This is a genomic window from Isoptericola sp. S6320L (assembly GCF_023015685.1).
GTDB classification, from domain to species: domain Bacteria; phylum Actinomycetota; class Actinomycetes; order Actinomycetales; family Cellulomonadaceae; genus Isoptericola; species Isoptericola halotolerans_A.
Map to the genome: position 1 here is coordinate 1 of NZ_JALKAT010000025.1, position 55,191 is coordinate 55,191.

The following is a 55,191-nucleotide window of genomic DNA, read 5'->3' on the forward strand; positions in this document are numbered from 1 at the left end:
GTGGTCGCACAGGCTCGCGCCCTCGTGACCGACGCGCGCGCGGCAGGTCTCACCGACGACGCCGTGCTCGACGTCGTCCGGGGCGCCCTCGCCACCCCACGCGACCGGACCGCGGAGGTCGGGCGCGAGGTCAGCTGACCGGCCGCGCCGGCTCGATGTCGACCTTCGGCAGGTGCTTGGCGGGCAGCGTCTTCGGCCGCCACGCGGCCCGCTTCTCCTCGAACGCGGTGATGTCGGCCTCGTTCTGCAGCGTCAGGCCGATGTCGTCGAGCCCCTCCATGAGGCGCCAGCGGGTGTACTCGTCGATCTGGAACGGCACGGTGACGTCGTCGGCGTGCACGGTCCGGGTCTCGAGGTCGACCGTCACCTCGGTGCCGGGCTTGGCCTCGAGGATCTTCCAGAGCAGCTCGATGTCCTCCTGGGCGACCATGCCGGCCACGAGACCCTGCTTGCCGGAGTTGCCGCGGAAGATGTCGGCGAACCGGGAGGCGAGGACCACGCGGAAGCCGTAGTCCTTGAGCGCCCAGACGGCGTGCTCACGCGACGAACCGGTGCCGAAGTCGGGGCCGGCCACGAGCACCGAGCCGGCCGAGTACGCCTCCTGGTTCAGCACGAACGACGGGTCGCTGCGCCATGCCGCGAAGAGCGCGTCCTCGAACCCGGTGCGCGTCACCCGCTTGAGGTAGACGGCCGGGATGATCTGGTCGGTGTCGACGTTGCTGCGGCGCAGCGGCACCCCGACGCCGGTGTGGGTGGTGATCTTCTCCATGGGGACTCCTGTAGAAAGCGCGGGGTGCTCAGACGAACGACGGGGCGGTCAGCGGTGCCAGCGGGGTGCCGTCGAACGTGGTCAGGTCGACGTCGCCCTCCAGGTCCAGGTCCGACAGCGAGGACAGCGTGCCCCGGATGGCGGTCGCGGCCGCGACGAGCGGCGAGACCAGGTGGGTCCGCCCGCCCTTGCCCTGCCGGCCCTCGAAGTTGCGGTTGGACGTCGACGCCGCGCGCTCGCCCGGTGCGAGCTGGTCGGGGTTCATGCCGAGGCACATGGAGCACCCGGCGTTGCGCCACTCGGCGCCGAACTCCTTGAAGATGACGTCGAGGCCCTCGGCCTCGGCCTGCAGGCGCACGCGGGCCGACGCCGGCACGACGAGCACGCGGACGTCCTCGGCCTTCGTGCGACCCCGGAGGACCTTGGCGACCGACCGGAGGTCCTCGATGCGACCGTTGGTGCACGAGCCGATGAACACGGTGTCGACCGTGACGTCGCGCAGCGGCATGCCGGCCTCGAGGCCCATGTACTCCAGCGCCCGCTCGGCGCTGACGCGCTCGCCCTCGTCGGCGATCTCCGCCGGGACCGGCACGTTCGCGCTCAGCGGCAGGCCCTGGCCGGGGTTGGTCCCCCAGGTGACGAACGGCTCGAGGTCGGAGGCGCGCAGGACGACCTCCTCGTCGAACACCGCGTCGTCGTCGCTGCGCAGCGTCTTCCAGTACTCGACGGCGGTGTCCCAGTCCTCGCCCTCGGGCGCGTGGGGGCGGCCCTTGAGGTACTCGAACGTGGTCTCGTCGGGCGCGATCATGCCGGCGCGGGCGCCCGCCTCGATGGACATGTTGCAGATGGTCATCCGCGCCTCCATCGAGAGCCGGCGGATGGCCTCGCCGCGGTACTCGAGCACGTAGCCCTGCCCGCCGCCGGTGCCGATCTTGGCGATGATCGCCAGGATGATGTCCTTGGAGGTCGCGCCCGGGGGCAGCTCGCCGTCGACGGTGATCGCCATGGTCTTGAACGGCGCCAGGGGCAGCGTCTGGGTGGCGAGCACGTGCTCGACCTCGGAGGTGCCGATGCCGAACGCGAGCGCGCCGAACGCGCCGTGGGTGGAGGTGTGCGAGTCGCCGCAGACGACGGTCAGGCCCGGCATGGTGAGCCCGAGCTGGGGCCCCACCTGGTGCACGATCCCCTGGTCGGCGTCGCCGAGGGAGTGGATCCGCACGCCGAACTCGGCCGCGTTGTTGCGCAGCGTGTCGATCTGCGTGCGGCTGGTCAGGTCCGCGATCGGCAGGTCGATGTCGAGCGTGGGCGTGTTGTGGTCCTCGGTCGCGATCGTCAGGTCGGGGCGCCGCACCGGGCGCCCGGCGAGACGGAGACCTTCGAACGCCTGCGGGCTCGTCACCTCGTGCACGAGGTGCAGGTCGATGTAGAGCAGGTCCGGTGCCCCGTCGGCGCCCTGGCGCACCAGGTGCGCCTCCCAGACCTTCTCTGCCAGCGTGCCGGCCATCTCGAGCTCCTCGTTCCGCCACCGGTGGGTGGCTGTCGTCACTTGTGCTTCCGCGACCTGACGTGCTGTCCACGAACCGAAGTTTGCGCAGAACTTGCAATCTCACCAAGCGAGACGTCAGTATCGACCTATGGACGATACTAGCGGAGTCGGCGTACTGGACAAGGCCGCGTCCGTTCTCGGAGCACTCGAGGCCGGTCCCGCCACTCTGGCGCAGCTGGTCTCCTCGACCGGCCTCGCCCGCCCGACGGCGCACCGGCTCGCGGTCGCGCTCGAGCACCACCGGTTCGTGGCCCGCGACATGCAGGGCCGGTTCGTGCTGGGCCCCCGCCTCAACGAGCTCGCGACGGCGGCCGGCGAGGACCGGTTGCTCGCCGCGGCGAACCCGGTGCTCACGGCCCTGCGCGACCACACGGGCGAGTCGGCGCAGCTCTACCGCCGCCAGGGTGACCACCGCGTGTGCGTGGCCGCCGCCGAGCGTCCCGTCGGTCTGCGCGACTCGATCCCCGTCGGCGCCACCCTGACCATGCACGCCGGTTCCGCGGCCCAGATCCTGCTCGCCTGGGAGGAGCCGGACCGGCTGCACCGCGGCCTGCGCGAGGCGGTCTTCACCGCGACGATCCTCTCCGGCGTCCGACGGCGCGGTTGGGCCCAGTCGGTCTCCGAGCGGGAGCTGGGCGTCGCCTCGGTGTCGGCGCCGGTCCGTGGCCCCTCCGGGCGCATCGTTGCCGCCGTCTCCGTCTCGGGACCGGTCGAGCGCCTGACCCGCCAGCCCGGTCGGCTGCACTCGGCCTCCGTCGTCGCGGCGGCCAACCGCCTCACCGAGGTGCTCCAGCGCGCAGGCGAGTGACGGCGCGCCGTGAGTGGTGCTCGCGGCGCGACCCCGCAGGTCAGTAGGCTCCCCACCAGCGGGGCGACCCTGCCCCGTCGACCGAGAGGCGTGAGGACCCGATGCCGGCCAAGGCCAAGACCCTCCTGATCTGGCTCGTCGTGATCTTTCTGATCTACGCGATCGTCACGAGCCCGGACCGCGCTGCGGACATCGTCAAGGCGATCTGGGACGTGATCGCCAACGCGTTCGCCAGCTTCGGGGAGTTTCTCGCCAACCTGACCTCGTAGCCGTGGACGCCGCCGACCGTGCGGTGCGCGCGCACCGCCACCTGCGCCGCTACGTGCTGGACCACGAGCGGGCCGTGTTCGCCTCGCGCCTGCACTGGGCGACCCTGCTCGAACCGATCCTCACGACCGTGGCCGCGACGGTGGTCGTCGCGCTGCTGCACCAGGCCACCGACGCCGGCGCGGTCTGGGTGCTGTGGCTGCTGCCGGCGGGCCGGCTGGCCCTGAAGTGGCTCGAGTGGAACTACCAGTGGTTCGTGGCGACGGACAAGCGCCTCGTCCTCACCTACGGGTTCGTGGTCCACAAGGTGGCGATGATGCCGCTGATGAAGGTGACGGACATGAGCTACACCCGTACCCCTCTGGGGCAGATGCTGGGGTACGGCCGGTTCGTCATGGAGTCCGCGGGCCAGGACCAGGCGCTGAGCCGCGTCGACTACGTCCCCGACCCGGACGTCACGTACCGCAAGCTGACGGACACCATCTTCTTCCCGCGCAAACCGGGCGCCAACGCCGCCGAGCGTCCGCGGCCGGCGCCGCCGGCCATCGTCCCGGTGGGACAGCGCGAACCCCGGCCGACGACGGCGGAGCTACCGGTGGTCGGGCCACCGACGACGGACGGTGACCGGGCCTGGACGGAGCGCGACGGCGCCGCGCAGAGCACCCGTGCCTCGCAGGGCGCCGACCATGTCGACGTCGCACCGTTCCCGCAGCCGGACGAGCCGCAGGAGCGGCCCCGGTCGCGATCCCGGCTCCGTGGGCTGATCCCGACGAAGCGTCGTCAGGACCTCTACGAACCGCCGACCAGCAGCGGCGCCGGGCCGACAGTCCCCGATCCGTTCCTCTGAGCAGCTCCCTGTCGACGGCCCGTGCCGGGCACGACAAAGGCCCGGTCCTGTCGGACCGGGCCTTGTGCGCTGTACCCCCAGCGGGATTTGAACCCGCGTTACCGCCGTGAGAGGGCGGCGTCCTAGGCCGCTAGACGATGGGGGCCGGACGTGGCTCCGTCGCCGGAGCCGCTGCGACGGTCCGAGAACGGACCGATGCGTACCCCCAGCGGGATTTGAACCCGCGTTACCGCCGTGAGAGGGCGGCGTCCTAGGCCGCTAGACGATGGGGGCCTATGGTTCCTCGGCCGCAGTGGCCGATTTGCCGTCAGTACTCTAGCGCACCGCACAGGATCAGGGATCCCGAGAAAGCGGTGAGACAGAGGACTGCGCTGGGGTACCAGGACTCGAACCTAGACTAAGTGGACCAGAACCACTCGTGCTGCCAATTACACCATACCCCATGGTGTCTGGACCTACCGGGACTTATCCGACTTCGACGCCGGTTTCCGTACGGCCCAACGACCCGAAACATTACCGGACCGACCGCCGGGATCCAAACCCGCGGCTCGGTGCCCTTCGTCACGTCCTCCCAGGTGTCCGCACCCGCTCGCCACCGCAGCTCCCGCAGCCCCGTCGGGCTCGCTCGGCCAGGACGGGCTGACGGCGGGACGCGGACGTGGGACGCTGCTGGCATGTCGTCGACGCCCGACCCGCAATCGCCCGCCGACCGCGCCGCCTCCTTCTCGACGGGTGCGGACGTGTACGCCAGGGTCCGCCCCACGTATCCCGCCGACGCCGTGGACTGGATGGTCCCGCCGAAGACCGCTCAGGTCCTCGACCTCGGGGCCGGCACCGGCCTGCTGACCCGCCGGCTCGTCGACCGGGGCCTGGACGTCGTCGCCGTCGACGCGTCCCGGCCGATGCTGGACGAGCTGGCCGCCACCCTGCCGGGCGTCACCACGCACGTCGGCTCCGCCGAGGAGCTCCCGCTGCCGGACGCGTCGGTGGACACGGTCGTGGTCGGGCAGGCCTGGCACTGGTTCGACGAGGCCCGCGCCTCGGCCGAGATCGCCCGGGTGCTGCGCGCGGGCGGCACCCTCGCCGTCGTCTGGAACGACCGTGACGAACGCATCGACTGGGTGAGCCGGTTCGGCGAGATCCTGCACACCGGGGACCAGCTCCAGCCGGACAGCGAGCAGAGCAGCGCCGCCCCCGCGCTCGGCGAGATGTTCGGCGAGGTCGAGGTGGCCGAGTTCCGGTGGCTGCACCACCTGCCGACAGCTGACCTGCGCGCCCTCGCCGGGTCGCGCAGCTACTTCCTGACGCTGCCCGAGCCCGAGCGCGACCGGCTGCTCCAGCGGGTCGACGACCTCGTCGTGACCCACCCGGACCTCGCGGGGACGCAGGAGATCGCCATGCCGTACGTCACGACGGCGTACCGCGCGCGACGGCGCTGAGCCGGCGCGCCGCTGCCGACGGCGTCACCCCGTCGCGCCACACGACCCGCAGCCGCCGGGTGAGGTCGAGCCCGTCGACCCCGAGGGCGACGAGCCGGCCCGCCGCGACGTCGTCGGCCACCGTGAGGCCGGACAGCACCGCGACCTGACCCCCGTGCTGCACGGCGGCCTTCAGGGCGGACGTCGACCCGAACGTCGGCAGGTGCGCGGGCAGGGGCTCGCCGACGGCGGTGAGCGCCCGCTCCAGGATCTCCCGGGTGCCGGAGCCGGTCTCGCGCAGCACCAGCCGGGCGCCGAGCAGCTCTCCCGGCCCCACCGACCGTCGGCGGGCCCAGGGATGTCCCGGGGCGACGACGGCGAGGAGCTCGTCGCGGGCCACGGTCCGGCTGCGCAGCCCTCGCCGCACCCCGAGGCTCTCGACGAACCCGAGCTGCGCACCGCCGTCCAGCACGAGCTCCATGACGTCGTGCGAGTTGCGCACCAGCAGCTCGACGTCCGGGGCAGCGCCCTGCGCGGCCAGCTGGGCGAGCCACCGGGGCACCAGGTACTCCGCGACGGTCAGGCTCGCCGCGACCCGCAGGGCCGTCGTCGGGCCGGCCCGCAGGCCCGCGGCCGCCGTCTCGAACCGCTGCGACGCCTCGACGACCTCGCGCGCCCAGCCGGCGGCCGCCTGCCCGGTCGGGGTGAGGGCGGTGCCGCGCGCCCCGCGGGTCACCAGCTCGAGGCCCAGGCGTCGCTCCAGACGACGCAGCCCGGCGGACGCGGTCGGCTGGGCGACGCCGAGCGCACGGGCCGCGCCGCTGATCGACCCGTGCGTGTCCACGGCGACCAGCAGCTCCAGCGAGGTCAGCGACGTCCGATCCACCATAGGGCGAGTCTATGGATGGATCACGACCTCGCCCTTCCGGCCGACTCCAGGCATGGCGAGGGTGGTCACATGCCCCGACTCCTGCCCGGTCTCACCCTCACCGCCGGGGCGACCGTGGTGCTGCTCGGGCTCGCTCCCCTGCTGAGCCGGACAGCCCCCGCCGCCTCGCCGCTGGTGCTGGCCCTGCTGGCGGGCGCCGTGGTCGGCTCGGTGCTCGGGGCGTGGGGCCGGCGTTCCCCCGGCCGGCACGGCGCCCGGTTCGGAGGAGCCGCCCGGCCGGGCGCCGACTGGGTGGCGCGGCACGTGCTGCGGGCGGGCGTGGTCCTGCTGGGGCTGCAGCTCTCGCTGGGCGACGTCGTCGCGCTCGGCTGGCGCGGCCTGACGGTCGTGACGCTCACCGTCGCGGTGACCTTCGGCGCCACCGTCGCGCTCGGTCCCCGGCTCGGCGTGCCGCGGGACACCACGCTCCTGGTCGCCACCGGCTTCTCGATCTGCGGGGCCGCCGCGGTCTCCGCCATGACCAGCGTGCTCGACCGCCTCCCCGACCGCCGCGACGACGACACCCCCCGGGACGCCGCCGCCGTCGCCCTCGCGCTGGTCGCGCTCTACGGGACCGCCGCCGTCGTCGTCCTGCCGCGGTCGGCCGGCGCCCTCGGCCTCACGGGCACCCAGGCCGGCCTCTGGATCGGCGCGAGCGTGCAGGAGGTCGCCCAGGTGGTCGCCGCCGCTGGGGGCCTGGCGGGCGCCACCGCGCTGACGACCGCGACCGTGGCCAAGCTGGCCCGTGTGGTGCTCCTGGCACCGCTGGTGGCAACCACGGGTGCGGTGCGGGCCCGCCGCGTGGCGCTCGCCGCACCCCACCGCACCGGCGCGCACGACGGCGGGACCCGCGTCGCGCTCGTCCCCGGGTTCGTGCTCGGGTTCCTCGGTGCCGTGGCGCTGCGCAGCCTCGGCGTGGTCCCCGGACCCGTGCTCGACGCGGCCGGCCAGGTCACGACGGCCCTGTTCGTCGCCGCGATGTTCGCCCTCGGCCTCGGCGTCGACGTGCCGCGCCTGGTGCGCACCGGCAGGCGCGCGCTGCTGCTCGGGGCGTGCTCCGCCGTCGTCGTCACCGGCACCGCGCTGGGCGCCGTCCTGCTGCTGGTGCCCTGAGCGCCCCACCGGCCGGAGCCTGCCGGGTGCCTGCCGGGTGCCTCAGAGACCGAGGGCCGACGGCACCTCGGCGAGACCCGCGACGACCACGATCCCTGCCGTGCGCAGCGCACCGGCGTCGACCGCCTGCTCGTCGGCCCGGCGGGCGCCCGGCCGGTCGAGCCACACGCCCACCAGGCCGGCGTCGTGCGCCGCGCGGGCGTCGACCGTGGGCTCGTCGCCGACATAGGCGGTGCGCTCGGGCACGGAGCCCAGGCGCCGGACGCCCTCGACGAACACGTCCGGGTGCGGCTTGCCGTACCCGAGGGTGTCGAGTCCGACCAGCACCGGCAGGTCGATCCCGACGGCGGCGAGCTTGCGTTCCTGGAGCTCGACCGCCGCGTTCGTCACCACGCCGAGACGGACACCCGCGGCGCGCAGGCCGTCCACGAACGCCGCCGCGTCGTCGAACGGCCGCCACGACCGCTCGAACGTGCCCCAGAACAGCTCGTCCCAGGCGTCGAAGGCGTCCTCGCCCACCGGCGCGCCACCGAACGTCCGGTGCAGCAGGTCCGCCCGGAGCCGCCGCTGGGTGCGATGGTCCGTCTCGCCGCGCGTGTAGGCGCGGTAGTGGCCCGCCGGGTCCGTCCGCCAGTGGTCGAGCACCGCCGCACGGTCGACGTCGCCCGGCAGGTGGGCCTCCGCGACGGCCGCGATCGCCGTCGCGAACGCCCCCCTGGTGTCGACCAGCGTGTCGTCCACGTCGAGCAGGACGGCGTCCACCCGGCCCGCGACGGCCCCGAAGGCCGTCACTGCGCGGGGGCCTGCGGCGGGTTCTCGGCCAGGCGTGCCAGGGCGGCGTCGACCCGGCCGAGGGTGCGCTCGCGGCCGAGCACCTCGAGCGACTCGAAGAGCGGCAGGCCGATCGTCCGGCCGGTGACGGCGACGCGCACCGGGGCCTGCGCCTTGCCGAGCTTGAGCCCGTGCTGCTCGCCCGTGGTGGCGACGGCGTCCTTCAGGGGCTCCGCCTCCCACGGCTCGAGGTCCGCGAGGACGGCCCGGACGTCGGTGAGCAGCTCGACGGCTCCCGGCTTCATGGCCTTGTTCCAGGACTTCTCGTCCTCCACCGGCGCGTCGAGGAACAGGAAGTCGACGTTGTCGGTGATGTCGCTGAGCAACGCCACCCGGGACTGCGCCAGCGGCGCGACGGCGGCGAAGGCTGCGGCGTCGAACCGCTCCTCGGCCCACGGTGCGTGGGGAGCGCGCAGCCACGGCCCGACGGCGGTGACGAACTCGTCCACCGACATGGCGCGGATGTACTCGCCGTTGAACGCCGCGAGCTTCTTGAGGTCGAAGAACGCCGAGGCGCTGTTGACGTCCTCGATGCGGAACCGGGAGATCATCTCGTCGAACGGCAGGATCTCCTCGTCGTTGCCCGGCGCCCAGCCGAGCAGCATGAGGTAGTTGACCATCGCGGCGGGCAGGTAGCCGTCGGCGAGGTAGTCCTCGAGGGCCACCTTGTCGCGGCGCTTGGAGAGCTTCTGCCGCTTCTCGTTGACGATGACGGGCAGGTGCGCCCAGACCGGGGGCTGCGCGCCCAGCGCCTCCCACAGGAGCTGCTGCTTGGGGGTGTTGGGCAGGTGCTCCTCACCCCGGATCACGTGGGTGATGCCCTCGTCCAGGTCGTCGACGACGTTCGCCAGGAGGAACACGGGCGAGCCGTCACCACGCGCCACCACGAAGTCCTCCATCGCGGAGTTCGGGAAGCTCGGGTTCCCGCGGATCAGGTCCACCACGGGCGTCTCGCCGTCGTCCGGCGTCCGGAAGCGCAGCGCGCGGCCGGGCGCCTCCTCGAGGCCGCGGTCACGGCAGAAGCCGTCGTAGCCGGTCTGCTTGTTGCCGGTGCGCTCCGCGACGTCGTCACGGGTGCAGTCGCAGTAGTAGGCGCGCCCGGCCGCGCGGAGGCGGGCCGCCGCCTCGTGGTGCTTGGTGACGTTCTCGGACTGGAAGTACGGCCCCTCGAACGTCGGGTCGTCGGCGTGCATGCCGAGCGCCGCGTGGGCGGCGAGGATGCCGTCCACCCACTCGGGCTTGTTGCGCGAGGCATCGGTGTCCTCGATCCGCAGCACGAAGGTCCCGCCCGTCTGCTTGGCCACGGCCCAGTTGAACAGCGCGGAGCGCGCGCCGCCCACGTGGAACATGCCCGTCGGCGACGGGGCGAAGCGGACACGGACGTCGGAAGAACCAGGTGCGGGGATCACGGGGCACAGCCTAGTTGCCGACCGGCGCGGCGCGTGCGTTCCGGAGGCCCGGCTACCGCCGGGTGAGGACCAGGTGCTCGTCGAACCGCAGCCGCTCGGCGTGCGCCACGACGAACCCGGCCGCAGCGACGGCGTCGTGCACCACGGAGGAGGGGTGGACGACGAACCGCCAGTCGCTCCCCCGCAGGCGCGGGTAGACGTTGACGAGCGGCGCCCAGGCCCGGACGGCCCAGGAGTCGCGCGGGTACGACACCACGAGGTGGCGGCGGGCCTTGCTCGCCGCGGCGGTCAGGAGGCGCCGGGCGTCGGGGTAGCAGCACACGACGCTGTGCAGGGCGACGACGTCGGCCGGGCCGGCCAGCTCGGGACGGGTGACGATGTCCCCGGTCGCCCGGGTGACGCGGTCGGCGAGGCCGGCCTCGACCGCCAGGGCTCGGGCCGCGTCGTCGTAGGCGCCCGACAGGTCGACGCAGGTCGCGTGGCGCATGCCGGCCCGCAGCATCTCGAGGGAGAAGTCGCCGACCCCGCTGCCGACCTCCAGGAGCGTGCTGCCGGAGAGCACGCCGGCGCGGTAGAGCTCGACGGTGCGCCGCGGCAGCACCGTCAGTCCCGAGCGCCGGTACCTCCGGGCGGCGACGCGCGCGGCCCGCGAGTCGAAGACCCGGTCGTAGCCCTGCGGCTCGGGCTGGCAGCAGGACGACATGCGCTACGCGACCCGGCCCTGCACCCGGGCGCGGGCGAGCGCGACGGGCTCGGCGAGATCGGCGTCCGGCAGCCCGTCCACGGGCCACCAGCGCACGTCGAGCGACTCGTCGCTCACGGCGTGCCGGGCGCCGGACGGCGCGACGGCGACGAACCGCACGTCGAGGTGGCGCGCCCGGCCGTCCGGCCCGCAGAACGGCACGGCGTGCTCGTCGAGGTGCACCGGGACGGGGTCCAGGACCAGATCGAGGCCGGACTCCTCGACGGCCTCCCGCGCGGCCGCACCGACCAGGGTGGTGTCGTCCTCCTCGAGGTGGCCGCCGAGCTGGAACCAGCGCCGGGCCTTCGCGTGCAGGGTCAGCAGCACCGACGAGGCGTCGGCGGACAGCACGATCGTCGACGCGGTGAGGTGGTCGGGCCGGCAACCGCGCAGGAGCCCGTCGACGTGCCGGTCGAGATGGGCGGTGAACCGGTCGCGCAGGGCCGCCTGCGCGGCCGACGCCGGCTCCCAGGCGCGCAGCGCACCGAGCGCGTCGGGACGCGCCGCGCTGATCGCGGCCGGCGCGAGCCCGGTCGACACCATCTCAGACCTCGCGCCGCACCACGGGGTTGGCGAGCACGCCGACCCCCTCGACCTCGCACTCCACGCGGTCGCCGGCCTCGATCGGGCCGACCCCGGCCGGGGTCCCGGTGAGCAGCACGTCGCCGGGCAGCAGCGTCATCGCCTTCGAGGCGTAGGACACCAGGTACGCGACGTCGAAGATCATCTGCGACGTGCGGCCGTCCTGCTTGGGCTCACCGTTGACGCGTGACCGCACCCCGACGTCCTCGGGGTCCAGGTCCGTGTCGATCCACGGGCCGAGCGGGCAGGAGGAGTCGAAGCCCTTGGCGCGCGCCCACTGGTCGTCGGTGCGCTGGGCGTCACGCGCGGTGACGTCGTTCGCGACGGTGTACCCCAGGACGTAGGCCCGGGCGTTCTCCGGCTCGACGTCCTTGCAGACCTTGGAGATCACGACGGCGAGCTCCGCCTCGTAGGAGACCTCGCTGGTCCAGTCGGGCAGCACGATCGGGTCGTCCGGCCCGACGACCGCGGTGTTCGGCTTGAGGAACAGCAGCGGCGCGGCCGGCGCCTCGCTGCCCATCTCCTGGATGTGGTCCAGGTAGTTGCGGCCCACGGCCACGACCTTGGAGCGCGGGATCACCGGCGCGAGGAGTCGGACGCCGTCGCCGAGCTCGACCCGTTCCCCCGTCGGCATGGCGGGCATGTAGAGCGGGTCCCCGCTCAGCACGGCCAGGTAGGTGGTGTCCCCCTCGGACTGGACGAAGGCGAAGCGGGGGTCGTCGCCGGTGGTGAATCTCGCGATGCGCACGGGTCCAGGCTAACCGGCCGCGGTAATGTCACCATGCACAGCGCGGTCGTTGGCGACTCCGGGCGGCCGTCCCCGACGACCCTCCACGAAGGAGACCCCATGAGCACGCCTCCTCCCGAGCAGCCTGGTCAGGACCCCTACGGCCGGCAGCCATCTGGCCCGCAGCCCTACGGTCAGCAGCAGCCCTACGGTCAGCAGCAGCCCGGCCAGCAGCAGCCCTACGGTCAGCAGCCCGGCCAGCAGCCCTACGGTCAGCCCTCGTACGGCGGGCCCGCGTACGGCCAGCCGCAGCCCGCCTCCGAGAAGCGCGGGCTCGCGATCGCCGCGCTCGTGCTGGGCATCCTGGCCCTCCTCGGCGCCTGGATCCCGATCCTCAACGTCGGCTCGATCCTCCTCGGCATCGTCGGGCTGATCCTCGGCATCGTCGCCGTCGTCAAGGCGTCGAGGGGCGAGGCCGGAGGCAGGGTGATGGCGATGGTCGGCGCCGGCCTCTGCGCCCTGGCGATCGTGCTCTCGATCGTCGCCAACGTGATCGCGTTCAACGCCGGCACGACGTTCATCGAGGAGAACCCCGAGATCCTGGAGGAGCTCGAGCAGAACATGGAGAACGGCTGACCGCCACCGTCGGGGACAGTCGCGACATTTCACCCGTGGCGTTCGGCTGCTGACCGGGTGAGCCCCGCTATGGTCGCGGCTTCCATCCCCCGACGAAGGACGACGCATGAGCACGCCCTCCGACGACGCGCAGACCACGGGTCAGCCCGCCGCACCGTTCAGCCCCGCCACCGACCACGGCACACCGACGCCGTACGGGAACCCCCCGGGCGCACCCACGCCACCGCCCGGCCAGCCGCCGGTCCCGGGCTCCTACGGCCCGCAGCAGCCGCGACCCGCGGCCGAGAGGCGGGGCCTGGCCATCACGGCGCTCGTGCTGGGCATCGTGGCACTGCTGGGCTGCTGGATCCCGTTCCTCAACATCGGCTCGGCCGTCGTCGGGATCGTCGGCGTCGTCCTCGGCATCGTCGCGATCGTCAAGGCCTCGCGAGGGACCGGCGGCGGCAAGGTGATGGCGATCGTCGGCACGGCGCTCTCGGCGCTGGCGATCGTGCTGTCGATCGTGATCTCCGTGGCGACGGCCGCGTTCGTGACCGCCACCGTCGAGGAGCAGTCGGACGTGATCGAGCAGAGCCTGCAGGACGCCGGCGTGGACCCGCAGGACCTCGAGGCCATCGCCTCCGGCGAGGCCACCAACGCCGGCGGGGTCGTCGGCTTCACCGAGACGTACACCTACGCCGACGGCCTGGCGATCAGCGTCTCGGCGCCGGAGGAGTTCACGCCGGGCGAGTACGCCGTCGGTGTCGAGGGCGAGGGCACGCCGGTCGTCTTCGAGGTGACGATCGAGAACGGCACCGGAGCGGTCTTCGACCCGTCGCTGATGTACCCGGTCGTCGCCTCCGCCGGGACGGAGTCCGAGGCCGTCTACGACGACGGCATCGACATGCTGCCGAGCTCGAAGGTCCAGCCTGACAAGTCCCTGACCTACACGGTCGCGTACATGGTCGCGGACCCCAGCGACGTGCAGGTGGACCTCGAGCCGGGCTTCCTGGAGTACGACACGCTCACCGTCACGAGCTGACGCCTCCACGCAGCAGACCGCCCCCGTCGAGCTGCTCGGCGGGGGCGGTCTGCTGTGCAGGGTCTCAGGCCCGGGCGAGGACCTCGCCGTGGAGGATCGCGAACCAGCCGTCCGGCGAGTGCGCCCAGCCCAGCCAGTCCTGCGCGAGCTGCTCGAGCGCGACGTCGTCGGCCAGGTTCGACTCGACCGCCTGCCGCGCGAAGTTCGACTCGACGCAGCGCTCGGCCCAGAGCTGCCCCCACCACTCGCGGTCCGTGGGCGTGGCGTAGCACCACGACGAGGCGCTGGGCACGGCACCGGAGACGTCGAAGCCGGCGTCGAGCACCCAGGAGAAGAGCCGCCGGCCCGCGTCGGGCTCGAACCCGTAGGCGTGCGTGACCTCGTGGTACAGCGTGTTCCACTCCGTCAGCCCCGCGGACTCCGGGTACCAGGCCATGGCGGCGTAGTCGGCGTCGCGGACCGCGAGCAGCCCGCCGGGCTTGGCGACGCGCTTCATCTCGCGCAGCGCCGCGACCGGGTCCGACAGGTGCTGCAGGAGCTGGTGGGCGTAGACCACGTCGAAGGTGTCGTCGTCGAACGGCAGCTCGTAGGCGTTGGCCTGCTGGAACCGGACGTTGTGCGCACCGATGGCCTCGGCGTGCGCACGGGCCGCGTCGAGCACCGTCTCGGAGGCGTCCACGCCCACCACGTCCCCGCCCGCGACGATGCGGCCCAGGTCGGTCGTGACCGTGCCCGGCCCGCAGCCGACGTCGAGCACGTGCATGTCGTCGCGCAGGTGGGGCAGCAGGAAACCGGCGGAGTTCTGCGCCGTGCGCGCCCGGTGGGCACGCAGCACCGACTCGTGGTGCCCGTGCGTGTAGGACTCGGACTCCTGGCTCGGCACCGTCTGGTGGGTGCTCGGGGCCTCGATCGCGTCGGAGAGCGCGGCGCCGTGCGGCTCGTCGGAGGCGCTCCCGTTCGGCCCGTCGGACGGGCTGCCGAAGCTCGGCGCCTCCGGGAACTCGGGCTCGGACTCCATCGGCAGATCGCTCATGAGCACAACCTAGTGAACGCGCCGCGCCGAGACACGCTGTTCTCACGAGACGGACGCTGCGGGATCATCGGCGCATGACCTTCGACGACGGCGCCCCGGCCCCGGACGCACCGGCGACGTCCCACGGGTTCGCCGCGGCGCTGCGCCGGGCCGGGACGCGCCTGCGAGGCGGTCCCGGCCGGGTGGCCGGTCTCGACGTCGCGCGCGGTCTCGCGGTGATCGGGATGTTCACGGCCCACGCCGGCGTGGTCGAGGGGCCGAGGGCGTGGCTCGCCGTGGCGGACGGCCGCTCGTCGATCCTGTTCGCCCTCGTCGCCGGCGTCTCCCTCGCCGTGGTCACCGGCGGACCCCGGCCGATGACCGGCGACGCGCTGGTGCACGCCCGCGCCCGCCTCCTGGTCCGGGCCGTGCTGCTCCTGGCGCTGGTCGGGCTCCTGGACCTGCTCGGTACCCGCGTGCTGCTCATCCTCGGGTTCTACGCCGCCTGCTTCGTGATCGCGCTGCCGTTCCTGCGCTGGGGTCCGCGGCGACTGGCGCTCTCCGCCGCGGTGGTCGCCGTCGTCGGCCCGCTGCTCGCCTACTGGGTGCCGGAGCTCCTGGGCCTGGCAGGTCTGCGCCCGCCCCGCGACGGTTCCGGCGCGCTGACGGACTTCGTCGTCACGGGTCACTACCCCGCCGCGGTGTGGATGGCGTACGTCTTCGCGGGGATGGCCGTCGGGCGGTGCGACCTGCGCTCTGCCCGCCTCCGCGGCTGGCTGGTGCGCGGGGGTCTCGCGGCGACCGCCGTCGGGTACCTCGCGTCGTCGTCGCTCGTGGGGGTGTTCGACGGAGGGTCCGCTGCGGCATACCTCGTGCGCGCCGAGCCGCACGACAACACGTTCTTCGAGGTGGTCGGCTCAGGAGGCTTCGCCCTGACGGTGCTCGGCCTGTGCCTGTACGCCGGGCGCGTCGGGTCGGTCGTGCTCGCGCCGCTGGCCGCCGTCGGATCCATGGCCCTGACCGTGTACACGCTGCAGATCGTCGCGATCTGGCGGTGGGACCTGCTCGACTCGACGACGAACGGCCCGCTGGTGGCGATGATCCTCGTGACGCTCGCCGCCGCGAGCGCCTGGCGGGCGTTCCTCGGCCGCGGACCGTTCGAGCGGGTCGTCGGCGCCGTCGCGCTGCGGACGGCCCCGCCGCCGACGGCGGACCGAGCGGCGACCTGAGGCCCCGCCGGCGCCTCAGAGGGTCACCTCGCCGCGCACCGCCGTGACGGTCGCCCCGCCCACCCACACGGTCCGGTCCTGCGCCCGGCGCACGTCCACCCGTCCGCGCCGGCCGATGGCCGTACCCTGCGAGGCCACGTACGCCTCCGGGAGCACCGACCCGGCGAGCCACTCGCCCAGCCCGGCGTTGAGCGACCCGGTCACCGGGTCCTCGGGCACACCGATCCCCGGCACGAAGGCGCGCACCTCGACGTCGGCGTCCCCCGCTCCCGGTGCGTGGGACCCCACGGCCCCGATCTTGAGGTCGCCGATCGCCCCGTGGTCCGGTGCGAGCGCCAGGACCGCCGCGGCGTCGACGAGCCGCACCGCGACCCACCCCGGCCCGTTGTCCACCCAGGCGGCGTCGACGACCTCGGAACGCTCGATCCGCAGCGCGCGGAGGACCCGTTCCAGGTCGCCGTCGGCGACGGGGCCGGAGCGAATCAGCGGCGGGCCCGCGAACGCCAGGCGCCCACCGGAGGCGTCGACGGTGACGAGACCGACGCCGCACTCCTGCACGACGACGCCGTCCGAGGCGGGTCGCCCGCCAGCCTCCAGCCACGCGTGGGCGGTGCCCAGCGTGGGATGGCCGGCGAAGGGCAGCTCGCCCCCGGGAGTCCAGATGCGCACCCGGTAGTCGGCTGCCGGGTCCGTGGGACGCAGCAGGAAGGTGGTCTCCGACAGGTTGGTCCACCGGGCGAAGGCGGCCATCTGCTCGTCCGTGAGGGCGTCGGCGCCGTGCACCACGGCGACCGGGTTGCCCGTCAGGGGGCCGGAGCCGAAGACGTCGACCTGGCTGAACGCGTAGCTCGTCATGCGAGGCACCCTAGCGGCCCCGGCGAGGGCTCAGCCGGCGTAGCGCAGCAGCGTCCAGACGAGCGCCGAGAGGCCCACCAGCAGTCCCACGGCGGGGCCGTGCTGCTGGATCCAGGTGTCCTGGGGCACGTGCGGCGTGGGCTTGACGCCGTCCTGCTCCGCCTCGAGGTCCGACTGCGTCCCGATGGTGGCCATCGTCACCACCTCCCGTCCCTTCGAGCATACGCCGCCCCGTCCTACCCTGGCAGGGTGAGTCCCCCTGCCCCCGGCACCGCCGACGCACCCGAGCGCGCGCCGGGTATCGCCGTCGTCCGCGACTGGCGTGACCGGGCCACCGGGCACGCCGAGCGGGCGGACGCCCTGACGGCCGTCTGGCGCGACGCCCGCGACCGGGGCACGAAGCACGCGGTCGAGGACTTTCTCTTCACGTACTACCCCACCCGCGTGAGCCACCTGCGGCGGTGGCACGCCGGCGTGGGCGCCGCGGTTCCCGTGCCCCGCGACGACGAGCGGCACGGATGGCGCTGGTACCGCACCACGATGCTGCCCGACGGCGAGGACGGCGTCACGCTGGACGTCCCGGCGTTCCTCGCCGACCGGGGCGACGCGGTCCGCTACGTCCGCGCGCTCGTCGGCGCGACGGCGGCACGCCCCGGCACGTTCGGCTGCTTCGGGCTGCACGAGTGGGCCATGGTGTACCGGGACGCGGCCGCCGGCCGCGACCACCGGCACCCGCTCCCCCTGCGGCTCGGCCACGACGGGACGGACGCCGTGGTCGAGTCCCACCGCATCGGCTGCTCGCACATCGACGCCTACCGGTTCTTCACACCCGAGGCCCGCGAGGCCAACGAGCTGCGCCCCACCCGCGAGCGCCAGGTCGCCATGGAGCAGCCGGGCTGCCTGCACGCCAACATGGACCTGTACAAGTGGGCCTCGAAGCTGGGCCCCGCCGTGCCCGGCGAGCTGCTGCTCGACTCCTTCGAGCTGGCCCGCGACATCCGGTACACCGACATGGCCGCCTCGCCCTACGACGTCTCCGCCGACGGCGTCGAGCCCGTCGCGATCGAGACCCCCGAGGGCAAGGCCGAGTACGTGCGCCGGCAGCGCGGGTTCGCCGCGCGCGCGAACGCCCTGCGGCACCGGCTCCTCGAGGTCTGCGACGCGCTGCTGGCCGGCTGAGCCGGCCCGCGCCGCGGCTCAGGCGGCCCCGGCACGGCGTGCGCGGTGCGCCGCCTGGGCGTTGCGGTTGGTGCAGGTGACGGAGCAGTAGCGGCGCGACCGGTTGCGGGACAGGTCGAGCACGACGCCGGAGCAGCCGGCGTCGGCGCAGACGTCCAGCCGGGAGTGCTCGTCGGCCCGGACGACGTCGACCATCGCCATCGCGGTCTCGGCGAGGATGCGGTCCGCCAGCGGGGCGTCGTCGTCGACGGCGTGCAGGTGCCAGTCCTCGTGCTCGTGGCGCACGAGGCGGGGCACGGCCCCGACCTCGGCGAGCATCGCGTTGACGAGCGGTGCGACGGCGTCGCGGTCGGCGAGCAGCAGCGCCCGTAGCCGAGGGGCGAGGGCGAGGACGGCGGCGACCTCGTCGGCGGTCCGGTCGTGCCGCCCCGTGTACCCGTGGCGCCGGAAGAACGCCTCGAGGTCGGCCACCGTGGTGAGGGTGACGGGCGGTTCGACGGCGTTGACGAGCTCGGCCGCCGACTGCAGCGCCCCCACGGTGTCAGGCGTGAAAGACATGTTGACACGTTATCAGGGACGCCCGTAGTGTCATGAGCCATGAATCCGATGACGCATGACGACGCCGTCCGTCGCTCACGGACGAGCGCGGGGCTCGCCCTCGCCATGGTCTCGGCCATCAGCTTCAGCCTGTCCGGACCGCTCGCCGGCGCCCTCTTCGCCACCGGCTGGACCCCCGGCGCCGTCGTCCTCGTCCGGATCACGATCGGCGCGGCCGTGCTGCTGCCGTTCGGCGTCGTCGCGCTGCGGGGCGACTGGGGTGTTGTGCGCCGCAACGCCCGGCTCATCACCCTCTACGGGCTGCTCGGCGTCGCGGCCACGCAGTTCTGCTACTTCGCCGCGGTGCAGCACATGCAGGTGGGCCCGGCGCTGCTGGTCGAGTACTCGGCGCCGGCGGCCGTCGTCGTCTGGCTCTGGCTGCGCCACGGCCAGCGGCCCGCCCCCGCCACGTTCGGCGGCATCGCGCTCGCCCTCGCCGGCCTCGCCCTCGTCCTCGACCTCACCGGGGCCCGCGTCTCGCTCGTCGGCACGGCCTGGGCGCTCGGCGCCATGGTCGGGGCGTCGGCCTACTTCCTGATCAACGCGCGCGCGGACACCGGCCTGCCGCCCCTGAGCCTGGCCGCCGGCGGGCTCACGGTCGGCGCCGTCGCCCTCGGAGCGCTCGCCGCCGTCGGGCTGCTCCCCGTGACGGCATCGACCGCTCCGGCCTCGCTCGGCGGGTCGGACGTGCCCTGGTGGACCGTCCTCGCCGTCCTCGGGCTCGTCACGGCCGGGGTCGCGTACGTGACCGGTATCGCCGCCGGGCGTCGCCTCGGCGCCCGCGTCGCCGCGTTCATGGGCCTGCTCGAGGTGCTCAGCGCGGTGCTGCTCGCCTGGGCGCTGCTCGGCGAGCTGCCGAGCCCCGTCCAGCTGGTCGGTGGAGCACTGGTGCTCGCCGGCGTCGTCGTGGTCCAGCAGGGCGAGGCCGCGACGGCACGCCGCGCCGCCCTCCTCGCCGCGAGCACCTGACCGCGGCGAGGATGGCCCGCATGCCCCTCCCTCTCGCTGCCGCGCCGCGAGGTCCTGTCGAGGTCCCGCCCGCCGTCCGGGCGCTCGCTGCCGGCGCCGTCGTCGACCCCGTCTGGCGCAACCAGCTCGGCGGCCTGACCTTCCGCCTCACCGGCACCTCCGGGACGCGGTACGTGAAGTGGGTGGCGACCGGCACCCCGGAGCTCGACCTCGACGCCGAGGCCGCACGGCTCGCCTGGGCGGGCCGCTACGCCGTCGTGCCCCGCGTGCTCGGCAGCGGGCACGACGACGACGGCTCCTGGCTGGTCACGGCCGGCCTGGCGGGTCGGTCCGCCGTCGACCCCGCCTGGCTGGCCCGGCCCGAGGCCGCCGCCCGCGCGATCGGAGCAGGGCTGCGGTCCCTGCACGACGCCCTGCCCGTCGACGAGTGCCCGTTCACCTGGAGCGTCGAGGAACGTGTGGCCCGGCTCGACGGGTCCGCGCGCGGGCAGGTCGGTCCGGCCCCGGCGATCGACCGCCTCGTCGTCTGCCACGGTGACGCGTGCGCCCCCAACACGCTCGTGGCCGACGACGGCGCGCCGGCCGGGCACGTCGACCTCGGCGCGCTCGGGGTGGCCGACCGGTGGGCCGATCTGGCGACGGCGAGCATGAGCCTGGGCTGGAACTACGGCGAGGGCCACGAGGCAGCCTTCTTCGCGGCGTACGGCATCGCCCCCGACGCCGAGCGCATCACGTTCTACCGACGGTTGTGGAACCTGGGCTGACCGCGCCGCCCTACGGGGGAATGCGTAGAGATCCGGGGTGGGAGCCGCGACGTTGACGGGTTTCACCCGATGTGCGGATCGTTGCCGCGGCCTAGCGTCGAATTTGTCCAGACACCTGACGAACAGGAGACGCACGATGCGATGGCGCACAGCACTGGTCGCGGCGGTCACCGGCCTGTTGGCCCTGCTCGCCCCCCTGGCGGTGGCCCCGACGGCCAACGCGCACGGGTGGATCACCAACCCGCCCAGCCGGCAGGACCACTGCAGCAACGGCAACCTGTCCTTCGACTGCGGCGGGCTGCAGTACGAGCCGCAGAGCGTCGAGGCCCCCAAGGGCTCGATGCAGTGCTCGGGCGGCAGCGGGTTCGACATCCTCGACGACGAGAGCAAGCCCTGGCCGCGCACCACCATCGGCTCCTCGGTGACGATGCGCTGGCAGCTCACGGCGATGCACTCCACCAGCACGTGGGAGTACTTCGTGGACGGTGTGCTGCACCGGACGTTCAACGACGGCGGCGCCCGCCCCGACGCCGTCGTCGAGCACACGCTCGACAGCCTGCCCGCCGGTGACCACACGATCCTCGCCCGCTGGAACGTGGCGGACACCGCGATGGCGTTCTACGCCTGCGTCGACGTGACGGTCGGCAGCGGCGGCGGCCAGCCGGACCCGGACCCCGAGCCGGAGCCGGAGCCGGAGCCCGGCGACTGCCAGGCGGCCGCCTGGGACCCCGCGGCGACCTACCTGAACGGCGACCAGGTCTCGCACGAGGGCCGGGAGTACCAGGCCAAGTGGTGGACCCGTGGCGAGGACCCCTCGACCGCCGGTGACTGGGGCGCCTGGAGCGACCTCGGCGCCTGCTGACCCTCCGCCACCGTCTGATCGGCACGTCGTGCCCGGTTCGGCAGTTCGAACTGCCGAATCGGGCACGACGTGCCGATCAGACGTCCAGTGCGGACAGGGCTGGGACAATGAGCGCGATGACTGCCACCGACGCTCCCGCTGCCTCCTCGACCACCCCGCGTCCCGCCGGCACGCTGCTGCCCTACCTGCCCGCCCCGACGGGCCGGGCGCCGGAGCCGGACGTGCTCTTCGAGGGCTTCGGCGAGTGGGCGACGTCGACCGGCCGGAGCCTCTACCCGCACCAGGAGGAGGCGCTGCTCGAGCTCATGACGGGCTCGCACGTCGTCCTGGCGACGCCGACCGGGTCCGGCAAGTCCATGGTGGCGATGGGCGCGCAGTTCGCGGCGCTGGCCGCCCGGCGTTCCGGGCTCGGCGGGCGGACCTACTACACCGCGCCGCTCAAGGCGTTGGTCAGCGAGAAGTTCTTCGACCTGGTCGCGGCGTTCGGCTCCCGCAACGTCGGGATGATGACGGGCGACTCGGCCGTCAACGCGGACGCGCCGATCATCTGCTGCACCGCGGAGATCCTCGCCAACCTCGCACTGCGCCGGGGCGCCGGCACGCCGGGGGACGAGGACTTCATCGCCCAGGTCGTGATGGACGAGTTCCACTACTACGGCGACCCGCAGCGCGGCTGGGCGTGGCAGGTACCCCTGCTCGAGCTGCCGCACACCCAGTTCGTGCTGATGTCCGCGACGCTCGGCGACACCACCCGGCTGCGCGAGGACCTCGAAGAACGCTCCGGCCGCCCCGTGGCGGAGGTCGCCGACGCCGAGCGGCCCGTCCCGCTGACGTTCTCCTACGTCCAGGACCCGCTGCCCGAGGTGATCGAGGAGCTCGTCACCACGCACCGGGCTCCCGTCTACGTGGTCCACTTCACGCAGAAGGACGCCGTCGACCGCGCCCAGGCGCTGCTCAGCAGCAAGCTCGCCTCCAAGGAGGAGAAGGCCGCGATCGCGGCGGAGATCGGGGCGTTCCGGTTCGGCACCGGGTTCGGCAAGGTGCTCAGCAAGTACCTGCGCGCGGGGGTGGGCGTCCACCACGCCGGGATGCTGCCCAAGTACCGCCGCCTCGTGGAGCGCCTCACGCAGCGCGGGCTGCTCAAGGTCGTCTGCGGCACCGACACCCTGGGCGTCGGCATCAACGTACCCATCCGCACCGTGCTCATGACGTCGCTGGTGAAGTTCGACGGCGAGCGGATGCGCCACCTCACCGCACGCGAGTTCCACCAGATCTCCGGCCGAGCCGGGCGCGCGGGCTACGACACCCTCGGCGAGGTGATCGTCATGGCCCCCGAGCACGTCATCGAGAACCGCAAGGCCGTCGCCAAGGCGGGGGACGACCCGAAGAAGCTCAAGAAGCTGGTCCGCAAGAAGGCCCCGTCGGGCTCCGTCAACTGGACGGACTCCACCTTCGAGCGCCTCCGCGACGCGCCGCCCGAGCCCCTGGCCAGCCAGTTCCACGTCAACCACGCGATGGTGCTCAACGTGCTCGCCCGCACCCGCGACGAGCGCGCGTCGGACGAGGCCGGCTCCGTCGACCCGGTCGAGGCGATGCGGCACCTGCTCACCGCCAACCACGACAGCGCCGCGCAGCAGGCCGAGCACGTGCGCCAGGCGCTGCGCATCTACCGCTCGCTGCGGGTCGCCGGCGTGGTCGAGCGGGTGCGCGTCCCGGACCCGGCACGCCCGGCCGGCTACCGGCCGAGCGTCCGGCTCGAGGTCGACCTCCCCCGCGACTTCGCCCTCAACGCCCCGCTGTCGCCCTTCGCCCTGGCGGCCATGGACCTGCTCGACGTCGACTCCCCCACGCACGCCCTCGACGTCGTCTCCGTCATCGAGGCGACCCTCGACGACCCGCGCCAGATCCTCTACGGCCAGCAGCGCAAGGCCCGCGGCGAGGCGGTCGCGGAGATGAAGGCCGAGGGCATCGAGTACGACGAGCGCATGGAGCTGCTCGAGGAGGTCACCTGGCCCCGCCCCCTGGCCGAGCTGCTCGAGCCGGCCTTCGCGCAGTACAAGCAGACCAACCCGTGGGTCGCCGGTGCCGAGCTCGCCCCCAAGTCCGTGGTGCGGGACATGCTCGAGCAGGCCATGACGTTCGGCGAGCTCGTCAGCGTCTACGGCCTCGAGCGCACCGAGGGCGTGGTGCTGCGCTACCTGGCCGACGCGTTCCGGGCGATCCGCCAGGTGGTCCCGGAGGAGCACCGCACGGAGGACGTCCACGAGGTCGTCGAGTGGCTCGGTGAGCTCGTGCGCGGCGTCGACTCCTCGCTGCTCGACGAGTGGGAACGGCTCCAGAACCCCGTGGACGACGACGCCGACAGCGTCGTCGACGGCGAGCTCGCCGAGGCCGGTGCCGAGGCCCCCGCCCGGCCGGTGACCGGCAACCCGAGGTCCTTCCGCCGCCTGGTGCGCAACGCCATGTTCCGCCGCGTCGAGCTCGCCGCCCGCGAGGACTACGACGGTCTGGAGGCCCTCGACAAGACCTCCGGCTGGGACGGCGACGCCTGGGCCGACGCCCTCGAGGACCTCTTCGAGTCCCAGGGCGACGACGCGATCGGGTTTGGCGCGAACGCCCGCTCCACGGCCCTGCTGACCATGCTCGAGCCGGGCGCCGAGCTGCCGTCCGGCGCTCCGCCGTCGGACACCCGCACCGTGCCCGCCGGCGCCTGGTGGGTGTGCCAGGTGCTCGACGACGCCGACGGGGACCGCGACTGGGCGATCACCGCCCTGGTGGACCTCGCCGCGAGCGACGAGGCGGGCGCACCGGTGGTGAGCATCCTGCACGTGGGCCGCTTCGGTTCGTAGGTCGCAGACGTCCGGGATGTCCACGGGCGGGTTGCGGGCACCCGGCGGCAGCCGTTCAATCGGCGCAGAGGGAACAATCCCTCGCTCGACGAGTCGGGAGGCTGCCATGGACAGCTCGACCATCATGTGGATCGTCGTCGCGGTCGTCGCCGTGATCCTGCTCGCGCTGCTGGTGTGGTTCCTGGTGCGGCGTTCGCGGACGGCCGCAGCGGAGCGGCACGAGGCCGAGCGGGCGGAGGCCGCGGAGCTGCGGCGCGGCGCCGAGCGCGAGCGCATCGACGTGCAGGAACGCGAGGCGTCCGCCCAGAAGCTGGACGCCGAGGCGCGACTCCAGCAGGCCGAGGCCGACCGCAAGGCGGCCGAGGCCGCGCGGCTCCAGCAGGAGGCCCAGGACCGCAACGCGAAGGTCGGCGAGAGCCGGGCCGACGTCGAGGAGCGGCTGCGCCGCGCCGACGAGCTCGACCCTGACCACCGGGCGACCACGGGTACCGTCTACGTCCACGACACCGACGAGGGCCACCGCACGGAGCACCGCCCGGAGCACCGTGCCGACGCACCGCCGGACACCCGGGCGGACCGCGCCGAGGGTGAGGGCCGGCACCACACCTGAGCGCCGCGCGGACGCCCCGCCGTCACAGACCGGTCAGACCCCGGGTCAACGTCGCCAGCCCGCCCACGTAGGCGAGGACGATGAGCACCCGGCGGGTGGCGTTCGCCGAGACGCGCGGGGCGAGCACCTCGCCGATCGCGAGCCCGCCGACGATCGACACCATGAGCAGCACCCACTGCCACGCGTCCATGGCGGGGAACGACGCGTCCGCCAGGACCAGCTTGGCGACCAGCGCCGCCAGGGCGTTCACCGCGAAGAACGGTTGGGCCGTCGCGGCGAAACGCTTCGCGTCCCAGCCGCTGAGCACGGAGTAGACCGCCACCGGCGGTCCCCCGATGCCCGCCGCCACGGACCCGAACCCGCTGGCCACGCCCGTCACGGCGAGCGGCCAGCGCGACTCGCCGTCGAGCGGGTGCGCGCCTTCTCGGCGCAGCCGCGTCGTGACGACGGCCAGCGTCATCGCGACGATGACGACGGCACCCACCGTCGCCTCGAGCGCCGGTGCGCTCACGTCCCGCAGCAGGAGCGCGGCGGGCACCGTCACCACGACCGACGTCACCGTGAGCCAGGCGAACTTGCGCCACTCGACATCGCGCACCACCCGGCCGAGGATGATCGTCGAGGCGATCGCCCCGGAGAGGTTGACGAAGAGGACGCCCTCCAGCGGGCCGACGATCAGCACGATGAACGGACCGGCGACCAGCCCGAAGCCCATGCCCGTCACCCGCTGGAGGATCCCGCCGACGAGGATGGCGAGGACGAGGAGGGTGAGCACCGCCCCACGGTACGCCGCGGTCCGGCTCGTCCCCGCCACCGGTGGCGCGCACGGGCTGCGAGGTCGGGCACACTGGGCGTCGTGGCCCGGAAGAGGACGGCGAGCGGCGGCACCCCCGCCGTGCTCGCGCTGGAGAAGGCAGGCGTGCCGCACACGCTGCACCCGTACACCCACGACCCGGCGAGCGGCCTGAGCTACGGTGCGGAGGCCGCCGCGGCCCTCGGCGTCGCGCCCGAGCAGGTGCTCAAGACCCTGATGGCAGACGTCGACGGCGCGCTGGTCGTCGCCGTCGTCCCGGTCACCGGGTCGCTGGACCTCAAGACGCTCGCCCGCGCCGTCGGCGGCAAGCGCGCCGCGATGGCCGACGTCGCCCGCGCCGAGCGAGCGACCGGCTACGTGGCGGGCGGCATCTCGCCGCTCGGTCAGCGCGCCCGGCACCGCACCGTCCTGGACGCCTCGGCTCAGGAGTTCGAGACGGTCTACGTCTCCGGCGGACGCCGTGGGCTCGACCTGGCGCTGGCGCCGACCGACCTCGTGCGGCTCACCGGCGCGACCGTCGCGACGATCGGGCGCTGACCCGGTGGACGCACGGCGCGAGGTCCCGCTGACCACGGACGAGCTGCGCACGGTCACCGCCTACGGCATCGAGTGCGCCCGGACGGTCCTGGAGCACTTCACCGCCGCGCACCCCGAGGACCTCCGGCCGCTCGAGGCGCTGACGGCGGCCGAGGCCTTCGCGCAGGGCGGCCCGCGGCGGGCGGTGCTCCGGGCTGCCGGCTGGGCCGCTCATCGCGCGGCGCGCGACGCCGGTCCGACCGCTGCGGGGGAAGCCGCCCGCTCCACCATGAGCGCGGCCGCCGCCGCGTTCCTGCACCCCCTCGCCCAGGCCCACCAGGTCAAGCACATCCTGGGGGCGGCCGCCCATGCCGCCCGCGCCGTGGAGCTCGCCGCCGGCGACTCCCACCGCGCCGGGGAGGACCACCTCGCACGGCTCCGGGCCCGGTCCGGCGCCGGCGTGCGAGGGGTCCTGCTGCGCTACCCGGCGGCCCCACCGGGCGGCGGACGCGTCGGCGAGCTGCTGCGAGACCTCGACGCCGCGCTCCGCGAGGAGGCCTGAGGGCAACTACGCCGTCCGCTGGTACGTCGGGTACCGCGCGTCGCTGGGCACGATGTCCTTGCCGAGCGGCAGCAAGGAGATCGGGATCATCTTGAGGTTCGCGATCGCGAGCGGGATGCCGATGATCGTGATCGCCTGGGCGATCGCCGTCAGCACGTGACTGATGGCCAGCCAGATGCCGGCGACGACGATCCAGATGATGTTGCCCAGCACCGACCACGCGCCCGCCTGCGGCTTGTCCACGACCGTCCGTCCGAAGGGCCACAGCGCGTACCCGGCGATGCGGAACGACGCGATGCCCCACGGGATCGTGACGACGAGCACGCAGCAGATGATGCCCGCGACGGCGTAGCCGAGCGCGAGCACGAGCCCGCCGAAGACGAGCCAGATGATGTTGAGCAGTGCCTTCACCCCTTGATTCTCGCACCGCGGGCCACGGCGCGGGACCCGGGATTCCCCTGAGCGCACCCTGGTCTTCGTAGACTGGCTGCATGCCCACTCCCCCGGTCCACGACCGGCTCGCCGCGGTGCGCGCGCGGGTCGACGCCGCCGCGACCGCCGCCGGACGCGACCCGGCCGACGTCCGGCTGCTGCTCGCCACCAAGACGCAGGACGCCGGGACGGTGCTCGCCGCGGTCGAGGCTGCCGCCGCCCTGGCCGCGGCCAGGGACGACGACGCCCCGCCGCTGGTCGGCGAGAACCGCGTGCAGGAGCTCGTCGCCAAGGCTCCGGCGCTGGCGGACCTCGTGGCGGCCGGCCGCCTCGAGGTGCACATGATCGGCAACCTGCAGCGCAACAAGATCAACCAGATGCTGCCGGCGGTCACCGGCCTGGAGACCGTCGACCGCGCCTCCCTGGCCGACGCGCTCTCCGAGCGGGCCGTGCGCGCCGGCCGCACGCTCGACGTCATGGTCCAGGTGAACGTCTCGGGCGAGGAGAGCAAGTCCGGGGTGGCGCCGTCGGACGCCGTGGCGCTGGCCCGCCACGTGGCCGCGCTGGACGGGCTGCGGCTCACGGGACTCATGACGATCGGGGCCCGCTCCGACGACGACGGCGTGGTGCGGGCCGGTTTCGCCCGGCTGCGAGCGCTCCGGGACGAGGTCCTGGTGAGCGGCGCGCCCGGCACGGACGAGGCACGCGAGCTGTCCATGGGGATGTCGGGCGACCTGGAGCTCGCCGTCGCCGAGGGCGCGACGATCGTGCGCGTGGGGACCGGGGTGTTCGGCGCGCGCCCTACCCCGGCGTAGGCGGGCTCTGCGCGGGCCCGCCGGTCCCGCGGGCGAGCAGGTCGACGGCGGCCTCCGCGTTGGCACGCCCCGTCCCGCAGGCGAGCACGACCCCGACGCCGGGGCGGCTCCGGAGCACGTGGTCGACGAGGTGGTGCGCCGCCGGGGTTCCGGTATGCACCACGTGCACCTCGCCGCGGGACGCCAGGAGCGCGGTCAGCCGGTCCCCCTCGGGCGTGCCGGGCACCGGTTCGCGCGTGACGACCACGAGGGGCCGGCGCGGCCCGGGCGTCTCCTCCAGCCAGGCGGCCAGCAGCCCGGCGAAGCGTTCGTCGTCCAGCGGTGGATGCACGACGGCGTCCGGCCACCGCCGTGCGACGGCATGCTGCACGTGCTCCGACCGGCGGCCGGCGGCGTGGTCGAGCCGCAGACGCAGGTCGACCACCTCGGGGGCGGCGGCGAGCGGCTCCAGCCGGCCCCCGAGGGGGCGTACCGCCACGGCCGCGGCCCGACGCCCGACCTCGCCGAGCTCTCTCAGGGCCGCCCCGGCAGCCTCCGGTCCGGTCTCGGCGCCGGCCCGGCGGCGCCGGGCACGGATGGTGGCGACGGCCGCGGCGGTGCGTGCCGCGGAGTCCTGCAGCCGCTGGACGTCGATCCGCCCCGCGGCGACGGCGTCGGTCAGGGCTCCGACGGCGTCGCGGAACAGCCCCTCGTCGTCGCGTCCCGCGGTGGTGCCGAGACACAGCAGGTCGGCCCCCGCCTCGACCGCTCGGACGGCCGCCTCGCCGACGTGGGCCCCGTCCGAGACGGCACCCATGTCGAGCGCGTCGGTGATGACCGGGCCGTGAAACCCCAGATCACGGACCAGCCGCACGGTGGCGGGCTCGAGGGAGGCCGGGCCGGGACCGAGGTCGGGAACCACGACGTGCGCCGTCATGAGCGCGTCGACGCCCGCGCGGCCGTCCGCGTCCGGTGCGAACGCCTCGACGAACGGCAGCAGGTCCCGACGGCGCAGCGCGTCCAGCGAGGCGGTGACGACGGGCAGCTCGAGGTGGGAGTCCGTCGTCGTGCCGCCGTGGCCCGGGAAGTGCTTGGCGCACGTGCCGGCACCGCCCCGGTGCAGGCCGCGGGCGAACGCGAGCCCGTGCCGCGCGACACGCTCCGGCACGTCGCCGAACGCCCGGACGCCGATGACCGGGTTGCCCGGGACGTCGACGTCGAGCACCGGTGCGAGATCGAGGTCGACGCCGACGGCGGCGAGCAGCCGGCCGAGCGCCGCTCCGGCCTCGTGGGTGAGCCGCTCGTCGTCGACGAGCCCCAGGGCGGCCGCGCCCGGCAGCGACGAGCCGGAGCCCGCCTCGAGGCGGGAGACGTCGCCGCCCTCCTCGTCGACGGCCACCAGCAGACCTGGCGAGGCCTCGTGCAGCCGCGTGGTCAGCCCGGCCGCCGTCGCGACGTCGGGCGTGTTGTGCGCGAACAGCACCACACCGGCCAGGCCGTCGCGCGCCGCGTCGAGGACCCATAAGGGCGGCTGCGTCCCCGTGAACCCGGGCAGCAGCACGCCGAGCACGGCCCGACGGACGCCGGGGTCGGTGGGATCTACGGGGTCGGCGGGGCCGGCGGTGCCTGCGGTGCCGGCGAGACGTGGCGCCACCGGCTCAGCCCTTCACGGCGCCGGCGGTCAGGCCGGAGGCGAGACGGCGCTGCACGAGGATGAAGAAGATCATCACGGGCAGCGTGATCAGCGTCGACGCCGCCATGATCGCTCCCCACTGGTTGGAGAACTGCCCGAAGAACGAGCGCAGGCCGATGGCCACGGTGTAGTTCTCCGTGGCCGCGCCGAGCAGCGTCATCGCGAACAGGAACTCGTTCCAGGCGGTGATGAAGCTGAAGATGCTCGTCGCGACGAGACCGGGTGCCACGAGCGGGAACAGGACGGAGCGGAACATCCGGCCCCAGGTCGCCCCGTCGAGGTAGGCGGCCTCCTCCAGCTCGACCGGGACCGCGGCGACGAAGCCGCGCAGCATCCAGATGCCGAACGGCAGGGCGAGCGCCACGTAGACCACCACGAGCCCGAGGAGCTGTTCGAGCAGCCCCAGGTCACGCACCTGCACGAACAGGGGGATCACGAGGGCCTCGAGCGGGACCATCTGCACGACCAGCACCATGAGCAGCACCTGGGTGCGGAACCGGAACCGGAACCGGGCGACCGCCACCGATGCCAGCAGCGCCAGCAGCGAGGACACGACGACGGTCACCAGGGCGACCACCACCGAGTTGCGCAGGAAGACGTCGAACCCGCCCTCGGTGAGCACGAACTCGAAGTGGTCGAGCGTCGGCTCGGCCGGGACGAACGACGAGCCCCGCCCCGCGCGCGCGTCGAACGCGCTGACCAGCATCCAGTACGCCGGGAACAGGGTGAAGAGCAGCAGCCCGGCGACAGCCAGGCCCTTGCCCACCCGCACGGCGGGCGTCGGGCGCCGTGTGCTCAGCAGGCTCACAGCTCGTCCTCCTTCAGGATGGTGCGGACGTAGACGACCGTGACGACGAGCAGCATCAGCGTCAGGAGCACGGCGATGGCCGAGCCGAACCCGTAGCGGTTCTGCCCGAAGGACTCGACGTAGGACCACACGCCCAGGTTGAGCACCTCACGGTTCGTCCCGGCGCCGCCGGGCATGAGGAAGACCTGGGCGAAGACCTTGAAGTCCCAGATCGTCGACAGGATGATCACGACGGCGAACACCTGGCGCAGCTGCGGGACGATGATCGAGAAGAACCGCCGCCATGCGCCGGCACCGTCGACCTCGGCCGCCTCGAGCAGCTCCTTGGGGACACCGAGGAGGCCGGCCAGCACCGTGACCGCCACGAACGGGAAGCCGTGGTGGACGATGTTGATCAGCACGATGGCGTAGAAGGACCAGCGGTCGGTGAACCAGTTCACCGCCTGGTCCTGCAGCCCGAGCGACTGCAGGACGTGGTTGAACACGCCGCGGTCGGCGTCGAAGATCCACACCCACACGTACGTGCCCGTCACGGCGGGCATCGCCCAGGCCGCCATGATCGCGCTGGAGACGATGGTGCGCCACACCGTGCCGAGCGACGCCAGGAGCACCGCGACGGCGGTGCCGAACGCGACGGTGCAGGAGACCGCGAGCACCGAGAAGCCCACGGTGTTCGGCAGCACCACCTGCCACAGCTGGGCCGAGGTCAGCACCTCGGTGTAGTTGTCCAGGCCGATCCACACCGTCTCGCCCGAGACGATCTGGGGCAGCCCGTAGTCCTGCAGGGAGAAGAGCAGGACCCGGATCAGCGGCCACAGCATGAGGACCGCCAGGACGACCAGCGCCGGCGCGAGCAGGAGCCAGGGCCGGGTGCGGGCGACGAGGGAGCGGCCGCGGACGCGGTCGGCGCCGGCAGGTGCGTTGCCGCGCCCTGCCGGCGCCGAGACGCGAGTGGTGCTCGTCATGCGTCAGCTGCCGCCGTTGAGCAGGCTGGTCATCTCCTCGGCAGCGGCGCTGCTCGCGGCGGCGACGTCGGCGTCGCCGGACAGGATCGACTGCATCATGGTCGAGGTGGTCCCCTTCGCCTGCACCGCTCCGAAGTGCGGCGAGACGGGCACGGACGCTCCGCCGTCGACGAACTGCTCCGCGAACGGGGCGACCAGCGGGTCGGTGCTGGCCAGCGTCTCGTCGAGCAAGGACTTCTGCCCCGGGAAGTAGCCCGCCTGCTCGCCCCACTTCGTCGCGAGCTCGCCCGTGGTCATCATCTCGATGAACGCGAACGCGAGGTCCTTGTTCTCGGCGGTCTCGAACATGCTCAGGTGGGAGCCGCCGAGCACCGACGGGGAGATCCCGCCGTCCTGGCCGGGGATCGGCACGGCGGCGAACTTGCCCTCCATGTCCGCGTTGGCCTCGACGATGGCGCCCGGGGTCCAGGACCCCATGATCGCCATGCCCACGTCACCCAGGGCGAAGGCGTCGAGGACGTCGGTCTCGCGCCAGGTCGTCGCCCCGGCGGACGACAGGCCCTGCTCGGCCAGGCCGGTCCAGAACGACAGCCCCTCCTGCGCCGCAGGGCTGTCGAGCTGCGACGTCCAGGTGTCGCCCTCGAGCGTGGCGACGTCTCCGCCGGCGCCCCAGACCCACGGGTAGACCGTGAACTCGGCGTCGCCGGGGACGGCGACGGCGATCTTGTCCGGGAACTCGGCCTTGATGGCCTGCGCGGCGGCCTCGAGCTCGTCCCAGGTGGTGGGCGGCTCGACGCCTGCCTGCTCGAAGATCTCCGTGTTGTAGACCAGCGAGCGCACGCCGGCGTACCACGGCATGCCGTAGAGCTCGCCGTCGTAGGTGCCCGCCTCGACGAGCCCCTCGACGAGGTCGCCGTCGAGGCCGGCCTCCGCGACGTGGTCACCGAGCGGTGCGAGCGCACCGGCGTCGGCGAACTCGGGCGTCCACGTGGTGCCGGTCTCGGCGACGTCCGGCGTCGTGCCGCCGGCGATCGACGTGACGAACCGGTCGTGCGCGTCCCCCCACTCGACGAACTCGACGTTGAGCTCGGCCCCCGTCTGCTCGGTGAACGCCGTGCCGACCTCCTCGAAGAAGGCGTCCGCGCTGGGGTTGGTGCCCTGCATGATCCACACGTCGAGGGTCTGTCCCTCGGCGTCGGTCGCGCCGCCGGTGCTACCTCCCCCGTCGTCGGAGCCGCAGGCCGAGACCGCCAGCGTGACCGCCGCCGTCGTGGCTACCGCCGTCGCCATCCTGAATGTGTGCCGCCGCATCGCTACCTCCGTCGCTCGCGGTGCAGGCCGGGCCGTGGAACCTCTGCGTCCCGACCCGAGACCTCGTTGTCCGTAGCGGCGCTGTTCGGGTAGATAACAAACGTGAAGAATAGTTTCCCCCACGCCGCTTGCCCTGAACCATAGTGTCCTCGACCGACGGACGAAAGTCCGCTCCCGACTTCGTGACCGGACGGTGACCTCAGGGGACCCGGTGGATCCACTCCCGCGTCGCGAACTTCGTGCGCACCAGCTCCTCCGCGCGCTCGAGCTCCTCGCGCCGCAGCTCCGAGTCGGTCGTCCGGTAACGGCTGCGGAAGTGCTTGTCGAACGCGTCGAGGATCGCCTCGCGTGCCAGGCCGGTCTGCGAGCGCAGCGGGTCCACCCGCTTGTTCGCGCTGCGGGTGCCCTTGTCCGACAGCTTCTCGCGGCCGATGCGCAGCACCTCGAGCATCTTGTCCTGGTCGATGTCGTAGGCCATCGTCATGTGGTGCAGCACCGCTCCCCCGGCGAGGCGCTTCTGCGCCGACCCGGCGAGCTTGCCCACCGGCGACGCGACGTCGTTCATGCCGGAGAAGTGTGCCTCCACCCCCACGTCCGCGAGCGCACCGAGCACCCAGTCGTCCAGGAACGCGTACGACTGCTCGAAGCTCAGTCCGTCCACGAGCGAGGCCGGCACGACCAGGGAGAACGTCACGCAGTTGCCGGCCTCCATGAACATCGCCCCGCCCCCGCTGATGCGCCGCACCACCGTGACGCCGTGCCGGTCCACACCGTCGTCGTCGATCTCGTTGCGGTAGGACTGGAAGGACCCGATGAACACCGCCCGCTCGTCCCACTCCCAGAAGCGCAGCGTCGGACCGCGGCGACCCTCCGCCAGCTCCTCGGTCAGCACCTGGTCCAGCGCCGCCAGGGTGCGCGGTGGCAGCGGCCCCGGACGCAGCACCTCGAACGTGTGGTCCTCCCAGGACGAGGCGCGGCCCAGGGCACGGCGCACGGCGACCGCCACGGACCACGGGTCGAACCCGACCAGCGCGACGGGGCCCGCCAGCGACCCGTCCGCCTCGGCGGCGCTCAGCCCCTGCTCGACGGCGACGGCCAGGTCACGGGGTGACGTCCCCTCGGGGAGGCCGGTCAGCGCCGCGTCGATGACGCCCAGCGCCTCGTCCGGCTCCAGGAAGAAGTCGCCGCTCAGCCGGACGTCGGTCAACCGGCCGTCCGCGACCTCGACGTCGACCGCCACGAGCTTGCCACCGGGGACCTTGTACTCTCCTCGCACGGGTCCACGGTAGCCCGCCGTCAGCATGGACGGGGCCATCGATGAGACGCTGTGCGCGTGACCTCGAGCGGTGCACCACCAGGACGACGCGGACCGGGAGCGACGACGGACGGTGACGTGCTCGTCCGGCTCCGGCAGGCACGCCCCACGCTGCCCCCGGCCGAGGCGCGCGTCGCCGACGTCGTCCTCACCGACGTCGCCGCCGCCGTCGGCGCCACGATCTCCGAGCTGGCGGCCCGGGCCGGAACCTCCCAGGCGACGGTCGTGCGCTTCTGCCGGACCGTCGGGTACACCGGCTACGCGGAGTTCCGCATCGACCTGGCGCAGGCGGCGAGCCGCCGGGCGGTCGAGCTGGAGCGCTCCGGCGTCGCCCAGGGAGAGATCAACCGGACCGACGGCGCCACCGACGTCGTGCGCAAGATCGCCTTCCACGAGGCGCGCGCCATCGAGGAGACCGCGCGCCTCCTGGACCTCGACGCGCTGGAGAGCGCTGTGGCCGCCGTCGCCCGGGCCGACCGCATCGACGTGTACGGCGTCGGGTCGTCGGGCCTGACCGCACAGGATCTCGCGCAGAAGCTGTCCCGGATCGGGCTCGTGTGCCTCGCCCCCGTGGACTCGCACCAGCAGCTGCAGTCGGCCGCGCTGCACGGCAGCGGCTCCGTCGCCGTCGCGGTGTCCCACACCGGGCGCACCGTGGAGCCGGTCCAGGCGCTGACCCTGGCCCGCGCACGCGGGGCGGCGACGGTCGCGATCACCAACTCCCCCGCCTCGCCGCTGGCCGAGACCGCGGACGTCGTGCTGACCACCGCCGCGCGCGAGACGCAGTTCCGCTCGGGCGCCCTGTCGAGCCGGATCGCCCAGCTCGCCGTGGTCGACTTCCTGTTCGTGCGCGTCGCGCAGCGCCGGTTCGAGGCGACGACGGCCGCCCTGGCGGTCACCTACGACGCCGTCCAGCAGCACCGCATGGACCCCGGCTCCCGCTGAACGTCAGCGAGGGTCGACGCCGGCGTGCACCAGGCCGTACACGTGCGCGTCGATCAGGGCCTCCCAGGCCGCCTCGATGATGTTCGGACCCACGCCGACCGTCGACCACGTGTGCTGGCCGTCCGTGGTCTCCACCAGGACGCGGGTCGTCGCGTCGGTCCCGTGCTCGGCATCGAGGATGCGCACCTTGAAGTCCACCAGGTCGAACTTCTCGATCTGGGGGTAGACCCTCGTCAGCGCGTGACGCAGCGCCTGGTCGAGCGCGTTGACGGGACCGTTGCCCTCACCGGTCACGACGATCCGCTCGCCGCCGGCGTGCAGCTTCACGGTGGCCTCGGCCAGCGCCTCGGCGTCGCGCCGGTCGGCGTTCGGCGTGCCGCCCGACCGGCCGCCCGAGGTCTCGACGATCGCGCGCCAGGACTCGATCCGGAAGTAGTGCGGCCGGTCCCCCGTGAGCTCCTCGCGCAGGATGAGCTCGAACGAGGCGTCGGCCGCGTCGAACGTGTACCCCTGCGCCTCGGCGTCCTTGACCCGCGTGGTGACCCGGGTGAGCAGCTCGCCCTGGCCCGCGAGGTCGAAGCCGAGCTCGCGGCCCTTGAGCTCGATCGACGCCCGCCCGGCCATGTCGGAGACGAGCATCCGCATGTCGTTGCCCACGGCCGTCGGGTCGATGTGCTGGTACAGGTCCGGGTCCACCTTGATCGCGCTGGCGTGCAGGCCCGCCTTGTGGGCGAACGCGCTCGCGCCGACGTAGGGCTGGCGCGCGTGGGGGGCGATGTTGGTGATCTCCGCGACGGCGTGCGCGATCCGGGTCGACTCGGCCAGGCCGTCGCCCGGCAGCGTCCGGATGCCGCTCTTCAGCGCGAGGTTCGCGACGACGGCCACCAGGTCGACGTTGCCGGTCCGTTCGCCGTACCCGTTCACGGTGCCCTGGACGTGCGCGCAGCCCGCGTCGACGGCAGCCAGCGTGTTCGCGATCGCGCACCCGGAGTCGTTGTGGGCGTGCATGCCGAGCAGCGGGTCGCCGGGCAGCGCGTCGCGGCCGTGGGCCATCCCGAGGGACTCGCGCAGCTCCGTGACCACGTCCCCCACCCAGGACGGGAGCATGCCGCCGTTCGTGTCGCACAGCGCCACGACCTCCGCGCCCGCCTCGAAGGCCGCGACGACGGCGGAACGCGTGTAGCCGGCGTCGTACCGGTAGCCGTCGAAGAAGTGCTCCGCGTCCACCACCACCCGGCGGCCCTCGCCGACCAGGAACTCCACGGTGTCGCGGATCATGGCGATGCCCTCGTCCGGCGTCGTGCGCAGCGCCCGCTCGACGTGGCGGACGTCCGACTTGGCGACCAACGTGACCACGGGCGCCTCGGAGTCGAGCAGCGCGCGCACCTGCGGGTCGTCCCAGGCCCGGGTACCGGCCTTGCGCGTCGAGCCGAACGCGGCGAGCACCGCGTGACGCAGCTCGATCTCCTTGGCGGCACGCCGGAAGAACTCCGTGTCCTTGGGGATGGCGCCGGGCCACCCGCCCTCGATGAAGCCGACCCCGAGCTCGTCGAGGAGCGGTGCGATCGCGAGCTTGTCCGCGACGGAGAGGTTCATCCCCTCCTGCTGCGCACCGTCGCGCAGGGTGGTGTCGTACACGTGGAACGGGGCGGTGGCCATCGGTGGCTCCCGTGGGATCGATAGGACAACGGCTCTGGACAACAAAAAAGACCCTCCGGGTACGGAAGGTCTGCGCGTCCGGTCAGGTGGACCGGACGCGCTAGCTAATGAGGCAGCGGCAGCGCGAGTGGCGCCGGGATGCACGAGTCATGGCTCACATAGTGCCACAGCACTTCTGCGAGGTCACCCGTGTGTCCAGCGGGTGGGCGAGGGCCAGGTGTGGTCGGCTAGGGGTCGTTGACCACACGAGGAGGACGACCGTGAGCGATCCCCAGCGGCCCTACGGCGCGGAAGACCCCACCCGGAGCATGGGTGGGGTGCCTTCCGACGAGCAGCCGCCCGGCGTCGTCCCCGTGCCGGGCCGGCCGAGCTGGTCGCCCGCCCAGCCGCTCCCGCCGCAGCGGCCGCAGCTCGACGTCGGCCGCTACTGGGCCGGCGCCGCCGCGACCGTCCTGGTGTGCGCGCTCCTCGGTCTGGCCGCGTCCGTCATCTTCGACGAGGTGTTCGACATCGGGCTCTACGCGCCGCCCGACGCGCTCGGTGCCGGCGACGACGCCTCGTGGGCTGGCGCCGGCGCCGTCTTCGCCCTGCTGGGCGCGGCGGTCCTGCACCTGCTCGTCGTCATCGCACCCCGGCCGCGCATGTTCTTCGGGTGGCTCGTGGGCCTGACGACCGTGATCCTCGCCGTGCTGCCGTTCACCGGGAACCCCGACCCGCTCGCCGGGGCCATGACGGCGCTGGTGTGGGTCATCCTCGGCCTGGCCGTGTCGTCCATGCTCGGGTCGGTGCTGGGGCGCACCCTGTCGGTGCCCGTCACGACCACCTGACGGACGTGCCGGCGGTGCCGGTGCCGAGGTGGGTGGCCAGCGACGCGGCCTCGGCCTCGATCGCCTCGCGGTGCTCCGCGGCAGCAGGACCGATCGCGGTCAACCGGATCTCGGCACCCTCGTCGGAACGCACCACGCTCCACGTCCCCGCGACCCGGCCGTCGGCCCAGAAGGTGGGCAGGATGTCGCCGTTGCGGCGGTACACCGCTGACGCCCCGGCGTCGTCGAGGAAGCGCCGCCGGTCCTTCAGCGCGACGAGCAGGTGCTCCCACCGCGGCAGGAAGCGCACGGGTACGGGGACGTCTGCCGGCACGACCTCTCCGTCGGGCAGGTCCAGCAGCTCCGCCCCGCCGGGACCGCCGAGCACACGAACGCCGATCTCGGTGAGCGCCGCCTTCAGCGGCGTGGCCCGGCGGATGCCGAGTCCGTGGCCGACGTCGGCACGGGTGGCGGGGCCGAACGCCCGCAGGTAGCCGACGACGGCGCGCACCCGGGCGGCGTCGACGTCGGGCCGCTCCGTGACCTCGCACCAGGTGGCGCCGTCGACGTAGGAAGCCGGGACGTCGGCCTCGCCGGTGCTGCTGGGCGGCACCCGGACCAGACCGCCGCCTGCCGAGGCGAGCCGCCACCACGGTCGGCTCACGCCGTCCGGTACCGCGGCGGTCACGTCGACGCCGGTATACCGCTCGGCGGCGAAGGCCTCGATCTGGTCCACGGTGCGGGCCGTAGCGCGGCAGAGCTCGCGCACCTCGGCGTTGAGCTCCACCAGGTCCACACCCGCTCGGCGGGCGCTGGCCCGCCACGTCGCCAGGCGCTCGGCCGCGCTGACGGCGTCGAGATCCGCCCAGCGCGCCGCGGGGACCACGTGCAGGGTCGAACGCATGACGGTCGCCCGGACGACCTCGCGGTCGGCGAGGGCGTCCCGGAGATCGGACGTCCGTCCCGTCCGCCGCGCCCAGAGGGCCGTGGCCGGCATGTCGGGATGCTGCGCCTGCAGCCCGCCGACCGCGCCGACCACCTCGGCGACCACGCCGTCCGCGCGCGCGAGGAGGAGCTGCCGGGCCAGCGTCGTCCGGCCGAGCTCGTCGAGCGTGACCTCCGTCGTCATCGTCGATGGGCCGCCGTGGGCACTCAGGCCAGGCGACGCATCCAGCCGTGGCGGTCCGCGGCGCGACCGTACTGGATGTCCGTGAGCTCGGTGCGGATCTGCATGGTCAGGTCGCCAGGCTCGCCGTCGCCGACGGTGTGGTCGAACGTGCCCCCGGCCAGGCGACCCACGGGCGTGATCACGGCCGCGGTGCCACAGGCGAAGACCTCCCGCACGCTGCCGTCGGCCAGCCCTGCCACCAGCTCGGCGAGCGGGATGCGGCGCTCGACGACGTCACGCCCCCGGTCGGAGGCGAGCTGCAGGATCGACGATCGCGTCACGCCCTCCAGGATGGAACCGGTGAGCTCCGGCGTGTGGACGCTGCCGTCGGCCATGACGACGAACACGTTCATCCCGCCGAGCTCCTCGAGGTAGGAGTTCGTCGTGGCGTCGAGGAAGCACACCTGGTCGCAGCCGTTCTCCTGCGCCTGCGTCTGCGGCAGCAGGCTCGCGGCATAGTTGCCGCCGCACTTGGCATCACCCGTGCCGCCGGGGCCGGACCGGTGGTAGTCCTCGGCGACCCAGATCGACACCGGCCGCACGCCGCCGGCGAAGTAGGGGCCGACGGGCGAGGCGATGCACAGGTACTCGACCTCGGCCGCGGGCCGCACCCCGAGGAACGCCTCGGAGGCGAACATGAAGGGACGCAGGTACAGGCTGGAGTCCTCGCCCGAGGGCACCCACGCGCGGTCCGTGCGGACGAGCGCGGCGATGGACCCGATGAAGTCGTCGACCGACAGCGCGGGCAGCGCCAGCCGGTGGGCCGAGCGGGCGAACCGCGCGGCGTTCGCGTCCGGCCGGAAGGTCCACACGGAGCCGTCCGCGTGCTTGTACGCCTTCATCCCCTCGAAGATCTCCTGCGCGTAGTGCAGGACGGCGGTGGCCGGGTCGAGCTGGAGGGGCCCGTACTTCTCGATCCGGCGGTCCAGCCAGCCGGTGTCCCGGCGCCAGGTGATGCGCGCCATGTGGTCCGTGAAGACCGTGCCGAAGCGCGGCTCGGCGAGCGCGGCCTCGCGTTCGGCGTCGGGCGTCGGGGCGTCGGACTGCTCGACGTCGAACAGTGCGACGAGGTCCTCGAGCTCGGCGGGGAGGATGGCGGAACTGTCGGTGCTGGTCATGTCTGCGGACCCTTTCACGTGCGGACCTGTGTAGTCTTCCACGGCTTCGCCACCGTGACCTACGCGAGCACCGGTCCGACCCGGGGAAGATGCACCCTGCGGCCCCTCCCCAGCACCGACCGGGCTCAGCCCGCTACTCGTGCGGCGAGGTCCCGGCCGACCTCCGCCGTCGTACGCACCGTGTCACCGCGGCCCGCGAGGTCCGCCGCCACGGCCGCCTCCACGCGCCGCGCCTCGTCGGCGAGCCCCAGGTGCTCGAGCAGCAGCGAGACCGACAGCACGGTGGCCGTCGGGTCCGCCTTGCCCTGGCCGGCGATGTCCGGAGCCGAGCCGTGCACGGGCTCGAACATCGACGGGGCGGTGCGGTCGGGGTTGATGTTGGCCGACGCGGCCAGGCCGATACCGCCCGTGATCGCAGCCGCCTGGTCCGTGAGGATGTCGCCGAAGAGGTTGTCCGTGACGATCACGTCGAACCGCGACGGGTTCGTCGTGAGGAAGATCGTGGCCGCGTCCACGTGCAGGTAGTCCGTGGTGACGTCCGGGAAGTCGGCGTTCACGGCCTCGACCGTGCGGCGCCACAGGTGCCCGGCGTGGACCAGCACGTTGTGCTTGTGCACGAGCGTCAGGTGCCGGCGGGGACGCGCCTGGGCGCGCGCGAACGCGTCGCGGACGACGCGCTCGACACCGAACGCGGTGTTGACCGACACCTCCGTGGCGATCTCGTGGGGCGTGCCCGTCCGCACCGATCCCCCGTTGCCGACGTACGGCCCCTCGGTGCCCTCGCGGACGACGACGAAGTCGACGTCGCCGGGCTGGGCCAGCGGGCTGGTGACGCCCTCGTAGAGCTTGCCGGGGCGCAGGTTCACGTAGTGGTCGAGCGCGAAGCGGAGCTTGAGGAGCAGACCGCGCTCGAGGACGCCGGACGGGACCGTCGGGTCGCCGATGGCGCCGAGCAGGATCGCGTCGTGCTCGCGGATGCGCTGCAGGTCGGTGTCGGTGAGGGTCTCGCCGGTGGCGTGCCAGCGACGCGCTCCGAGGTCGAACTCCGTGGTGGAGACCTTGATGTCGGACCCGGCGACGGCCGCGTCCAGGACGGCGAGCCCCTGCTCGACGACCTCGGTCCCGATACCGTCTCCTGCCACCACTGCCAGGTCGATGTTGCGCGTCATGGACCGAGCGTACGCCGCCTCAGGTCATGATGCGGACGCCCGTCTCGCGATACGGACGCCCCGGAGCGGGACTACTGCTCCCGGGCCGACAGCACGCAGAACTCGTTGCCGTCCGGGTCGGCGAGCACCGTCCACGACGCGCCGTCGGGCTGGCCCACGTCGATCACCGTGGCGCCCAGCCCGACCAGCCGCTCGATCTCGGCGTCCCGGTCGTCGCCCGTGTGCGGCGCGAAGTCCCAGTGCAACCGGTTCTTGCCGGACTTCTCGTGCTCGACCCGGACGAAGACCATCCCGGGCGGCACCCGGTGGAACTCGAGCTGCTCGGTGAGCTCACGCGCCCAGGGCGGCACGATGACCACCTCGTCGTCGGACTCGTAGGCATGATCCCAACCGAGAGCCTCGGCCCACCAGCCGGCCAGGCGCCGTGGGTCGGTCGACTCCACGACCGTCGAGTACCAGCGCAGCGACATCGTCGTCCCTCCCTGCGGCCCGCAGGCGCGGGCCTCACTCCGAGTACAGCACCGTGAATCGCTCGCACACCACCGGCATGGACGGGTCGAACTCGTGGGCGGTCCCGGCGAGGGTGCGCCGCCAGTAGCGCTCGTGCTGCTCGCGCCACGACTCGAGGGTGCGGTCGTCCTCGCCCTCGGCCCAGGCGTGCTCGGCGCTGACCTCGTCGAACGGCACCGTCTCGACCTCGGTCGTCCGGATCAGCGCCCGCGGGTCGCCCGCGCCGTCCAGCAGGATCGACAGGTCGCCCCGGCGGGGCATCTCCTCCGCCGACTCGTCGTACTCGACGACGAGGGACGCCGTCGCGGTCTTGGTCCCGGCGAGCACGAGCGCGAGCAGCTCGTCCGCGAGCTCGGGGTTGTCACCGAACGCCCACGCGGGCGGCGGCACCACGTTCTCCGACCGTTCCCCCACCGCGCCGCCGTGACTGGTGCGACCGGCGCTCGGGCGGGCCGTGTCCCAGAACCGCGTGATGTGCTCGGCCTGTGCGGTGTCCGCGAGGTGCGGCTGCGCGGGGTCCGGAGTTCCGCCCTGGGGCGTCGCGTCGCTCATGCGGCACATCCTGCCATCGCCGGCACGGCCGTGCCGCGGAACGCGCCGGGCGCAGAGCACGTGCGGCCGCCACCCCCGGGTCGGGGTGGCGGCCGCACGCGTCGTTCGCTGACGAAGGGTGGGTGTCAGCGAGCGGCGCTGCCCTCCTGGTAGTCGGAGTCAGCGGGCTTGATCCACGCGAACATCTTGCGCAGCTCGCGGCCGGTGGTCTCGATGGGGTGCGCCTCGCCCTTCGCGCGCAGCTCCTTGAACTCCTGGCCGCCGTTGTCCTGGTCGGCGATGAAGCGCTCGGCGAACGCACCCGACTGGATGTCCGCGAGCACCGCCTTCATGTTCTCCTTGACCTCCGGCGAGATGACCCGCGGGCCGGAGACGTAGTCGCCGTACTCCGCGGTGTCGGAGACGGACCAGCGCTGCTTGGCGATACCGCCCTCGACCATGAGGTCGACGATGAGCTTGAGCTCGTGCAGCACCTCGAAGTAGGCGACCTCCGGCTGGTAGCCGGCCTCGGTGAGCGTCTCGAAACCGTACTGCACCAGCTGCGAGGCACCGCCGCACAGCACGGCCTGCTCGCCGAACAGGTCGGTCTCGGTCTCCTCGGTGAAGGTGGTCTTGATGCCGCCGGCGCGCAGGCCGCCGATGCCGGCCGCGTAGGACAGCGCGAGGTCCCAGGCCGAGCCGGAGGCGTCCTGCTCGACCGCCACGATCACCGGCACGCCACGGCCGTCGACGTACTCGCGGCGCACGAGGTGTCCCGGGCCCTTGGGCGCGACCATGAGGACGTCGTGACCGGCCTCGGGCTTGATGTAACCGAAGCGGATGTTGAAGCCGTGGCCGAAGACGAGCGCGCTGCCCTCGGTCAGGTTCGGCGCGATCTCGTCGCGGTACAGGTCACGCTGGACCTGGTCCGGGGCCAGGATGACGACGACGTCGGCCTCCTTGACCGCGTCGGCGACGGGGAGGACCTTCAGGCCCTCGTTCTCCGCCTTCTGCTGCGACGACGAGCCGGCGCGCAGGCCGACCCGGACGTCGACGCCGGAGTCGCGCAGGTTGAGCGCGTGGGCGTGGCCCTGGCTGCCGTAGCCGATGACCGCGACCTTGCGCTGCTGGATGATGGACAGGTCGGCGGCGTCCTCGTAGAACATCTCGGCCACGGTGGTGCTCCTCTTTCTCGGGTGGTTCGCGTCGGGGTGGTGTCGGGTTGATGGTGCTGGAGATGATGCCGGGCGGCGGCAGGGCGTGCGAGCGTCTCAGGCGCTGCGCACCCGTTCCAGCGCCCGGTCGGTGATGGACCTGGACCCGCGCCCGACGGCGAGGGTCCCGGACTTGACGATCTCGCGGACGCCGTAGGGGGCGAGCGCGGCCAGCAGCGCGTCGAGCTTGGCGGCGGTGCCGGTCGCCTCGACGACGACCGTGTCCGGCACGACGTCGACCACGTGCGCACGGAAGAGCTCGACGACCTCGAGCACCCCGGAGCGCGTCGTGGCGTCCGCCTTGACCTTGACCAGCAGCAGCTCGCGCTGCACGGACACCTCGGAGTCGAGCTCGACGATCTTGATGACGTGCACCAGCTTGTTCAGCTGCTTGGTCACCTGCTCGAGGGGGTGCTCCTCCACGTCCACCACGACGGTGATCCGGGAGATCTCCTCGTGCTCGGTGGGGCCGACGGCCAGCGAGTGGATGTTGAAGGCACGGCGGGCGAAGAGACCGGCGACGCGCGTCAGGACGCCGGGCTTGTTCTCCACCAGGACGGACAGGGTATGGCGAGACATCGGCTCAGTCCTCTCGTTCCCAGGCGGGCGAGATGCCCCGCGCGTACTGGATGTCGTCGTTGCTCACCCCGGCGGCGACCATGGGCCACACCATCGCGTCGCGCGAGACGTTGAAGTCGACGACGACGGGGCGGTCGTCGATCTCGTTCGCCTTCTTGATGGCGTCGTCCACCTCGGACTCGTGCTCCACGCGGATGCCGACGCAGCCGTAGGCCTCGGCCAGCTTCACGAAGTCGGGGATCCGCACGGTGCCGTGCCCGGTGTGCAGGTCCGTGTTGGAGTACCGCTCGTTGTAGAACAGGGTCTGCCACTGGCGGACCATGCCGAGGGAGCTGTTGTTGATCAGCGCGACCTTGATCGGGATGTCGTTGATCGCACAGGTGGCCAGCTCCTGGTTGGTCATCTGGAAGCAGCCGTCGCCGTCGATCGCCCAGACGTCGCGGTCGGGCTCCCCGACCTTGGCGCCCATCGCCGCGGGGACGGAGTAGCCCATGGTGCCCAGGCCGCCGGAGTTGATCCACGTGTTCGGCCGCTCGTAGCGGATGAACTGCGCGGCCCACATCTGGTGCTGACCCACGCCGGCGACGTAGATCGCGTCGGGTCCGGCGATCTCACCCAGGCGCGAGATCACGTGCTGCGGGGCGAGGTGGCCGTCGGCCGTCGCCGAGAAGCCCAGGGGGTAGGTCTCGCGCCAGGTGTCGATCTGGTGCCACCACGCCTCGACGTCCGGCTTGCCGACCCGCTCCTGCTCCGCCCGCAGAGCGGGCACCAGCTCCTCGATGACCTCGCGCAGGTCGCCGACGATCGGCACGTCCACCGCTCGGTTCTTGCCGATCTCCGCCGGGTCGATGTCCGCGTGGACGATGGCGGCGTGCGGCGCGAAGCTCGACAGCTTGCCGGTGACGCGGTCGTCGAACCGCGCACCCAGGGCCACCACGAGGTCGGCCTTCTGCAGGGCCGCGACGGCGGGCACCGTGCCGTGCATACCCGGCATGCCCAGGTGCTGCGGGTGGGAGTCCGGCACGGAGCCGCGCGCCATGAGCGTGGTCACGACCGCGGCCCCGGAGGTGTCGACCAGGCGTCGCAGCGCCGCGGAGGCGCCGGAGCGGATGACGCCGCCGCCCACGTAGAGCACGGGGCGCCGGGCGGTGGCGAGCAGCTTCGCGGCCTCGCGGATCTGCTTGGCGTGCGGCTTGGTGACCGGGTGGTACCCCGGCAGCGCCAGCTCCTGCGGCCACGAGAAGGTGGTGCGCTCCTGCATCGCGGACTTGGCGATGTCGACCAGCACGGGCCCCGGGCGGCCGGTCGAGGCGATGTGGAACGCCTCGGCGATGGTGCGGGGGATCTCGTCCGGGTCCGTGACCAGGTAGGAGTGCTTGGTGACCGGCATCGTGATGCCCACGATGTCCGCCTCCTGGAAGGCGTCCGTGCCGATCGCCGGTGCGGCGACCTGCCCGGTGATCGCCACCATCGGGATGGAGTCCATGTTCGCGTCGGCGATCGGCGTGACGAGGTTCGTCGCGCCGGGTCCCGACGTCGCCATCGTGACGCCGACCTTGCCCGTGGCGTGCGCGTAGCCCGATGCCGCGTGGCCGCCGCCCTGCTCGTGACGCACGAGGATGTGGCGCAGCTTCGCGGAGTCCATCAGCGGGTCGTAGGCCGGCAGGATCGCACCGCCGGGGATACCGAAGACGTTCTCGACCCCGACGGCCTCGAGCGACCGGACGATCGACTGCGCGCCCGTGACCTGCTCGCCGACCACGTGGTCGACGCCGCGCGGTGCGGTGCGTGCAGCCACCTGGGCTGGTGTCGGGTTCGGCTGGCCCATGGGGTCTCTCCTGCCGCTCGATCGGGTGGATCCAAGGAATTTACGCAATGAAAAACCCCCCGGTCCCGGTGCCTGGGGACTGACGAGGGGTGAGCGCGCTGACGAAGCCTGTGCGGTGGCTCAGCCGGCGCGCTCAGGAAGTACTACAAGGAGAATCGTCTGCACGTGACGCACGTTACGCCGTCGGACGGTGGATGTCACGCCGTGGTCCGACCGTCCCGCATCGTGGACACGGCGTCGTCCGGGTCGTCGTCGAAGGCGGGCAGACCGTCGATGCTCGTCACGTTCTTGCGGCGGCGGTACTCCGCCTGCCCCTCCGGCCCCTTGCGGTCCATGAAGGCAGGCAGCAGGTCCCGCTCCCCCACGTGGTCGTACAGCGGGACGCCGTAGCCGCACGAGTCCGAGACCCGGTCGACGTCGACCACGATGACGGCACGCGCCCCGCGCCGCTCGGTGAAGTGCTCGGCGAGCGCGGCGAACTCGGCGTCGTACAGGCTCACCACCCGGCCCCGGCCGTGCAGGCGCACGATGTTCGGCGGGCCGGTGAAGGCGCAGAACATCAGCGTGACACGCCCGTTCTCGCGCAGGTGCGCGATGGTCTCCGCACCCGACGCCGTGATGTCCAGGTAGGCGACCGTGCGGTCGTCGAGCACCACGAAGGAGCCGTCCACGCCCTTGGGCGAGACGTTGACGTGACCGTCCCCGGACAGCGGCGCCGTGCCGACGAAGAAGACGCGCTGCGCCTCGACGAACGATCGCAGGCGGTCGTCGATCCGTTCGTGCACCGTTCCCATGCGGGCAGCATGCCACGTGCTCGCGGGCGAGGCGGGCGCTGCTCACCTGGCGGGCGCCGGGCTCACCGTTCGACGGGCCACGTGCACACGCACGCCTCGTTGCCCTCGGCATCGGCGAGGACCCACCAGTCCGGCGCGAACTCGTCGGTGACGAGCCGGCCGCCCGCGGCGACCGCGTCCGCGACGCGCTGGGCGGCGACGTCCGGACCGACGTACACGTCGAGGTGGACGCGGTTGCGCTGCTCGCGCGGCGCGTCCATCTGCTGGAACCACACCGTCGGCAGGTGCCCGGCAGGGTCGACGAGGGCCGGAGCGGGCTCCTCGGACCCGCTGCCGACGACCGGCTCGTAACCGAGCACGGCCCGCCAGAACGGTTGCACGGCCCGGCCGTCGAGCACGTCGATGCCGATGGTGAGCCCCGTCGGCGCCGCCGGGTCCGCCGGGACGTCGAGCTCCCGGGCCGCTCGCGAGACCTGCACCGCGAGCGCCACGTCCCGCTCGCTGAGCCCCCCGACGTCGTGCGACATGAGTCGCACCACCACGGTCCCGTAGCGCAGGTCGACGTCGGGGTGGTGGTTCGCGGCCTCGGCCAGCTCGCCGATCGCCTCGACGAGCTGCACCCCCGTGGTGAAGCTGCCCGTGCGGAAGACCGCGGACGCCCGTTCGTCGGCCGTCACGCGCCAGTCGCCCGTGCCCTCGGCCACCTGGAAGTCGGCAGCGCTGATCCGATCGTTCATGGTCACACCTCCACGCCCCACGCTAGGGCCGGGGTCCGACACCCGCCGCCCGGCCCGCGTCCTGCGGGGATCAGCCGAGCACGGCGCCGCGCGACGCCGACTGCACCAGCTTCGTGTACTTGGCCAGCACGCCCCGGGTGTAGCCGTGCGGCACCGGCGTCCAGCCTGCGGCGCGACGTGCCGCGAGCACGTCGTCGTCGACGACGACGTCGAGCGTCTTGGCCGCGACGTCGAGACGGATCCGGTCGCCGTCGCGCACGAACGCGATCGGGCCGCCGTCGACGGCCTCCGGGGCGATGTGCCCGACGCACAGACCGGTGGTCCCGCCCGAGAACCGGCCGTCGGTGATGAGCAGCACGTCCTTGCCGAGCCCGGCACCCTTGATGGCGCCGGTGATCGCGAGCATCTCGCGCATGCCCGGTCCACCCTTGGGGCCCTCGTAGCGGATGACGACGACGTCCCCGGCCTGGATCGTCCCGTCCTCGAGCGCGTCGAGCGCCCCACGCTCCCGCTCGAACACCCGTGCCGTGCCCTCGAAGACGTCGGAGTCGAAGCCCGCGCTCTTGACGACGGCGCCGTCCGGGGCGAGCGAGCCGTGCAGGATGGTGATGCCACCGGTCGGGTGGATCGGCTCGGCGAGCGCCCGCAGGATCTTGCCGTCCGGGTCCGGCGGGTCGATCTCGGCCAGGTTCTCGCGCACCGTGCGGCCGGTGACCGTCAGGCAGTCGCCGTGCAGCAGCCCGGCGTCGAGCAGCGCCTTCATGATGACCGGCACGCCGCCGATGCGGTCGACGTCGTTCATCACGTAGCGCCCGAACGGCTTGAGGTCGCCCAGGTGCGGCACCCGGCTCGCGACCCGGTCGAAGTCCTCGAGGGTCAGGTCGACCTCGGCCTCGTGGGCGATGGCCAGGAGGTGCAGCACGGCGTTGGTCGAGCCGCCGAACGCCATGACGACGGCGATCGCGTTCTCGAACGCCTCCTTCGTCATGATGTCGCGGGCGGTGATCCCGCGGCGCAGCATCTCCACCACCGCCTCGCCGGAGGCGTGGGCGAACGTGTCGCGGCGCCGGTCGGCCGACGGCGGGGCCGCGGACCCCGGCAGGGACATGCCCATGGCCTCCGCGGCAGACGCCATCGTGTTGGCGGTGTACATCCCGCCGCACGCGCCCTCGCCGGGGCAGATCGCCCGCTCGATGCGGTCCACGTCCTCACGGCTCATGAGACCGCGCGAGCACGCGCCGACCGCCTCGAAGGCGTCGATGATCGTGACGTCCTTCTCCGTGCCGTCCGACAGCTTCACCCAGCCCGGCATGATCGAGCCCGCGTAGAGGAAGACGCTGGCCAGGTCCAGCCGCGCTGCCGCCATGAGCATGCCGGGCAGCGACTTGTCGCAGCCGGCGAGCAGCACCGAGCCGTCGAGCCGCTCGGCCTGCATGACCGTCTCGACGGAGTCGGCGATGACGTCGCGGCTCACGAGCGAGAAGTGCATCCCCTCGTGACCCATCGAGATCCCGTCGGAGACGGAGATGGTGCCGAACTCCAGCGGGAACCCGCCGCCGGCGTGCACACCGTTCTTCACGGCGCCGGCGAGGCGGTCCAGCGAGAGGTTGCAGGGGGTGATCTCGTTCCACGAGCTCGCCACCCCGATCTGCGGCTTGGCGAAGTCGTCGTCCCCGAGCCCGACGGCGCGGAGCATGCCGCGCGCGGCGGTGGCCTCCAGTCCGTCGGTCACCTGGCGGGAGCGGGGCTTGATGTCAGGCGTGGTTCCGGCGTCAGCGCTCATGGGCCGAGCGTAGGGCCGGCGGGGGCGCGAGGCGAGAGGTCAGCGGCGGGTGACCAGCGAGACGTCCCGCACGGCGCCGCGGTCGGCGGACGTCGCCATCGCCGCGTACGCCTGCAGCGCGGGCGAGACGTACCGGTCGCGGTCCACGGGCTGCCACGGGTTCTCCGACGCCTCCATCTTGGCGCGCCGCTCGGCGAGCACCGCGTCCGGGACGTTGAGCCGGATGGCGCGCGAGTCGACGTCGATCTCGATCTCGTCGCCGTCCTCGACGAGACCGATGAGCCCACCGGCCGCCGCCTCCGGGGAGACGTGGCCGATCGAGATGCCGCTCGACCCGCCGGAGAACCGGCCGTCCGTGATGAGGGCGCAGACCTTGCCCAGCCCCCGGCCCTTGATGAACGAGGTGGGGTACAGCATCTCCTGCATCCCCGGACCGCCCGCGGGGCCCTCGTAGCGCACGACGACGACGTGGCCGGGCTCGACCTGCTTGGTGAGGATCTTGTCCACGGCGTCCTCCTGCGACTCGCACACGAGGGCCTTGCCGACGAAGTGGAAGACGTCCGGGTCCACGCCCGCCGTCTTGAACACGGCGCCGTCCTCGGCGAGGTTGCCGCGCAGCACCGCGAGGCCGCCCTCGACCGTGTAGGCGTGCTCGAGGTCGCGGATGCACCCCTCGGCCGCGTCGGTGTCGAGCGACTCCCACCGGTTCTGCGTGGAGAACGCCTGCGTGGTGCGCACGCCACCCGGCGCCGCGTGGAACAGCTCGAGCGCCGCGTCCGTCGCCTGGCCGGAGCGGATGTCCCAGTCGTCCAGCCAGGCCTCGAGCGTCGGGGTGTGCACGCTGGTCACGTCCGTCTCGAGCAGACCGGCCCGGCGGAGCTCACCCAGCAGCGCGGGGATGCCGCCCGCCCGGTGCACGTCCTCCATGTGGTAGTCCGGGTGGTTCGGGGCCACCTTGCTCAGGCACGGCACGCGGCGGCTGATGTCCTCGATGTCCGCGAGCGTGAAGTCGATCTCGCCCTCCTGCGCGGCGGCGAGCACGTGCAGCACCGTGTTGGTCGACCCGCCCATCGCGACGTCGAGCGCCATCGCGTTGTGGAACGCCGCCTTCGTGGCGATGCCGCGCGGCGCCGCGGAGTCGTCCTCGTCGTCGTAGTACCGCTTGGCCAGGTCCACGATCGTGCGCCCCGCCTCGAGGAACAGCTCCTTGCGCGCCGCGTGCGTGGCCAGCGTCGAGCCGTTGCCCGGCAGCGACAGCCCGAGCGCCTCGGTGAGGCAGTTCATGGAGTTGGCGGTGAACATGCCGGAGCAGGACCCGCAGGTGGGGCAGGCCGCCTCCTCGACCTTCGCCAGCGCCTCGTCCGAGACGTTCTCGTCCGCCGAGTAGTTGATCGCGTTGATGAGGTTGAGGCTGGTCTTCGCGACGCCGTCGGCGACGATCGCCTTGCCGGCCTCCATCGGCCCGCCCGAGACGAAGATGACCGGGATGTTGAGCCGCAGCGCCGCGTTGAGCATGCCCGGGGTGATCTTGTCGCAGTTCGAGATGCACACCAGGGCGTCCGCGCAGTGCGCGTTGACCATGTACTCCACCGAGTCGGCGATCAGGTCCCGGCTCGGCAGCGAGTAGAGCATGCCGCCGTGGCCCATCGCGATGCCGTCGTCGACGGCGATGGTGTTGAACTCCTTGGCGACCCCGCCGGCCTCCTGGATCGCGCCGGCGACCAGGTCACCCATGTCCTTGAGGTGGACGTGGCCCGGCACGAACTGGGTGTACGAGTTCGCGATGGCGACGATCGGCTTGCCGAAGTCCTCGGACCCCATGCCGGTGGCGCGCCACAGGGCGCGGGCACCCGACATGTTGCGGCCGTGGGTGGACGTGCGGGAGCGCAGGGGGCGGCTCATGTCACTGCTCCTTCGTACCGGTGCGGTCGCGTGCCGCGGGCGGCACGCTCGCGCAGCGTACGCCGTCGCACGTCGGAGCGGCACAGCCGTCCCGCGACGTGGGCGTACGGGTTGCCCCGCACCCGTCCGCCAGGTGGACAGATCCGTACGCATAAACGCTTCACCTCGCGCCGGACGCTGGCCAGCGCCGCCTCCCGCTGCCCAGGATGCAGAGGCCCACCACCCCCGAGACCAACGAGGACGACGACCATGGCCACGATCTCCGCACCGACCAGCAGCCGCTCCACCGCCGCCGACACCGGGTCGCCCGTGGCCGGCGTCGCGGCCCGGCGGGCGCTCGCCTGCTGCCGTCTCCTGCTCGCCGTCGTCTTCCTGTGGCCCGTGGCCGACAAGGCCTTCGGCCTGGGCTACGCCACGCCGCCCGAGGCGGCCTGGCTGACCACCGGGACGTCGCCGACGGCGGGCTACCTGGAGCACGCCGGCGGGCCGCTGTCCGGCGGCTTCGCCGCGCTCTCGGGCCCCGTGGTCGACGCGCTCTACATGCTCGGCCTGCTCGGCACGGGCCTGGCCCTGCTGCTCGGCATCGGGATGCGGGCCGCCGCCGTCGCCGGCGGTCTGCTCATGCTGTCGCTGTGGCTGTCGACGTGGCCGTTCGCGGCCGGGTCGCACAACCCGCTCGTCGACGAGCACGTCGTGTACATCGCCCTGCTGGTGACGCTGGCGCTGACCCGCGCCGGAGACACCTGGGGGCTCGGACGCGCCTGGGCCGCCTCGCCGGTGCCCGGCGCGCGCACCTGGCTGCGCTGACGGCCCGGCGCTCGGTCAGGCCCCGGCGGTGCGCACCCCCTCTGCCTCGTCCGCGCTCCGGATGTGCCGCATGACCCAGGGCGACACCGCCCAGACCAGGCCGGCGACCACCAGCGCCACCACGCCCGTCCACCCGAAGTACGCCGTGTCGGACACACCGGTGGTGGCCTGGACGACCTGCGCGGTGATGGCCTGCCCCGAGGCGTTGGCCAGGAACCACAGGGCCATCGCCTGCCCCCGGAAGGCGCGCGGGGCGAGCAGCGTCGTGGCGGCGAGCCCTACGGGTGAGAGGCACAGCTCACCGAGCGTCTGGATGACGTAGACCACCACGAGGACCCACGCCGGCGCGAGCCCCTCCCCGACGACGGCGGACGCCCCGGCCAGGAAGAGGAAGGACAGCGCGGCCAGGGCCAACCCCATCGCGAACTTGTACGGCGTCGGCGGCCGACCGTTCGTGCGCCGCCACAACCAGGCGAACACGGGAGCGAGCAGGATGATCGACGCCGGGTTGATCGACTGGAAGAACGCGGGGCTCAGCTCCATGCCGAGGACGGACCGGTCCGTCCGGTCGTCGGCGAACGTGGTGAGCGTCGTGGCCGCCTGCTCGAAGATCATCCAGAACAGCATCGCCGCGACGAACAAAGGGATGTAGGCCAGCAGCCGGGGACGCTCCGCGTCCGTGACCTTCGGCGACCGGTACATCACCACGAAGTACACGACCGGCGTGACCAGGGCGACGTAGCTCAGCGTGTCGACGAAGGCGCCGCCGCCCCACGACCCGGACACGGCCACCGCGACGAGGTACAGCACCGCGACGGCGGCCAGCACCAGCGCGACGATCCGCACGATCGCGGCCCGTTCTTCGGGGCGGACCGGGTTCGGCACCGTGTCGCCCGCCCCGTGCAGGTACCGCCGACCCAGTACGAAGAAGACGAGAGCGACCCCCATGCCCACGGCGGCGACGGAGAACCCGGCGTGGAACCCCCAGGCCCGCTGGACGCTGCCGACCACGAGCGGCGCCGTCAGGGAGCCGATGTTGATCCCCATGTAGAACAGCGAGAAGCCGCTGTCCCGGCGGGGGTCGTCGCGGTCGTACAGCTCGCCCACCATCGCCGAGACGTTGGGCTTGAGCAGCCCTGTCCCGAGCGCCACCAGCACGAGCCCGAGCCAGGTGCAGGCCTCGAGGGGTATCGCGAGGCTGACGTGCCCCGCCGCGATGACGATCCCGCCGTACAGCACGGACCGCCGCGCCCCGACCACCCGGTCCGCGAGCCACCCACCGACCACCGACAGCAGGTACACCGCGCTGCCGTAGACGGCGACGATCGCCTCGCCCGTGGCGTCGCCGTACCCGAGCCCGCCGTCCACGACCGCGCCGGTGATGTACAGCAGCAGGATGGCGCGCATCCCGTAGTAGCTGAACCGCTCCCACAGCTCCGTGGTGAAGAGCGTCATCAGACCACGGGGGTGGCCGAAGAACTGGCGCTCGGACCCCGCCGCGGTGCCGTCCGACGACGACGGTGCCGACTGGCTCATGGGAAGACTCTGGCACCGGACCTCGTCGTCGGCGAGCGGACGGCCGGTCGGCACGACGCCGGGACGTGGCGCCGGTCTCGGACTACCGTGGTCCGGTGCCCTCGACCGTCATGTGGTTCCGCCGCGACCTGCGGCTCGCCGACAACCCCGCCCTGCTCGCCGCCGTCGAGTCCGCCCGCGCCGACGGCGCGGGTGTCGTCGGCCTGTACGTGCTCGACGACACCCTGTGGTCCAGGGTGGGCAGCAACCGACTCGCCTACCTCGTGGACTCGTTGCGCGCCCTCGACGCCGCGTGCGGGGGTGCGCTCGTCGTGCGGCGCGGAGACGCGCGGACGACCGTCCCGCAGGTGGCGCAGGAGGTCGGTGCCGACGAGGTGCACGTCGCCGCGAGCCACGAGCCGTACGGGCGGCGGCGCGACGACGCCGTCGAGGCGGCCCTCGCCGACGCCGGTCGGCGCCTCGTCCGCACGGGGTCGGCCTACGCCGTCTCGCCGGGCAGGATCCGCACGGGCGGCGGCACGCCGTACCAGGTCTTCACCCCGTTCCGACGGGCCTGGCTCGAGCACGGGTGGCGGGCACCGGCGCACCAGCCGCGAAGCATCCCCTGGGTGGACCTCGACAGCGAACCGCTGCCCGAGGCCCCCGCCACCACCGCTCGCCTGCCACGCGCCGGGGAGGAGGCCGCCCGCCGGCGCTGGCACGCGTTCGTCCGTGACGGTCTCGCCGGCTACGGCGAGCAGCGGGACCGCCCTGACCTCGCGGGCACCTCGGCGATGTCCGTGCACCTGCGCTGGGGCGAGATCCACCCTCGCACCATGCTCGCGGACCTCGCGGCCGCGGGCTCCGACGGCGCCCCCGCCGACGACGTCGCGACGTTCCGTTCGGAGCTGGCCTGGCGCGAGTTCCACGCCGACGTGCTGCACCACCAGCCGGACGCCCGCACCCGCTCGCTGCGCGACGTCGTGGCCGAGGACGCCTGGGCGCAGGGCGAGGCGGAGCAGGACCGCCTGGAGGCCTGGGCGGCCGGTCGTACCGGCTACCCGATCGTGGACGCCGGGATGCGCCAGCTGCTGGCCACGGGGTGGATGCACAACCGGGTACGCATGGTGGTGGCGTCGTTCCTCGTCAAGGACCTGCACGTGCGCTGGCAGCGCGGCGCCGAGCACTTCATGGCGCACCTCGTCGACGGGGACGTGTCCCAGAACCAGCTCAACTGGCAGTGGGTGGCCGGCACCGGATACGACGCGGCACCGTACTTCCGGGTGTTCAACCCGGTGACGCAGGGCAAGAAGTTCGACCCCGACGGTGCGTACGTCCGGCGCTGGGTGCCGGAGCTTCGTGACGTCCCCGCGGCCCGGGTGCACGAGCCGTGGCGTCTAGCGGAGCCCCCAGCGGACTACCCGGCGCCCCTCGTCGACCACGCCGTCGAGCGACGCGTCGCGCTCGACGACTTCCAGCGCGCACGACGCTGACACGACGAGAGGCCGGGAGGCTGTGCCTCCCGACCTCTCCCGGTCACCGTGCCGGACCGTCGTGCGAGCGGACCTGATGGTCGCGGTACTCGTCCTCCAGGACGCTCATGACGATGGCGTCGGCCCAGGACCCGCCGTCCCGGTAGACGTCGCGCAGGCGGCCCTCCTCGACGAACCCCAACGACGCGTACAGCGCCTTGGCGCGGGGGTTGATGCTCAGCACGTCGAGGCTGACGCGGTGCAGGCGAGGGCCGTCGTCGCCGGGCACCCCGTCGAAGGCGAACCGCAGCACCTGCTCGATCGCTTCCCGCCCGTACCCGCGGCCGCGGTAGTCGGGCAGCATCTGCAGGCGCAGGTTCGCGCTGCGCGAGGCCTCGTCCAGCTCGTTGAGGACGATCTCGCCGATCAGCTCGTCGCTGACCAGCTCGCCGTCCCGGACCGCACCGGGGGTGATCGCCCAGTCGTACCGGCCCTCGCGGTCGCCGACCGTGGCCGCCCACTCGTCGATCTGGCTCCGCGTGAACGTCGCCGTCGTCCCGGTCAGGCGCATGCCCTCCGGGTCGTGCAGCGACTCCCAGAGCCGGTCCGCGTCCCGCGCCTCGATCGGGCGCAGCCGCATCATCTCGCCGTGCAGGACCGGTGGCCTCACGCCCCGATCCTCTCCAGGACGAGCTCGCGCACCCGCTTCGCGTCCGCCTGGCCACGCGTGGCCTTCATGACAGCGCCGATGATGGCGCCGACGGGGCCCTGGTTGCCGCCGCGGACCTTCTCCACGACGTCGGGCTGGGCGGCGAGGGCCTCGTCGATCGCGGCCAGCAGAGCGCCGTCGTCGGACACGATCTCGAGGCCGCGC

56 protein-coding genes and 3 tRNA genes (1 of these 59 only partly in view) are annotated in these 55,191 nt (G+C 73.1%); 21 read left to right on the top strand and 38 right to left on the bottom strand.

The features are described from left to right. Positions 1 to 130: 130 nt before the first annotated feature. Entirely contained in the window at positions 131 to 769 is a 639-nt protein-coding gene (gene leuD, locus MWU57_RS13020; protein WP_106268616.1) for a 3-isopropylmalate dehydratase small subunit, read from the bottom strand. 28 nt (positions 770 to 797) lie between these two features. Next, entirely contained in the window at positions 798 to 2,273 is a 1,476-nt protein-coding gene (gene leuC, locus MWU57_RS13025) for a 3-isopropylmalate dehydratase large subunit (RefSeq protein ID WP_246909669.1), read from the bottom strand. A gap of 130 nt (positions 2,274 to 2,403) precedes the next feature. Between leuC and MWU57_RS13030 the strand changes: the two genes are divergently transcribed. From MWU57_RS13030 to MWU57_RS13040, 3 genes are all read left to right on the top strand, one after another. Continuing rightward, positions 2,404 to 3,123 carry an IclR family transcriptional regulator gene (locus MWU57_RS13030; RefSeq protein WP_106268618.1) on the top strand — a complete coding sequence of 240 codons (720 nt, stop codon included), beginning with the start codon at positions 2,404 to 2,406 and terminating at the stop codon, positions 3,121 to 3,123. 101 nt (positions 3,124 to 3,224) lie between these two features. Next, on the top strand, positions 3,225 to 3,392 hold the full coding sequence (locus MWU57_RS13035; RefSeq protein ID WP_165800019.1) for a hypothetical protein: 168 nt from the start codon (positions 3,225 to 3,227) through the stop codon (positions 3,390 to 3,392). Positions 3,393 to 3,394: 2 nt separating this feature from the next. Beyond that, complete coding sequence (locus MWU57_RS13040; RefSeq protein ID WP_246909621.1) at positions 3,395 to 4,237, top strand: PH domain-containing protein; 843 nt, start codon at positions 3,395 to 3,397, stop codon at positions 4,235 to 4,237. Between the two features lie 72 nt (positions 4,238 to 4,309). Here MWU57_RS13040 and MWU57_RS13045 read toward each other — a convergent pair. The 3 genes from MWU57_RS13045 to MWU57_RS13055 all read right to left on the bottom strand — a co-directional run bounded on the left by MWU57_RS13045 (position 4,310) and on the right by MWU57_RS13055 (position 4,680). Further along, positions 4,310 to 4,382: transfer RNA gene (locus MWU57_RS13045), tRNA-Glu, on the bottom strand. A gap of 55 nt (positions 4,383 to 4,437) precedes the next feature. Further along, positions 4,438 to 4,510: transfer RNA gene (locus MWU57_RS13050), tRNA-Glu, on the bottom strand. 98 nt (positions 4,511 to 4,608) lie between these two features. Beyond that, a tRNA-Gln gene (locus tag MWU57_RS13055) sits at positions 4,609 to 4,680 on the bottom strand. Between the two features lie 231 nt (positions 4,681 to 4,911). Between MWU57_RS13055 and MWU57_RS13060 the strand changes: the two genes are divergently transcribed. Continuing rightward, complete coding sequence (locus MWU57_RS13060; RefSeq protein ID WP_246909622.1) at positions 4,912 to 5,676, top strand: class I SAM-dependent methyltransferase; 765 nt, start codon at positions 4,912 to 4,914, stop codon at positions 5,674 to 5,676. On the opposite strand, the gene MWU57_RS13065 is transcribed toward MWU57_RS13060, so the two are convergent. Next, on the bottom strand, positions 5,645 to 6,544 hold the full coding sequence (locus MWU57_RS13065; RefSeq protein ID WP_246909623.1) for a LysR family transcriptional regulator: 900 nt from the start codon (positions 6,542 to 6,544) through the stop codon (positions 5,645 to 5,647). The genes MWU57_RS13060 and MWU57_RS13065 overlap by 32 nt on opposite strands. A 69-nt stretch (positions 6,545 to 6,613) precedes the next feature. Between MWU57_RS13065 and MWU57_RS13070 the strand changes: the two genes are divergently transcribed. Further along, entirely contained in the window at positions 6,614 to 7,696 is a 1,083-nt protein-coding gene (locus MWU57_RS13070) for a YeiH family protein (protein WP_246909624.1), read from the top strand. A gap of 42 nt (positions 7,697 to 7,738) precedes the next feature. Here the strand turns inward: MWU57_RS13070 and MWU57_RS13075 are convergent, their stop codons facing one another. Genes MWU57_RS13075 through MWU57_RS13095 form a run of 5 tightly spaced genes read right to left on the bottom strand, consistent with a single transcriptional unit; the run spans position 7,739 to position 12,008 of the window. Then, a complete protein-coding gene (locus MWU57_RS13075; RefSeq protein WP_246909626.1) occupies positions 7,739 to 8,488 on the bottom strand; it encodes an HAD family hydrolase in 750 nt (249 codons plus the stop codon). Continuing rightward, positions 8,485 to 9,936 (bottom strand): glutamate--tRNA ligase, encoded by a 1,452-nt coding sequence (gene gltX / locus MWU57_RS13080; RefSeq protein ID WP_246909627.1) that lies wholly within the window; start codon positions 9,934 to 9,936, stop codon positions 8,485 to 8,487. Before gltX ends, MWU57_RS13075 begins: the two co-directional genes overlap by 4 nt. Before the next feature lie 52 nt (positions 9,937 to 9,988). Further along, positions 9,989 to 10,639 (bottom strand): bifunctional 2-polyprenyl-6-hydroxyphenol methylase/3-demethylubiquinol 3-O-methyltransferase UbiG, encoded by a 651-nt coding sequence (locus MWU57_RS13085; protein ID WP_246909628.1) that lies wholly within the window; start codon positions 10,637 to 10,639, stop codon positions 9,989 to 9,991. A gap of 3 nt (positions 10,640 to 10,642) precedes the next feature. Beyond that, positions 10,643 to 11,221: an NUDIX hydrolase gene (locus tag MWU57_RS13090; protein ID WP_246909629.1), complete on the bottom strand. Its 579-nt coding sequence runs from the start codon at positions 11,219 to 11,221 to the stop codon at positions 10,643 to 10,645. Position 11,222: 1 nt separating this feature from the next. Next, complete coding sequence (locus tag MWU57_RS13095) at positions 11,223 to 12,008, bottom strand: fumarylacetoacetate hydrolase family protein (RefSeq protein ID WP_106268631.1); 786 nt, start codon at positions 12,006 to 12,008, stop codon at positions 11,223 to 11,225. 99 nt (positions 12,009 to 12,107) lie between these two features. Between MWU57_RS13095 and MWU57_RS13100 the strand changes: the two genes are divergently transcribed. Together MWU57_RS13100 and MWU57_RS13105 are read left to right on the top strand one after the other, a co-directional pair. Next, positions 12,108 to 12,623, top strand: a complete 516-nt coding sequence (locus tag MWU57_RS13100; protein ID WP_246909630.1) for a DUF4190 domain-containing protein — start codon at positions 12,108 to 12,110, stop codon at positions 12,621 to 12,623. 106 nt (positions 12,624 to 12,729) lie between these two features. Beyond that, positions 12,730 to 13,644 (top strand): DUF4190 domain-containing protein, encoded by a 915-nt coding sequence (locus MWU57_RS13105; RefSeq protein WP_246909631.1) that lies wholly within the window; start codon positions 12,730 to 12,732, stop codon positions 13,642 to 13,644. 64 nt (positions 13,645 to 13,708) lie between these two features. Here MWU57_RS13105 and MWU57_RS13110 read toward each other — a convergent pair whose 3' ends face one another. Next, positions 13,709 to 14,527 carry a class I SAM-dependent methyltransferase gene (locus tag MWU57_RS13110; protein ID WP_246909670.1) on the bottom strand — a complete coding sequence of 273 codons (819 nt, stop codon included), beginning with the start codon at positions 14,525 to 14,527 and terminating at the stop codon, positions 13,709 to 13,711. Between the two features lie 224 nt (positions 14,528 to 14,751). On the opposite strand from MWU57_RS13110, the gene MWU57_RS13115 reads away from it, so the two are divergent. Beyond that, positions 14,752 to 15,885, top strand: coding sequence for a heparan-alpha-glucosaminide N-acetyltransferase domain-containing protein (locus MWU57_RS13115; protein ID WP_246909634.1), 1,134 nt, complete (start codon positions 14,752 to 14,754; stop codon positions 15,883 to 15,885). A 15-nt stretch (positions 15,886 to 15,900) separates the two neighbouring features. On the opposite strand, the gene MWU57_RS13120 is transcribed toward MWU57_RS13115, so the two are convergent. Further along, a complete protein-coding gene (locus MWU57_RS13120; RefSeq protein WP_246909635.1) occupies positions 15,901 to 16,740 on the bottom strand; it encodes a PhzF family phenazine biosynthesis protein in 840 nt (279 codons plus the stop codon). Between the two features lie 30 nt (positions 16,741 to 16,770). Further along, on the bottom strand, positions 16,771 to 16,935 hold the full coding sequence (locus tag MWU57_RS13125) for a hypothetical protein (protein ID WP_165800020.1): 165 nt from the start codon (positions 16,933 to 16,935) through the stop codon (positions 16,771 to 16,773). A 105-nt stretch (positions 16,936 to 17,040) separates the two neighbouring features. On the opposite strand from MWU57_RS13125, the gene MWU57_RS13130 reads away from it, so the two are divergent. Then, positions 17,041 to 17,919, top strand: coding sequence for a 3-methyladenine DNA glycosylase (locus tag MWU57_RS13130; RefSeq protein WP_246909671.1), 879 nt, complete (start codon positions 17,041 to 17,043; stop codon positions 17,917 to 17,919). Positions 17,920 to 17,937: 18 nt separating this feature from the next. Here MWU57_RS13130 and MWU57_RS13135 read toward each other — a convergent pair whose 3' ends face one another. Then, on the bottom strand, positions 17,938 to 18,477 hold the full coding sequence (locus MWU57_RS13135; RefSeq protein ID WP_246909636.1) for a CGNR zinc finger domain-containing protein: 540 nt from the start codon (positions 18,475 to 18,477) through the stop codon (positions 17,938 to 17,940). Positions 18,478 to 18,516: 39 nt separating this feature from the next. Between MWU57_RS13135 and MWU57_RS13140 the strand changes: the two genes are divergently transcribed. The 5 genes from MWU57_RS13140 to MWU57_RS13160 all read left to right on the top strand — a co-directional run bounded on the left by MWU57_RS13140 (position 18,517) and on the right by MWU57_RS13160 (position 24,570). Beyond that, on the top strand, positions 18,517 to 19,485 hold the full coding sequence (locus tag MWU57_RS13140; RefSeq protein ID WP_246909637.1) for a DMT family transporter: 969 nt from the start codon (positions 18,517 to 18,519) through the stop codon (positions 19,483 to 19,485). A gap of 20 nt (positions 19,486 to 19,505) precedes the next feature. Then, on the top strand, positions 19,506 to 20,249 hold the full coding sequence (locus tag MWU57_RS13145; protein WP_246909638.1) for an aminoglycoside 3'-phosphotransferase: 744 nt from the start codon (positions 19,506 to 19,508) through the stop codon (positions 20,247 to 20,249). A 136-nt stretch (positions 20,250 to 20,385) separates the two neighbouring features. Further along, positions 20,386 to 21,111 carry a lytic polysaccharide monooxygenase gene (locus tag MWU57_RS13150; RefSeq protein WP_246909639.1) on the top strand — a complete coding sequence of 242 codons (726 nt, stop codon included), beginning with the start codon at positions 20,386 to 20,388 and terminating at the stop codon, positions 21,109 to 21,111. Positions 21,112 to 21,227: 116 nt separating this feature from the next. After that, positions 21,228 to 23,960 carry an RNA helicase gene (locus MWU57_RS13155; protein ID WP_246909641.1) on the top strand — a complete coding sequence of 911 codons (2,733 nt, stop codon included), beginning with the start codon at positions 21,228 to 21,230 and terminating at the stop codon, positions 23,958 to 23,960. A 106-nt stretch (positions 23,961 to 24,066) separates the two neighbouring features. Further along, complete coding sequence (locus MWU57_RS13160) at positions 24,067 to 24,570, top strand: hypothetical protein (RefSeq protein ID WP_246909643.1); 504 nt, start codon at positions 24,067 to 24,069, stop codon at positions 24,568 to 24,570. 22 nt (positions 24,571 to 24,592) lie between these two features. Here the strand turns inward: MWU57_RS13160 and MWU57_RS13165 are convergent, their stop codons facing one another. After that, positions 24,593 to 25,345, bottom strand: coding sequence for a sulfite exporter TauE/SafE family protein (locus MWU57_RS13165; protein ID WP_246909645.1), 753 nt, complete (start codon positions 25,343 to 25,345; stop codon positions 24,593 to 24,595). A gap of 81 nt (positions 25,346 to 25,426) precedes the next feature. Between MWU57_RS13165 and ybaK the strand changes: the two genes are divergently transcribed. Next, positions 25,427 to 25,921, top strand: coding sequence for a Cys-tRNA(Pro) deacylase (gene ybaK, locus MWU57_RS13170; RefSeq protein ID WP_246909646.1), 495 nt, complete (start codon positions 25,427 to 25,429; stop codon positions 25,919 to 25,921). A gap of 4 nt (positions 25,922 to 25,925) precedes the next feature. Then, on the top strand, positions 25,926 to 26,462 hold the full coding sequence (locus MWU57_RS13175; RefSeq protein ID WP_246909647.1) for a putative immunity protein: 537 nt from the start codon (positions 25,926 to 25,928) through the stop codon (positions 26,460 to 26,462). A 6-nt stretch (positions 26,463 to 26,468) separates the two neighbouring features. Here MWU57_RS13175 and MWU57_RS13180 read toward each other — a convergent pair whose 3' ends face one another. Further along, entirely contained in the window at positions 26,469 to 26,873 is a 405-nt protein-coding gene (locus MWU57_RS13180) for a YccF domain-containing protein (RefSeq protein WP_106268659.1), read from the bottom strand. 80 nt (positions 26,874 to 26,953) lie between these two features. Between MWU57_RS13180 and MWU57_RS13185 the strand changes: the two genes are divergently transcribed. After that, complete coding sequence (locus tag MWU57_RS13185; protein WP_246909648.1) at positions 26,954 to 27,709, top strand: YggS family pyridoxal phosphate-dependent enzyme; 756 nt, start codon at positions 26,954 to 26,956, stop codon at positions 27,707 to 27,709. On the opposite strand, the gene MWU57_RS13190 is transcribed toward MWU57_RS13185, so the two are convergent. The 5 genes from MWU57_RS13190 to MWU57_RS13210 all read right to left on the bottom strand — a co-directional run bounded on the left by MWU57_RS13190 (position 27,696) and on the right by MWU57_RS13210 (position 33,741). Continuing rightward, entirely contained in the window at positions 27,696 to 29,342 is a 1,647-nt protein-coding gene (locus MWU57_RS13190) for a glycoside hydrolase family 3 N-terminal domain-containing protein (RefSeq protein WP_246909649.1), read from the bottom strand. The genes MWU57_RS13185 and MWU57_RS13190 overlap by 14 nt on opposite strands. A 4-nt stretch (positions 29,343 to 29,346) precedes the next feature. Continuing rightward, complete coding sequence (locus MWU57_RS13195; RefSeq protein WP_374108556.1) at positions 29,347 to 30,189, bottom strand: carbohydrate ABC transporter permease; 843 nt, start codon at positions 30,187 to 30,189, stop codon at positions 29,347 to 29,349. Next, on the bottom strand, positions 30,186 to 31,154 hold the full coding sequence (locus tag MWU57_RS13200) for a carbohydrate ABC transporter permease (RefSeq protein ID WP_246909650.1): 969 nt from the start codon (positions 31,152 to 31,154) through the stop codon (positions 30,186 to 30,188). Before MWU57_RS13200 ends, MWU57_RS13195 begins: the two co-directional genes overlap by 4 nt. Positions 31,155 to 31,157: 3 nt before the next feature. Continuing rightward, a complete protein-coding gene (locus MWU57_RS13205; protein ID WP_246909651.1) occupies positions 31,158 to 32,444 on the bottom strand; it encodes a sugar ABC transporter substrate-binding protein in 1,287 nt (428 codons plus the stop codon). Positions 32,445 to 32,664: 220 nt separating this feature from the next. Continuing rightward, the gene (locus MWU57_RS13210) at positions 32,665 to 33,741 is read right to left on the bottom strand and encodes a biotin/lipoate A/B protein ligase family protein (protein ID WP_246909673.1); all 1,077 of its coding nucleotides are present in this window, start codon (positions 33,739 to 33,741) and stop codon (positions 32,665 to 32,667) included. A gap of 57 nt (positions 33,742 to 33,798) precedes the next feature. On the opposite strand from MWU57_RS13210, the gene MWU57_RS18455 reads away from it, so the two are divergent. Further along, the gene (locus MWU57_RS18455; RefSeq protein ID WP_246909652.1) at positions 33,799 to 34,725 is read left to right on the top strand and encodes a MurR/RpiR family transcriptional regulator; all 927 of its coding nucleotides are present in this window, start codon (positions 33,799 to 33,801) and stop codon (positions 34,723 to 34,725) included. 3 nt (positions 34,726 to 34,728) lie between these two features. On the opposite strand, the gene cimA is transcribed toward MWU57_RS18455, so the two are convergent. Continuing rightward, positions 34,729 to 36,384: a citramalate synthase gene (cimA, locus tag MWU57_RS13220; RefSeq protein WP_246909654.1), complete on the bottom strand. Its 1,656-nt coding sequence runs from the start codon at positions 36,382 to 36,384 to the stop codon at positions 34,729 to 34,731. 260 nt (positions 36,385 to 36,644) lie between these two features. On the opposite strand from cimA, the gene MWU57_RS13225 reads away from it, so the two are divergent. Continuing rightward, on the top strand, positions 36,645 to 37,211 hold the full coding sequence (locus tag MWU57_RS13225; RefSeq protein ID WP_246909655.1) for a hypothetical protein: 567 nt from the start codon (positions 36,645 to 36,647) through the stop codon (positions 37,209 to 37,211). Here MWU57_RS13225 and MWU57_RS13230 read toward each other — a convergent pair. The 12 genes from MWU57_RS13230 to ilvD (MWU57_RS13285) form a co-directional block, all read right to left on the bottom strand. Further along, positions 37,198 to 38,319, bottom strand: a complete 1,122-nt coding sequence (locus tag MWU57_RS13230) for a winged helix DNA-binding domain-containing protein (protein WP_246909656.1) — start codon at positions 38,317 to 38,319, stop codon at positions 37,198 to 37,200. The two genes, MWU57_RS13225 and MWU57_RS13230, sit on opposite strands and share 14 nt — an antisense overlap. A gap of 23 nt (positions 38,320 to 38,342) precedes the next feature. Further along, positions 38,343 to 39,476, bottom strand: a complete 1,134-nt coding sequence (locus MWU57_RS13235) for a branched-chain amino acid aminotransferase (protein ID WP_106268672.1) — start codon at positions 39,474 to 39,476, stop codon at positions 38,343 to 38,345. 125 nt (positions 39,477 to 39,601) lie between these two features. Further along, a complete protein-coding gene (locus MWU57_RS13240) occupies positions 39,602 to 40,645 on the bottom strand; it encodes a 3-isopropylmalate dehydrogenase (protein WP_246909657.1) in 1,044 nt (347 codons plus the stop codon). Positions 40,646 to 40,716: 71 nt separating this feature from the next. Next, on the bottom strand, positions 40,717 to 41,115 hold the full coding sequence (locus tag MWU57_RS13245; protein WP_246909658.1) for a VOC family protein: 399 nt from the start codon (positions 41,113 to 41,115) through the stop codon (positions 40,717 to 40,719). A 34-nt stretch (positions 41,116 to 41,149) separates the two neighbouring features. Further along, complete coding sequence (locus MWU57_RS13250; protein ID WP_246909659.1) at positions 41,150 to 41,707, bottom strand: ASCH domain-containing protein; 558 nt, start codon at positions 41,705 to 41,707, stop codon at positions 41,150 to 41,152. A 125-nt stretch (positions 41,708 to 41,832) separates the two neighbouring features. Further along, positions 41,833 to 42,861, bottom strand: a complete 1,029-nt coding sequence (gene ilvC, locus MWU57_RS13255) for a ketol-acid reductoisomerase (RefSeq protein ID WP_106268679.1) — start codon at positions 42,859 to 42,861, stop codon at positions 41,833 to 41,835. A gap of 96 nt (positions 42,862 to 42,957) precedes the next feature. Further along, on the bottom strand, positions 42,958 to 43,479 hold the full coding sequence (gene ilvN, locus MWU57_RS13260; protein WP_246909660.1) for an acetolactate synthase small subunit: 522 nt from the start codon (positions 43,477 to 43,479) through the stop codon (positions 42,958 to 42,960). A gap of 4 nt (positions 43,480 to 43,483) precedes the next feature. Next, complete coding sequence (locus MWU57_RS13265) at positions 43,484 to 45,307, bottom strand: acetolactate synthase large subunit (protein ID WP_246909661.1); 1,824 nt, start codon at positions 45,305 to 45,307, stop codon at positions 43,484 to 43,486. 197 nt (positions 45,308 to 45,504) lie between these two features. Then, a complete protein-coding gene (locus tag MWU57_RS13270) occupies positions 45,505 to 46,101 on the bottom strand; it encodes a pyridoxamine 5'-phosphate oxidase family protein (protein WP_246909662.1) in 597 nt (198 codons plus the stop codon). A gap of 62 nt (positions 46,102 to 46,163) precedes the next feature. Beyond that, positions 46,164 to 46,838 (bottom strand): VOC family protein, encoded by a 675-nt coding sequence (locus tag MWU57_RS13275; RefSeq protein ID WP_246909663.1) that lies wholly within the window; start codon positions 46,836 to 46,838, stop codon positions 46,164 to 46,166. Positions 46,839 to 46,908: 70 nt separating this feature from the next. Beyond that, entirely contained in the window at positions 46,909 to 48,621 is a 1,713-nt protein-coding gene (ilvD, locus tag MWU57_RS13280) for a dihydroxy-acid dehydratase (protein ID WP_106268688.1), read from the bottom strand. Between the two features lie 39 nt (positions 48,622 to 48,660). Further along, positions 48,661 to 50,523 (bottom strand): dihydroxy-acid dehydratase, encoded by a 1,863-nt coding sequence (gene ilvD / locus MWU57_RS13285; protein WP_246909664.1) that lies wholly within the window; start codon positions 50,521 to 50,523, stop codon positions 48,661 to 48,663. A 249-nt stretch (positions 50,524 to 50,772) separates the two neighbouring features. Here ilvD (MWU57_RS13285) and MWU57_RS13290 point away from each other — a divergent pair, with 249 nt between their 5' ends. Beyond that, positions 50,773 to 51,330, top strand: coding sequence for a DoxX family protein (locus MWU57_RS13290; RefSeq protein ID WP_246909665.1), 558 nt, complete (start codon positions 50,773 to 50,775; stop codon positions 51,328 to 51,330). 15 nt (positions 51,331 to 51,345) lie between these two features. Here the strand turns inward: MWU57_RS13290 and MWU57_RS13295 are convergent, their stop codons facing one another. Then, complete coding sequence (locus MWU57_RS13295; protein WP_246909666.1) at positions 51,346 to 52,866, bottom strand: peptide MFS transporter; 1,521 nt, start codon at positions 52,864 to 52,866, stop codon at positions 51,346 to 51,348. Positions 52,867 to 52,976: 110 nt separating this feature from the next. Here MWU57_RS13295 and MWU57_RS13300 point away from each other — a divergent pair, with 110 nt between their 5' ends. Beyond that, positions 52,977 to 54,338 (top strand): deoxyribodipyrimidine photo-lyase, encoded by a 1,362-nt coding sequence (locus MWU57_RS13300; protein ID WP_246909674.1) that lies wholly within the window; start codon positions 52,977 to 52,979, stop codon positions 54,336 to 54,338. A gap of 43 nt (positions 54,339 to 54,381) precedes the next feature. Here MWU57_RS13300 and MWU57_RS13305 read toward each other — a convergent pair whose 3' ends face one another. Continuing rightward, the gene (locus MWU57_RS13305; protein WP_246909667.1) at positions 54,382 to 54,987 is read right to left on the bottom strand and encodes a GNAT family N-acetyltransferase; all 606 of its coding nucleotides are present in this window, start codon (positions 54,985 to 54,987) and stop codon (positions 54,382 to 54,384) included. Continuing rightward, positions 54,984 to 55,191, bottom strand: partial view of an Asp-tRNA(Asn)/Glu-tRNA(Gln) amidotransferase subunit GatB gene (gene gatB / locus MWU57_RS13310; RefSeq protein WP_246909668.1) — the end only. It continues 1,295 nt past the right edge of the window; only the last 208 of its 1,503 coding nucleotides appear in the window; its start codon lies off the right edge, out of view — the gene reads right to left on this strand; its stop codon occupies positions 54,984 to 54,986. Before gatB ends, MWU57_RS13305 begins: the two co-directional genes overlap by 4 nt.

Bases quoted from the DNA above. Each gene is read 5' to 3' on its own strand.
- leuD (WP_106268616.1), bottom strand. From the start codon at position 769: ATGGAGAAGATCACCACCCACACCGGCGTCGGGGTGCCGCTGCGCCGC.
- leuC (WP_246909669.1), bottom strand. From the start codon at position 2,273: ATGGCCGGCACGCTGGCAGAGAAGGTCTGGGAGGCGCACCTGGTGCGC.
- MWU57_RS13030 (WP_106268618.1), top strand. From the start codon at position 2,404: ATGGACGATACTAGCGGAGTCGGCGTACTGGACAAGGCCGCGTCCGTT.
- MWU57_RS13035 (WP_165800019.1), top strand. From the start codon at position 3,225: ATGCCGGCCAAGGCCAAGACCCTCCTGATCTGGCTCGTCGTGATCTTT.
- MWU57_RS13060 (WP_246909622.1), top strand. From the start codon at position 4,912: ATGTCGTCGACGCCCGACCCGCAATCGCCCGCCGACCGCGCCGCCTCC.
- MWU57_RS13065 (WP_246909623.1), bottom strand. From the start codon at position 6,544: ATGGTGGATCGGACGTCGCTGACCTCGCTGGAGCTGCTGGTCGCCGTG.
- MWU57_RS13070 (WP_246909624.1), top strand. From the start codon at position 6,614: ATGCCCCGACTCCTGCCCGGTCTCACCCTCACCGCCGGGGCGACCGTG.
- MWU57_RS13085 (WP_246909628.1), bottom strand. From the start codon at position 10,639: ATGTCGTCCTGCTGCCAGCCCGAGCCGCAGGGCTACGACCGGGTCTTC.
- MWU57_RS13090 (WP_246909629.1), bottom strand. From the start codon at position 11,221: ATGGTGTCGACCGGGCTCGCGCCGGCCGCGATCAGCGCGGCGCGTCCC.
- MWU57_RS13100 (WP_246909630.1), top strand. From the start codon at position 12,108: ATGAGCACGCCTCCTCCCGAGCAGCCTGGTCAGGACCCCTACGGCCGG.
- MWU57_RS13105 (WP_246909631.1), top strand. From the start codon at position 12,730: ATGAGCACGCCCTCCGACGACGCGCAGACCACGGGTCAGCCCGCCGCA.
- MWU57_RS13115 (WP_246909634.1), top strand. From the start codon at position 14,752: ATGACCTTCGACGACGGCGCCCCGGCCCCGGACGCACCGGCGACGTCC.
- MWU57_RS13120 (WP_246909635.1), bottom strand. From the start codon at position 16,740: ATGACGAGCTACGCGTTCAGCCAGGTCGACGTCTTCGGCTCCGGCCCC.
- MWU57_RS13125 (WP_165800020.1), bottom strand. From the start codon at position 16,935: ATGGCCACCATCGGGACGCAGTCGGACCTCGAGGCGGAGCAGGACGGC.
- MWU57_RS13135 (WP_246909636.1), bottom strand. From the start codon at position 18,477: ATGTCTTTCACGCCTGACACCGTGGGGGCGCTGCAGTCGGCGGCCGAG.
- MWU57_RS13140 (WP_246909637.1), top strand. From the start codon at position 18,517: ATGAATCCGATGACGCATGACGACGCCGTCCGTCGCTCACGGACGAGC.
- MWU57_RS13145 (WP_246909638.1), top strand. From the start codon at position 19,506: ATGCCCCTCCCTCTCGCTGCCGCGCCGCGAGGTCCTGTCGAGGTCCCG.
- MWU57_RS13150 (WP_246909639.1), top strand. From the start codon at position 20,386: ATGCGATGGCGCACAGCACTGGTCGCGGCGGTCACCGGCCTGTTGGCC.
- MWU57_RS13155 (WP_246909641.1), top strand. From the start codon at position 21,228: ATGACTGCCACCGACGCTCCCGCTGCCTCCTCGACCACCCCGCGTCCC.
- MWU57_RS13160 (WP_246909643.1), top strand. From the start codon at position 24,067: ATGGACAGCTCGACCATCATGTGGATCGTCGTCGCGGTCGTCGCCGTG.
- MWU57_RS13185 (WP_246909648.1), top strand. From the start codon at position 26,954: ATGCCCACTCCCCCGGTCCACGACCGGCTCGCCGCGGTGCGCGCGCGG.
- MWU57_RS13200 (WP_246909650.1), bottom strand. From the start codon at position 31,154: ATGACGAGCACCACTCGCGTCTCGGCGCCGGCAGGGCGCGGCAACGCA.
- MWU57_RS13205 (WP_246909651.1), bottom strand. From the start codon at position 32,444: ATGGCGACGGCGGTAGCCACGACGGCGGCGGTCACGCTGGCGGTCTCG.
- cimA (WP_246909654.1), bottom strand. From the start codon at position 36,384: ATGGCCACCGCCCCGTTCCACGTGTACGACACCACCCTGCGCGACGGT.
- MWU57_RS13230 (WP_246909656.1), bottom strand. From the start codon at position 38,319: ATGACGACGGAGGTCACGCTCGACGAGCTCGGCCGGACGACGCTGGCC.
- MWU57_RS13235 (WP_106268672.1), bottom strand. From the start codon at position 39,476: ATGACCAGCACCGACAGTTCCGCCATCCTCCCCGCCGAGCTCGAGGAC.
- MWU57_RS13240 (WP_246909657.1), bottom strand. From the start codon at position 40,645: ATGACGCGCAACATCGACCTGGCAGTGGTGGCAGGAGACGGTATCGGG.
- MWU57_RS13245 (WP_246909658.1), bottom strand. From the start codon at position 41,115: ATGTCGCTGCGCTGGTACTCGACGGTCGTGGAGTCGACCGACCCACGG.
- MWU57_RS13250 (WP_246909659.1), bottom strand. From the start codon at position 41,707: ATGAGCGACGCGACGCCCCAGGGCGGAACTCCGGACCCCGCGCAGCCG.
- ilvN (WP_246909660.1), bottom strand. From the start codon at position 43,479: ATGTCTCGCCATACCCTGTCCGTCCTGGTGGAGAACAAGCCCGGCGTC.
- MWU57_RS13265 (WP_246909661.1), bottom strand. From the start codon at position 45,307: ATGGGCCAGCCGAACCCGACACCAGCCCAGGTGGCTGCACGCACCGCA.
- MWU57_RS13270 (WP_246909662.1), bottom strand. From the start codon at position 46,101: ATGGGAACGGTGCACGAACGGATCGACGACCGCCTGCGATCGTTCGTC.
- MWU57_RS13275 (WP_246909663.1), bottom strand. From the start codon at position 46,838: ATGAACGATCGGATCAGCGCTGCCGACTTCCAGGTGGCCGAGGGCACG.
- ilvD (WP_106268688.1), bottom strand. From the start codon at position 48,621: ATGAGCGCTGACGCCGGAACCACGCCTGACATCAAGCCCCGCTCCCGC.
- ilvD (WP_246909664.1), bottom strand. From the start codon at position 50,523: ATGAGCCGCCCCCTGCGCTCCCGCACGTCCACCCACGGCCGCAACATG.
- MWU57_RS13290 (WP_246909665.1), top strand. From the start codon at position 50,773: ATGGCCACGATCTCCGCACCGACCAGCAGCCGCTCCACCGCCGCCGAC.
- MWU57_RS13295 (WP_246909666.1), bottom strand. From the start codon at position 52,866: ATGAGCCAGTCGGCACCGTCGTCGTCGGACGGCACCGCGGCGGGGTCC.
- MWU57_RS13300 (WP_246909674.1), top strand. From the start codon at position 52,977: ATGTGGTTCCGCCGCGACCTGCGGCTCGCCGACAACCCCGCCCTGCTC.